The 56,319-nt window shown below is 68.5% G+C and carries 51 protein-coding genes and 1 riboswitch (2 of these 52 cut by a window edge); of the genes, 36 read left to right on the top strand and 15 right to left on the bottom strand.

Going from position 1 to position 56,319, the window contains the following annotated elements; translation table 11 throughout:
* A protein-coding gene (locus AC3RCE_RS22200; protein WP_492255423.1) for an AraC family transcriptional regulator crosses the window boundary here: on the bottom strand, positions 1-422 show its beginning. The gene continues 589 nt to the left of window position 1, outside the view; only the first 422 of its 1,011 coding nucleotides appear in the window; the start codon lies at positions 420-422; the stop codon falls past the left edge of the window.
* Positions 423-632: 210 nt separating this feature from the next.
* On the opposite strand from AC3RCE_RS22200, the gene AC3RCE_RS22195 reads away from it, so the two are divergent.
* From AC3RCE_RS22195 to AC3RCE_RS22160, 8 genes are all read left to right on the top strand, one after another.
* The gene (locus tag AC3RCE_RS22195; protein WP_492253985.1) at positions 633-2,369 is read left to right on the top strand and encodes an AMP-binding protein; all 1,737 of its coding nucleotides are present in this window, start codon (positions 633-635) and stop codon (positions 2,367-2,369) included.
* Between the two features lie 22 nt (positions 2,370-2,391).
* On the top strand, positions 2,392-3,999 hold the full coding sequence (locus tag AC3RCE_RS22190) for a carboxyl transferase domain-containing protein (RefSeq protein ID WP_492253984.1): 1,608 nt from the start codon (positions 2,392-2,394) through the stop codon (positions 3,997-3,999).
* 17 nt (positions 4,000-4,016) lie between these two features.
* A complete protein-coding gene (locus AC3RCE_RS22185) occupies positions 4,017-4,526 on the top strand; it encodes a DinB family protein (RefSeq protein WP_218339893.1) in 510 nt (169 codons plus the stop codon).
* Complete coding sequence (locus AC3RCE_RS22180) at positions 4,523-5,302, top strand: enoyl-CoA hydratase/isomerase family protein (RefSeq protein WP_492253983.1); 780 nt, start codon at positions 4,523-4,525, stop codon at positions 5,300-5,302. The genes AC3RCE_RS22185 and AC3RCE_RS22180 overlap by 4 nt, the downstream gene beginning before the upstream one ends.
* A gap of 156 nt (positions 5,303-5,458) precedes the next feature.
* Positions 5,459-6,178, top strand: a complete 720-nt coding sequence (locus AC3RCE_RS22175; RefSeq protein WP_492253982.1) for a DUF4126 domain-containing protein — start codon at positions 5,459-5,461, stop codon at positions 6,176-6,178.
* A 2-nt stretch (positions 6,179-6,180) separates the two neighbouring features.
* Entirely contained in the window at positions 6,181-8,208 is a 2,028-nt protein-coding gene (locus tag AC3RCE_RS22170; protein ID WP_369643472.1) for an acetyl/propionyl/methylcrotonyl-CoA carboxylase subunit alpha, read from the top strand.
* A gap of 63 nt (positions 8,209-8,271) precedes the next feature.
* On the top strand, positions 8,272-9,192 hold the full coding sequence (locus tag AC3RCE_RS22165) for a 2-hydroxyacid dehydrogenase (RefSeq protein WP_492253981.1): 921 nt from the start codon (positions 8,272-8,274) through the stop codon (positions 9,190-9,192).
* Positions 9,193-9,233: 41 nt separating this feature from the next.
* Positions 9,234-9,701 (top strand): DUF3592 domain-containing protein, encoded by a 468-nt coding sequence (locus AC3RCE_RS22160; RefSeq protein WP_218296271.1) that lies wholly within the window; start codon positions 9,234-9,236, stop codon positions 9,699-9,701.
* A 19-nt stretch (positions 9,702-9,720) separates the two neighbouring features.
* Here AC3RCE_RS22160 and AC3RCE_RS22155 read toward each other — a convergent pair whose 3' ends face one another.
* The 3 genes from AC3RCE_RS22155 to AC3RCE_RS22145 all read right to left on the bottom strand — a co-directional run bounded on the left by AC3RCE_RS22155 (position 9,721) and on the right by AC3RCE_RS22145 (position 12,675).
* Positions 9,721-10,773, bottom strand: a complete 1,053-nt coding sequence (locus AC3RCE_RS22155) for a Bug family tripartite tricarboxylate transporter substrate binding protein (RefSeq protein WP_492253980.1) — start codon at positions 10,771-10,773, stop codon at positions 9,721-9,723.
* Between the two features lie 88 nt (positions 10,774-10,861).
* A complete protein-coding gene (locus AC3RCE_RS22150; protein ID WP_492253979.1) occupies positions 10,862-11,698 on the bottom strand; it encodes a beta-keto acid cleavage family enzyme in 837 nt (278 codons plus the stop codon).
* Positions 11,695-12,675, bottom strand: coding sequence for a 3-hydroxyacyl-CoA dehydrogenase family protein (locus tag AC3RCE_RS22145; protein ID WP_492253978.1), 981 nt, complete (start codon positions 12,673-12,675; stop codon positions 11,695-11,697). The genes AC3RCE_RS22150 and AC3RCE_RS22145 overlap by 4 nt, the downstream gene beginning before the upstream one ends.
* Before the next feature lie 88 nt (positions 12,676-12,763).
* Here AC3RCE_RS22145 and AC3RCE_RS22140 point away from each other — a divergent pair, with 88 nt between their 5' ends.
* The 7 genes from AC3RCE_RS22140 (at position 12,764) to AC3RCE_RS22110 (ending at position 18,429) form a co-directional block, all read left to right on the top strand.
* Entirely contained in the window at positions 12,764-13,675 is a 912-nt protein-coding gene (locus AC3RCE_RS22140; RefSeq protein ID WP_218296267.1) for a LysR family transcriptional regulator, read from the top strand.
* A gap of 197 nt (positions 13,676-13,872) precedes the next feature.
* The gene (locus AC3RCE_RS22135) at positions 13,873-14,781 is read left to right on the top strand and encodes a hydroxymethylglutaryl-CoA lyase (protein ID WP_218296266.1); all 909 of its coding nucleotides are present in this window, start codon (positions 13,873-13,875) and stop codon (positions 14,779-14,781) included.
* A gap of 26 nt (positions 14,782-14,807) precedes the next feature.
* Positions 14,808-15,335: a YbaK/EbsC family protein gene (locus tag AC3RCE_RS22130; protein WP_218296265.1), complete on the top strand. Its 528-nt coding sequence runs from the start codon at positions 14,808-14,810 to the stop codon at positions 15,333-15,335.
* Entirely contained in the window at positions 15,332-15,607 is a 276-nt protein-coding gene (locus tag AC3RCE_RS22125) for a DUF1289 domain-containing protein (RefSeq protein ID WP_492253977.1), read from the top strand. The genes AC3RCE_RS22130 and AC3RCE_RS22125 overlap by 4 nt, the downstream gene beginning before the upstream one ends.
* Positions 15,604-16,257 carry a 2-hydroxychromene-2-carboxylate isomerase gene (locus AC3RCE_RS22120; protein ID WP_492253976.1) on the top strand — a complete coding sequence of 218 codons (654 nt, stop codon included), beginning with the start codon at positions 15,604-15,606 and terminating at the stop codon, positions 16,255-16,257. Before AC3RCE_RS22125 ends, AC3RCE_RS22120 begins: the two co-directional genes overlap by 4 nt.
* Positions 16,258-16,430: 173 nt before the next feature.
* Positions 16,431-18,092, top strand: coding sequence for an MFS transporter (locus AC3RCE_RS22115; RefSeq protein WP_218296262.1), 1,662 nt, complete (start codon positions 16,431-16,433; stop codon positions 18,090-18,092).
* A gap of 142 nt (positions 18,093-18,234) precedes the next feature.
* Positions 18,235-18,429, top strand: coding sequence for a hypothetical protein (locus tag AC3RCE_RS22110; protein WP_218296261.1), 195 nt, complete (start codon positions 18,235-18,237; stop codon positions 18,427-18,429).
* A gap of 117 nt (positions 18,430-18,546) precedes the next feature.
* Here the strand turns inward: AC3RCE_RS22110 and AC3RCE_RS22105 are convergent, their stop codons facing one another.
* Positions 18,547-19,671 carry an ABC transporter substrate-binding protein gene (locus AC3RCE_RS22105; protein WP_492253975.1) on the bottom strand — a complete coding sequence of 375 codons (1,125 nt, stop codon included), beginning with the start codon at positions 19,669-19,671 and terminating at the stop codon, positions 18,547-18,549.
* A 140-nt stretch (positions 19,672-19,811) separates the two neighbouring features.
* Positions 19,812-20,927 carry an ABC transporter substrate-binding protein gene (locus tag AC3RCE_RS22100; protein ID WP_218296259.1) on the bottom strand — a complete coding sequence of 372 codons (1,116 nt, stop codon included), beginning with the start codon at positions 20,925-20,927 and terminating at the stop codon, positions 19,812-19,814.
* 184 nt (positions 20,928-21,111) lie between these two features.
* Here AC3RCE_RS22100 and uvrA point away from each other — a divergent pair, with 184 nt between their 5' ends.
* From uvrA to AC3RCE_RS22085, 3 genes are all read left to right on the top strand, one after another.
* Entirely contained in the window at positions 21,112-26,979 is a 5,868-nt protein-coding gene (uvrA, locus tag AC3RCE_RS22095; RefSeq protein WP_492253974.1) for an excinuclease ABC subunit UvrA, read from the top strand.
* A 167-nt stretch (positions 26,980-27,146) separates the two neighbouring features.
* Positions 27,147-27,647: a hypothetical protein gene (locus AC3RCE_RS22090; RefSeq protein WP_218296257.1), complete on the top strand. Its 501-nt coding sequence runs from the start codon at positions 27,147-27,149 to the stop codon at positions 27,645-27,647.
* Positions 27,648-27,879: 232 nt separating this feature from the next.
* Positions 27,880-28,236: a hypothetical protein gene (locus AC3RCE_RS22085; protein ID WP_492253973.1), complete on the top strand. Its 357-nt coding sequence runs from the start codon at positions 27,880-27,882 to the stop codon at positions 28,234-28,236.
* Positions 28,237-28,270: 34 nt separating this feature from the next.
* Here AC3RCE_RS22085 and ctlX read toward each other — a convergent pair whose 3' ends face one another.
* Entirely contained in the window at positions 28,271-29,254 is a 984-nt protein-coding gene (gene ctlX / locus AC3RCE_RS22080) for a citrulline utilization hydrolase CtlX (protein ID WP_492253972.1), read from the bottom strand.
* Positions 29,255-29,375: 121 nt separating this feature from the next.
* Between ctlX and AC3RCE_RS22075 the strand changes: the two genes are divergently transcribed.
* The 3 genes from AC3RCE_RS22075 to AC3RCE_RS22065 all read left to right on the top strand — a co-directional run bounded on the left by AC3RCE_RS22075 (position 29,376) and on the right by AC3RCE_RS22065 (position 32,780).
* Positions 29,376-29,807, top strand: coding sequence for an Lrp/AsnC family transcriptional regulator (locus AC3RCE_RS22075; RefSeq protein ID WP_218296254.1), 432 nt, complete (start codon positions 29,376-29,378; stop codon positions 29,805-29,807).
* A 205-nt stretch (positions 29,808-30,012) separates the two neighbouring features.
* Entirely contained in the window at positions 30,013-30,975 is a 963-nt protein-coding gene (locus tag AC3RCE_RS22070) for a Bug family tripartite tricarboxylate transporter substrate binding protein (protein ID WP_218296253.1), read from the top strand.
* 290 nt (positions 30,976-31,265) lie between these two features.
* Entirely contained in the window at positions 31,266-32,780 is a 1,515-nt protein-coding gene (locus AC3RCE_RS22065; protein WP_492253971.1) for an NYN domain-containing protein, read from the top strand.
* Between the two features lie 219 nt (positions 32,781-32,999).
* Here AC3RCE_RS22065 and AC3RCE_RS22060 read toward each other — a convergent pair whose 3' ends face one another.
* Positions 33,000-33,857 (bottom strand): HAD family hydrolase, encoded by an 858-nt coding sequence (locus AC3RCE_RS22060; RefSeq protein WP_492253970.1) that lies wholly within the window; start codon positions 33,855-33,857, stop codon positions 33,000-33,002.
* 78 nt (positions 33,858-33,935) lie between these two features.
* Between AC3RCE_RS22060 and AC3RCE_RS22055 the strand changes: the two genes are divergently transcribed.
* Entirely contained in the window at positions 33,936-34,292 is a 357-nt protein-coding gene (locus AC3RCE_RS22055; protein WP_492253969.1) for a hypothetical protein, read from the top strand.
* A 19-nt stretch (positions 34,293-34,311) separates the two neighbouring features.
* Here the strand turns inward: AC3RCE_RS22055 and AC3RCE_RS22050 are convergent, their stop codons facing one another.
* The 3 genes from AC3RCE_RS22050 to AC3RCE_RS22040 all read right to left on the bottom strand — a co-directional run bounded on the left by AC3RCE_RS22050 (position 34,312) and on the right by AC3RCE_RS22040 (position 37,665).
* A complete protein-coding gene (locus tag AC3RCE_RS22050; RefSeq protein ID WP_218296249.1) occupies positions 34,312-35,940 on the bottom strand; it encodes a peptide chain release factor 3 in 1,629 nt (542 codons plus the stop codon).
* A gap of 148 nt (positions 35,941-36,088) precedes the next feature.
* Entirely contained in the window at positions 36,089-36,919 is an 831-nt protein-coding gene (locus AC3RCE_RS22045; RefSeq protein WP_492253968.1) for an SDR family oxidoreductase, read from the bottom strand.
* A gap of 83 nt (positions 36,920-37,002) precedes the next feature.
* Positions 37,003-37,665 (bottom strand): TetR/AcrR family transcriptional regulator, encoded by a 663-nt coding sequence (locus AC3RCE_RS22040; RefSeq protein ID WP_492253967.1) that lies wholly within the window; start codon positions 37,663-37,665, stop codon positions 37,003-37,005.
* Positions 37,666-37,743: 78 nt separating this feature from the next.
* On the opposite strand from AC3RCE_RS22040, the gene AC3RCE_RS22035 reads away from it, so the two are divergent.
* From AC3RCE_RS22035 to AC3RCE_RS22015, 5 genes are all read left to right on the top strand, one after another.
* On the top strand, positions 37,744-38,841 hold the full coding sequence (locus AC3RCE_RS22035; RefSeq protein ID WP_492253966.1) for a DUF2855 family protein: 1,098 nt from the start codon (positions 37,744-37,746) through the stop codon (positions 38,839-38,841).
* Between the two features lie 62 nt (positions 38,842-38,903).
* Positions 38,904-38,983: riboswitch (S-adenosyl-L-homocysteine riboswitch) on the top strand.
* Between the two features lie 74 nt (positions 38,984-39,057).
* The gene (gene ahcY / locus AC3RCE_RS22030; protein WP_218339859.1) at positions 39,058-40,491 is read left to right on the top strand and encodes an adenosylhomocysteinase; all 1,434 of its coding nucleotides are present in this window, start codon (positions 39,058-39,060) and stop codon (positions 40,489-40,491) included.
* A 113-nt stretch (positions 40,492-40,604) separates the two neighbouring features.
* Positions 40,605-41,603 (top strand): TlyA family RNA methyltransferase, encoded by a 999-nt coding sequence (locus tag AC3RCE_RS22025; protein WP_492253965.1) that lies wholly within the window; start codon positions 40,605-40,607, stop codon positions 41,601-41,603.
* Positions 41,600-42,451, top strand: coding sequence for a methylenetetrahydrofolate reductase [NAD(P)H] (gene metF / locus AC3RCE_RS22020; protein ID WP_218296243.1), 852 nt, complete (start codon positions 41,600-41,602; stop codon positions 42,449-42,451). Before AC3RCE_RS22025 ends, metF begins: the two co-directional genes overlap by 4 nt.
* A complete protein-coding gene (locus AC3RCE_RS22015; RefSeq protein ID WP_369643454.1) occupies positions 42,451-43,044 on the top strand; it encodes a septal ring lytic transglycosylase RlpA family protein in 594 nt (197 codons plus the stop codon). Before metF ends, AC3RCE_RS22015 begins: the two co-directional genes overlap by 1 nt.
* Positions 43,045-43,053: 9 nt before the next feature.
* Here AC3RCE_RS22015 and AC3RCE_RS22010 read toward each other — a convergent pair whose 3' ends face one another.
* The gene (locus AC3RCE_RS22010; RefSeq protein WP_218296241.1) at positions 43,054-43,941 is read right to left on the bottom strand and encodes a 23S rRNA (adenine(2030)-N(6))-methyltransferase RlmJ; all 888 of its coding nucleotides are present in this window, start codon (positions 43,939-43,941) and stop codon (positions 43,054-43,056) included.
* Positions 43,942-44,247: 306 nt separating this feature from the next.
* Here AC3RCE_RS22010 and AC3RCE_RS22005 point away from each other — a divergent pair, with 306 nt between their 5' ends.
* The 7 genes from AC3RCE_RS22005 (at position 44,248) to mdtD (ending at position 50,659) form a co-directional block, all read left to right on the top strand.
* Positions 44,248-46,206 carry a serine/threonine protein kinase gene (locus AC3RCE_RS22005; RefSeq protein WP_492253964.1) on the top strand — a complete coding sequence of 653 codons (1,959 nt, stop codon included), beginning with the start codon at positions 44,248-44,250 and terminating at the stop codon, positions 46,204-46,206.
* A 194-nt stretch (positions 46,207-46,400) separates the two neighbouring features.
* Positions 46,401-46,832, top strand: coding sequence for a 50S ribosomal protein L13 (gene rplM, locus AC3RCE_RS22000; RefSeq protein ID WP_008907237.1), 432 nt, complete (start codon positions 46,401-46,403; stop codon positions 46,830-46,832).
* Between the two features lie 11 nt (positions 46,833-46,843).
* Complete coding sequence (rpsI, locus tag AC3RCE_RS21995) at positions 46,844-47,236, top strand: 30S ribosomal protein S9 (RefSeq protein ID WP_005798582.1); 393 nt, start codon at positions 46,844-46,846, stop codon at positions 47,234-47,236.
* A gap of 165 nt (positions 47,237-47,401) precedes the next feature.
* The gene (locus AC3RCE_RS21990) at positions 47,402-48,112 is read left to right on the top strand and encodes a DUF6776 family protein (RefSeq protein WP_492253963.1); all 711 of its coding nucleotides are present in this window, start codon (positions 47,402-47,404) and stop codon (positions 48,110-48,112) included.
* Positions 48,113-48,294: 182 nt separating this feature from the next.
* Positions 48,295-48,693, top strand: coding sequence for a bactofilin family protein (locus AC3RCE_RS21985; RefSeq protein ID WP_218296238.1), 399 nt, complete (start codon positions 48,295-48,297; stop codon positions 48,691-48,693).
* 60 nt (positions 48,694-48,753) lie between these two features.
* The gene (gene erpA / locus AC3RCE_RS21980; RefSeq protein ID WP_008907234.1) at positions 48,754-49,119 is read left to right on the top strand and encodes an iron-sulfur cluster insertion protein ErpA; all 366 of its coding nucleotides are present in this window, start codon (positions 48,754-48,756) and stop codon (positions 49,117-49,119) included.
* Between the two features lie 118 nt (positions 49,120-49,237).
* A complete protein-coding gene (gene mdtD, locus AC3RCE_RS21975; RefSeq protein WP_218296237.1) occupies positions 49,238-50,659 on the top strand; it encodes a multidrug transporter subunit MdtD in 1,422 nt (473 codons plus the stop codon).
* A 39-nt stretch (positions 50,660-50,698) separates the two neighbouring features.
* On the opposite strand, the gene AC3RCE_RS21970 is transcribed toward mdtD, so the two are convergent.
* Both AC3RCE_RS21970 and AC3RCE_RS21965 read right to left on the bottom strand, forming a co-directional pair.
* Positions 50,699-51,811: an anhydro-N-acetylmuramic acid kinase gene (locus tag AC3RCE_RS21970; RefSeq protein WP_492253962.1), complete on the bottom strand. Its 1,113-nt coding sequence runs from the start codon at positions 51,809-51,811 to the stop codon at positions 50,699-50,701.
* A 36-nt stretch (positions 51,812-51,847) separates the two neighbouring features.
* Positions 51,848-53,215 (bottom strand): M23 family metallopeptidase, encoded by a 1,368-nt coding sequence (locus AC3RCE_RS21965; protein WP_218339853.1) that lies wholly within the window; start codon positions 53,213-53,215, stop codon positions 51,848-51,850.
* Positions 53,216-53,417: 202 nt separating this feature from the next.
* On the opposite strand from AC3RCE_RS21965, the gene tyrS reads away from it, so the two are divergent.
* On the top strand, positions 53,418-54,650 hold the full coding sequence (tyrS, locus tag AC3RCE_RS21960; RefSeq protein ID WP_218339852.1) for a tyrosine--tRNA ligase: 1,233 nt from the start codon (positions 53,418-53,420) through the stop codon (positions 54,648-54,650).
* 96 nt (positions 54,651-54,746) lie between these two features.
* On the opposite strand, the gene AC3RCE_RS21955 is transcribed toward tyrS, so the two are convergent.
* Positions 54,747-55,742, bottom strand: coding sequence for a LysR substrate-binding domain-containing protein (locus AC3RCE_RS21955; protein WP_218296233.1), 996 nt, complete (start codon positions 55,740-55,742; stop codon positions 54,747-54,749).
* A 132-nt stretch (positions 55,743-55,874) separates the two neighbouring features.
* Here AC3RCE_RS21955 and AC3RCE_RS21950 point away from each other — a divergent pair, with 132 nt between their 5' ends.
* Positions 55,875-56,319 carry the 5' portion of a DUF2917 domain-containing protein gene (locus tag AC3RCE_RS21950; protein WP_218339851.1) on the top strand. 95 nt of this gene lie beyond the right edge of the window, so the window shows 445 of its 540 coding nt (coding positions 1-445); it begins with the start codon at positions 55,875-55,877; the stop codon falls past the right edge of the window.

The following is a 56,319-nucleotide window of genomic DNA, read 5'->3' as shown; positions in this document are numbered from 1 at the left end:
CCGTGTGCATTGCGCAGCACCGAGACCAGGCAGAACTCGCGCAACGCGCCCAGGTCGCGTGCTTCGGCGATGCCCAGGGTGGCGGTGCCGCCCTGGACCGTGAGGTGCAGCGCGATATCGTCCGCGAGCAGCCCGTGGTGGCGGCACCAGCGTGCCAGCGCCACCTGCAGGTTGGGCGAGCTGATGGACGCGCGCGCCAGCATGCCGTAGCTGCCCCAGGGCAGGCGCCGGCTGAACCAGCCCAGGGCCTCGTCGTCCAGCTCCTGCATGGCGGCATCGGAGATCTGCTCCATCTGCCAGGCGGTGATGCGGGCATGGGGATCGTGCAGCAGCTCCGGCGCGATCTGTGCCTGCGCCAGGGCGCGTTCGGGGCCCATGCCCCGGCGTTCGTAGGCCAGCGCGATCGCCCGCACGAAGGCCATGGGCGTCACGGCGGGTGCGCTGGTGGGGGCCAGGGCCTGCCAGGCCGGCTCGGGGGTGGGGGCAACGGGTTTCACACAAGGCAGTGTGCCCGATGCGTGGCACGATTTGCAACCTTTGTGGCAACCAGGGCCGGACCAGGGCTTCTATGCTTACGGATCGCCGCCCCCGCCGCCGCACGCGGGAGGAAGAGCCATGCAAGGAGACACAACATGACGACGACCCCTGCCGCCTTTGCCGCCGCAGCCCCTCTCACCGGCAGCCACGCCCGTGGCGCCAGCGGCGTCCCGCTGATCGAGCAGACCATCGGCGATTTCTTTGCCGGCATGGTGGCCCGCCAGCCGGGGCGCGAGGCGCTGGTCAGCGTGCACCAGGGGCGCCGCTACACCTACGCCGAACTGCAGGTCCAGGCGCAGCGCCTGGCCAGCGCGCTGCTCGGCCAGGGCCTGGTGCCCGGCGACCGCGTGGGCATCTGGTCGCACAACAACGCCGAATGGGTGCTGATGCAGCTGGCCACCGCGCAGGCGGGCCTGGTGCTGGTCAACATCAACCCGGCCTACCGCACGTCGGAAGTCGAATACGCCCTGAACAAGGTGGGCTGCAAGCTGCTGGTGACCATGGCGCGCTTCAAGACCAGCGACTACCTGGGCATGCTGCGCGAGCTGGCGCCCCAGTGGCAGCACCAGCAGCCGGGCCAGCTGGGCGCGGTGAAGCTGCCCCACCTGCACACGGTGGTGTGGATCGACGAGGCGGGCCAGGGCGCCGACGAGCCCGGGCTGCTGCGCTTTTCGGACCTGATCGCGCGCGGCGATGCGGCCGACCCGCGCCTGGCCCAGGTGGCCGCCACGCTCAAGGCCACCGACCCCATCAACATCCAGTTCACCAGCGGCACCACGGGCTTCCCGAAGGGCGCCACGCTCACGCACCGCAACATCCTGAACAACGGCTTCTTCATCGGCGAATGCATGAAGCTCACGCCCGAGGACCGCCTGTGCATCCCCGTGCCGCTGTACCACTGCTTCGGCATGGTGCTGGGCAACCTGGCGTGCCTGACACACGGCGCCACCATCGTGTACCCCAACGACGGGTTCGACCCGCTCACCGTGCTGCAGACGGTGCAGGACGAGCGCTGCACCGGCCTGCACGGCGTCCCCACGATGTTCATCGCCGAGCTGGACCACCCGCGGTTCGCCGAGTTCGACCTGTCCACCCTGCGCACCGGCATCATGGCGGGCTCTCCCTGCCCCACCGAGGTGATGAAGCGCGTGGTGGAGCAGATGAACCTGCGCGAAATCACCATCGCCTACGGCATGACCGAGACCAGCCCGGTCAGCTGCCAGAGCAGCACCGACACGCCGCTCGACAAGCGCGTCTCCACCGTGGGCCAGGTGCAGCCGCACCTGGAGGTCAAGATCGTGGACCCCGACACCGGCGCCGTGGTGCCCATCGGCCAGCGCGGCGAGTTCTGCACCAAGGGCTATTCGGTGATGCACGGCTACTGGGGCGACGATGCCAAGACCCGCGAAGCCATCGACGAAGGCGGCTGGATGCACACCGGCGACCTCGCCACCATGGACGCCGAGGGCTATGTGAACATCGTCGGCCGCATCAAGGACATGGTGATCCGTGGCGGCGAGAACATCTACCCGCGCGAGATCGAAGAGTTCCTGTACCGCCACCCGCAGGTGCAGGACGTGCAGGTGGTGGGCGTGCCCGATGCCAAGTATGGCGAGGAGCTCTGCGCCTGGATCATCGCCAAGCCGGGCACGAAGCCCACCGAAGACGACATTCGTGCCTTCTGCAAAGGCCAGATCGCGCACTACAAGGTGCCGCGCTACATCCGCTTCGTCACCAGCTTCCCGATGACGGTGACGGGCAAGATCCAGAAGTTCAAGATCCGCGATGAGATGAAGGATCAGCTCGGTCTGGTCGAAGCCAAGACCGCGTGAAACACACAAGAAGCAACACAGCATGACCATTCTCGACACCCAACTCAACGCCCGCTCGGCGGACTTCCTGGCCAATGCCGCCGCCATGCGCACGCTGGTGGACGACCTGCGCGCCCAGCTCGACAAGGTCGCCCAGGGCGGCGGCGAGGCCGCCCGCGCCAAGCACACCGCGCGCGGCAAGCTGCTGCCGCGCGAGCGCGTGCAGATGCTGCTGGACCCGGGCACGCCGTTCCTGGAGTTGGCCCCGCTGGCCGCGCTCAACATGTACAACAACGATGCGCCCAGCTCGGGGCTGATTGCCGGCATCGGCCGCGTGAGCGGCGTGGACTGCATGATCGTGTGCAACGACGCCACGGTGAAGGGCGGCACCTACTACCCGCTCACCGTCAAGAAGCACCTGCGCGCGCAGGAAGTGGCGCAGCAGAACCACCTCACCTGCATCTACCTGGTGGACTCCGGCGGCGCCAACCTGCCCAACCAGGACGAGGTCTTTCCGGACCGCGACCACTTCGGCCGCATCTTCTTCAACCAGGCCAACATGAGCGCGATGGGCATCTCGCAGATCGCCGTGGTCATGGGCAGCTGCACGGCCGGGGGCGCCTACGTGCCGGCCATGAGCGACGAATCCATCATCGTCAAGAACCAGGGCACCATCTTCCTGGGCGGCCCGCCGCTGGTCAAAGCCGCCACGGGCGAGGTCGTCACCGCCGAGGACCTGGGCGGTGGCGACGTGCACACGCGCCTGTCAGGGGTGGCCGACCACCTGGCGCAAAACGACCTGCATGCGCTGCAGCTGGCGCGCAATGCGGTGCGAAATCTGAACAAAAACAAGGCTCCAGCGACCGCCGATCAAGCGCCAATAGCTCCTAAATTTGTAGCTGAAGAGCTCTACGGCGTGATCCCCGTCGACACACGCAAGCCCTTCGACGTGCGCGAGATCATTGCCCGCATCGTCGATGGCAGCGAGTTCGACGAGTTCAAGGCCCGCTACGGCACCACGCTGGTCACGGGCTTCGCGCGCATCGAGGGCATGATGGTCGGCATCATCGCCAACAACGGCATCCTGTTCAGCGAGTCGGCCCTGAAGGGCGCGCACTTCATCGAGCTGTGCTGCCAGCGCAAGATCCCGCTGGTGTTCCTGCAGAACATCACCGGCTTCATGGTCGGGCGCAAGTACGAGAACGAAGGCATAGCGCGCAACGGCGCCAAGATGGTCACGGCCGTGGCCACGGCCAGCGTGCCCAAGTTCACCATCATCATCGGCGGCAGCTTTGGCGCCGGCAACTACGGCATGTGCGGCCGCGCGTACTCGCCCCGCTTCCTGTGGATGTGGCCCAACGCGCGCATCAGCGTGATGGGCGGCGAGCAGGCGGCCGGCGTGCTCGCCACCGTCAAGCGCGATGGCATCGAGGGCAAGGGCGGCCAGTGGAGCATGGAGGAAGAAGAAGCCTTCAAGGCACCCATCCGCCGCCAGTACGAAGACCAGGGCCACCCCTACTACGCCACTGCCCGCCTGTGGGACGATGGCGTGATCGACCCGGCCGACACCCGCCGCGTGCTGGCGCTGGGCCTGGCGGCCACGCGCAATGCGGCCATCGAAGACACCAGGTTCGGCCTGTTCCGCATGTGACCGTGCCGGGAGCCGCCATGGACGCCGTCGCCCACTTCACACAGCTCGCACGCTACAACGTGTGGGCCACGGCGCGCCTGCTCGATGCCGTGCGGGCGCTGCCTGAAGAGGCCTACCGGCGCGATGTGGGCCTGTTCTTCAAGAGCATCCACGGCACGCTCAACCACCTGCTGGTGGGCGAACACCATCTGTGGTTCGTGCGGTTTGCCGAAGGCACCTCGCCCAAGATGGCGCTGGACGCCGAACTGGAAAGCGACCGCGCGCGGCTGGATGCCCGCCTGCGCGAGGGCGCGGCCCGCTGGGCACCGCTGATCGCTTCGTTCGCCCCAGGCCGCTGGGACGGTACGCTGGACTACACCACCATGCGCGGCACGGCGGCATCGCTGCCGTTCGCGGCCACGCTGGCGCATGTGTTCAACCACGGCACGCACCACCGGGGCCAGATCACCGCCGCATTGACCGCCCTGGGCCAGTCCAGCCCCGAGCTGGACCTTGTCTACTTCCTGCAAAACCCGCCCAAGCCATGAGCCAGAACCTGTCCATCACCCACACCGGCGCCGTGGCGCGCATCACGCTCACGCAGCCCGAGATCCGCAACGCCTTCAGCGACGAAGTCATCGCCGAGATCACCGCCGCCTTCATGGAGGTGGGCGGGCGTGCCGATGTGCGCGCCGTGGTGCTGGCCGCAGAAGGGCCCGCGTTCTGCGCGGGCGCCAACCTGAACTGGATGCGCCGCATGGCCGACTACACGCGCGACGAAAATATCGCCGACGCCGGCAAGCTGGCCGAGATGCTGCGCGTGATCTACGCATGCGAGAAGCCCACCATCGCCCGCGTGCAGGGCGATGTGTACGCGGGCGGCATGGGCCTGGTGGCCGCGTGCGACATGGCGGTGGCGGTGGACACGGCGGGCTTTTGCCTCAGCGAGGTGAAGCTGGGCCTCATCCCCGCCACCATCAGCCCCTATGTGATCCGTGTCATGGGGGCGCGCGCCGCGCACCGCTATTTCCTGACGGCCGAGCGCTTCGGCGCGGCCGAGGCGCTGCGCATCGGCTTCGTGCACGAGGTCGTGGCGGCCGACCAGCTCGACGCCAAGGTGGACGAACTGCTGAAAGCCCTGACCAGTGCCAGTCCCAACGCCGTGCGCGTATGCAAGAAGCTGGTGATGGATGTGGCCGAGCGGGAGATCAACGCGGGCCTGATCGCCGCCACCGTGCAGGGCATTGCCGACATCCGCGCCAGCGACGAGGGCAAGGAGGGCGTGCATTCCTTCCTGAACAAGCGCAAGCCGAACTGGCTATGAAACACCCCCTGAGTCGCTTCGCGCCTTCCCCCTCTCTCGCTTCGCGGCAGGGGGACGATGCCATCGCTGCGGGGCGGCCCTTGCTCGGCATCTCTGGCATGGCGCCGTGGCGGTCTCTGAGGCACGAGGCAGTGCAGAGCGCAGTGGAGGACTGATATGGACACCCTTTGGCTCAACATCGTGCAGTGGCTCCACACCCTGGGGCTGCATGTTGACGCCGGCACCGCGCGCGAAGTGGCCGCGGGCGCGGCGCGTGCCACGGCGCAGCTGGACATGCCCAGCCTGCTGGCGCTGGCCGCCGCGCTGGGCTGGGCCAGCGGATTCCGTCTGTACGCAGTGGTCTTCATCGTCGGCGTCATGGGTGCCATGGGCTGGATGCCCTTGCCCCCAGGTCTGCACGTGCTGCAGAACCCACTGGTGCTGCTGGTGGCGGGTGGCCTGATGCTGGTCGAGTTCTTTGCGGACAAGGTCCCGTGGATCGACAGCGCCTGGGATGCCGTGCACACCGTCATCCGCGTGCCCGGCGGCGCCCTGCTGGCCGCGGGCGTGTTCGGTGCCGACAACGCCACCATGGGCGTGGTGGCCGGTTTGCTGGGCGGGTCGCTGGCCGCCACGTCGATGGCCACCAAGATGACCACGCGCGCAGCGGCCAACACCTCGCCCGAGCCGTTTTCCAACTGGCTGCTGTCGTTTTTCGAAGACGGCCTGGTGGTGGCCGTGGTGTGGCTGGCCACGCAGCACCCGGTGGCCTTCGGCATCGCACTGGTGCTGATGGTGGCCGTGTCGGTGTTGCTCCTGGTGGTGCTGTTCAAGTTTCTGCGCGCCGTGGTGCGGCGCTTGTCTTCTTTCTTTTCTGGTTCTGCCAAGGTGGCTTAAAAATGTTCAAAAAGATTCTGATTGCCAATCGTGGTGAGATCGCTTGCCGGGTCGCCGCTACGGCCAAGCGCCTGGGCGTGAAGACCGTTGCGGTGTACTCCGATGCCGACGCCAAGGCCAAACACGTGGCCGTGTGCGACGAGGCCGTGCACATCGGCGGCAGCGCGCCCAAGGACAGCTACCTGCGCTGGGAGCGCATCATCGAGGCCGCCCAGGCCACGGGCGCACAGGCCATCCACCCGGGCTACGGCTTCCTGTCCGAGAACGAGGACTTCGCCCACGCCTGCGCGGCCGCAGGCCTGGTCTTCATCGGCCCGCCCCCCTCGGCCATCAAGGACATGGGCCTGAAGGCCGAGTCCAAGCAGCTCATGGAAAAGGCCGGCGTGCCCCTGGTGCCCGGCTACCACGGCAGTGACCAGGACCCGGCGCTGCTGCAGCGCGAGGCCGACCGCATCGGCTACCCCGTGCTCATCAAGGCCAGCGCGGGTGGCGGCGGCAAGGGCATGCGCGCGGTGGACAAGAGCGGGGACTTCGCCGCCGCGCTCGAATCGTGCAAGCGCGAGGCCATCAACAGCTTTGGCGACGATGCGGTGCTGGTAGAAAAATACGTGCAGCGCCCGCGCCACATCGAGATCCAGGTGTTTGGCGACACGCACGGCAACTGCGTCTACCTGTTCGAGCGCGACTGCTCCGTGCAGCGCCGCCACCAGAAGGTGCTGGAAGAGGCCCCCGCCCCCGGCATGACGCCGGAACTGCGCGCACAGATGGGCGAAGCCGCCGTGGCCGCCGCCAAGGCGGTGAACTACGTGGGCGCGGGCACGGTGGAGTTCATCGTGGAGCAGCCCGGTGGCTACGAGCGGCCCGACCAGATGAAGTTCTACTTCATGGAAATGAACACCCGCCTGCAGGTGGAGCACCCGGTGACCGAGGCCATCACGGGGCTCGATCTGGTGGAGTGGCAACTGCGCGTGGCGTCTGGCGAGCCGCTGCCTTTGACACAGGACGCGCTGCGCATCACCGGCCATGCGATCGAAGCGCGCATCTGCGCCGAGAACCCCGACAACAACTTCCTGCCCGCCACCGGCGCGCTCAACGTGTATGCGCTGCCCGACTGCGTGACCTTCGAGCGGGGCGCGGTGCGCGTGGACTCCGGCGTGCGCCAGGGCGATGCGATCAGCCCGTTCTACGACTCCATGGTGGCCAAGCTAATCGTGCACGGCGACACGCGCGAGCAGGCACTGGCGCGGCTGGACGAGGCCCTGGCGCAAACGCACATCGTGGGCCTGGCGACCAACGTGCAGTTCCTGCGCCGCGTGGCGCGCACCGGTGCATTTGCGAACGCGCAGCTCGACACCGCGCTGATCCCGCGCGAGCAGGCGGTGCTGTTCCACCAGGAGCCGGTGGGCCTGCCCCTGGCCGCCGCAGCCGCCGTGGCGCAGACGGTGCTGCATGAACGCGCCACCGAAGGCGTGGACCCCTTCAGCCGCCGCGACGGTTTTCATTCGCACGCGCTCACGCGCCGCCGCTTCGAGTTCGAGTTTGGCGGCGAGCACGCCAAGGCCTGGCTTACCTATGAACGTGACGGCGCGCTGCACCTGGCGGTTGGCGAGGGCGATGCGGCCGTGGCAGGGCCGCTGGAATTCGCGGAACAAGGCGGCGCCATCGAACTGCAGTTCGCAGGCCAGCGCACCCGCGCTGCGGTGTACGCCCAGGGCGAGGTGGACCATGTGTTCACCCCGCGCGGCGCGACGCAGATCACCGCCATCGACCTGCTGGCCCATGCGGGCGAGGCAGCGGCCGAAGGCGGGCGCCTCACGGCCCCCATGCCCGGCAAGGTGGTGTCTTTTGCCGTCAAGGCGGGCGATGCCGTCACCAAGGGCCAGCCGCTGGCGGTGATGGAAGCCATGAAGATGGAGCACACCATTGCCGCGCCCGCCGACGGCGTGGTGCAGGAGCTGCTGTACGCCCCGGGCGACCAGGTGACCGAAGGCGCGGAGCTGCTCAAGCTGGTGGTGGCCGAAAAGGCGTAGGCGGCCGCAGGGCACCCCGCATGCGACAGCGCGCGGGGGGCAATGCCGTTACGCTTGGGCGCCATGAAAATCACCTTCTGCTGTACCGACACCAAGGCCGACCCCTGGCTCCAGGGGCTTTCCGCCGCATTGCCCGGCGCTGATATTTCCGTGTGGCAGCCCGGCGCGCCGCAGGCCGACTACGCCGTGGTCTGGGCGCCGCCCCAGCAGTTCATGGACGAGCAGCCAGGCCTCAAGGCGCTGTTCAATATCGGGGCGGGCGTGGATGCGCTGCTCAAGCTGCGCCTGCCGCCCGGTGCGCTGGTGGTGCGGCTCGACGATGCGGGCATGGCCGTGCAGATGGCCGAGTACGTGTGCCATGCGGTCATCCGCCACTTTCGCGAGTTCGACGGCTACGAGGCCGACATGGCGGCCGGGCGCTGGGGCTACCGCAAGCCGCGCCTGCGTGGCGACTACCCCATTGGCGTGATGGGCCTGGGCGTGCTGGGCGAGCGCGTGGCCAAGGCGCTGGCGCAGTTCGAGTTCCCGGTCAACGGCTGGAGCCGCAGCCCCAAGGCCATCGAAGGGGTGCGCGCCTTCAGTGGCGCGGAGCAGTTCCACGACTTCCTGGCGGCCAGCCGCGTGCTGGTCAACCTGCTGCCGCTCACGCCCGACACGGCCAATGTCATCAACAAGGAAACGCTGGGCCGCCTGCTGCCGGGCGCCTACGTCATCAACGTGGCGCGCGGCGCGCACCTCGTGGACGAAGACCTGCTGGCGGCCATCGGCAGCGGCCACGTGGCCGGCGCCACGCTCGATGTGTTCCGCACCGAACCGCTGCCCGCGGGCCACGCGTTCTGGAACCACCCGCGCATCACCGTCACCCCCCACACCTCGGCGCGCACGCTGCGCGAGGAGAGCATTGCCCAGATCGCGCGCAAGATGGCCGCGCTGCAGCGGGGCGAGGCGGTCGCGGGCGTGGTGAACCCCGGGCGTGGGTACTGAGGCCGCTGGCCGGCGGTGTCTCCAGCGTTGAAAATGGGGGCATGAACACGTCAACCTTTCGCGGCTTGCTTGGCTTCCTGGGCTGGTTCCTGCTGGTGCCCGGTGCCCTGACCGCGCTGGGCGCGGCGTGGCTGCTGGCCTCGGGCATGAGCCTGCTGGGCGGCACGCTCACCGCCCAGGGCCGCGTGGTGGCGCATGAGGAGACCTTTGTCGGCCCCTCCCACCGCAAGGCGCTCGCCCGGAAGAGCATCGTGGAATTCGTGGCGGGCGACGGGCGAACCCTGCGTTTCACGGACTCGGTGGCGCGCCAGCTTCAGGCCGTGCACAAGGTCGGCGAGGCGGTCACGGTGCGCTATCCCGCCAAGGACCCCGCGCAGGCCGAAATCAGCAGCTCCACCACGATCAGGAGCTTCATCGGCGTCGTGATGCTGCTGTTCGGTGCCGTGGGCATGGCGGCGGGCTGGCTGTTGCTGCGCCTGCGCCCGAGGGCCGCGGCCCCACCGCCCTGAGCCCCTGGCTGGCAGCCCGTCAATCCATCGTCACGCCCGCATCGCGCACCAGCTTGCCCAGGCGCTGCGCGTCGGCCTTGATCAGCGCGCCGAAGTCTGCCGCCGTGCCCGCCACCACCGGCGTGCCGATGGCCTCCCACTTGGCGCGGAAGGCGGGTTCCTTGAAGATCGCATTCACCGTGGCGTTGAGCTTGTCCACGGTGGCCTGCGGCGTGCCCGCGCGCACGGCGATGCCGTGCCAGCCGGTGATCTGGTAGCCCGGCACGCCCGCTTCGGCCATGGTGGGAACGTTGGGCAGCACCTTGGCGCGCTCGGCCGACGTGACCGCCAGCGGGATGAGCTTGCCCGACTGGAGGTGCGGCAGCGAGCTGCCCACGATGTCGAACATCACGTTCACCTGGCCGCCCAGCAAGTCGTTGAGCGCGGGGCCCGCGCCGCGGTACGGAATGTGGCCCATCTTCACGTGGGCGGTGGTGTTGAACAGCTCACCCGCCAGGTGCTGCGGCGTGCCGTTGCCGGCCGATGCAAAGCTCAGCACCGGCTTGCCCGCCTTGGCCATGGCGATGAGTTCCGGCAAGGTCTTCACGCCCAGCGAGGGGTGCACTTCCAGCACCAGCGGAAAGGCCGACAGCTGCACCACGGGCACCAGGTCGGTCAGTGGGTTGAACGGCATGCTGGCGTACAGCGACGGGTTCACCGCCATCGGGCCGCTGGCGGCCAGCAGCAGGGTGTGGCCGTCGGCGGGCGCCTGCTTGGCCACCTCGGCGCTGCCGGAGTTGCCGCCCGCGCCGCCCTTGTTGTCCACCACCACGGTCACGCCCAGGCGGCTTTGCAGCTCGGGCTGCAGCATGCGCGCCATCAGGTCGGTGGGGCCTCCGGGCGGGTAGGGCACCACGAAGCGAATGGTCTTGGTGGGGAAGGCGGCCGGGGCCGTCTGGGCCACGGCGTGGCCTGCCATGCCCAGGGCCAGGGCCCAGGTGGCGGGCAGGGCAAGCGCCAGGCGGATGGCCGTGCGTCGCGTGGCCTGGCGGGCCTGTGGTACGGGGGCGTGGGCGGTGGGGTGTTGTTGCATGGTGTCTCCTGCGGATGGATGAAGGCCCGTCTGGCGCGGGCTGATGGGTTTGATGGCGTAATGAGAATGGGCAGAGGCGGGCCGAGGCTCAGCCCGCGCCGAACCGCTGGCGGATGTCCTGCGCCGTGGCCAGCGGCCGCCCCAGCGCAGCCGCGGCCTCGACCGCCTGGCGCACCAGCGCCGCGTTGTCGGGTGCAGTGCTGCCGTCCTTGCGCAGCAGGTTGTTCTCGAACCCCACGCGGGCATGCCCGCCGAAGACCGCGGCGGCGGTGATGCAGGTGTTCTCGGCCGCGCCGAACGCGCACACGGCCCAGGGTTCGGGCCCGTCGTGGGCGGCCAGGAAGGGCAGCAGGTCGCGCGGGCTCGAGGTCTGGCCCGCGCTGTAGCGGCCCAGCACGAACAGCAGGAACCACGGCGCATCGGGCACTACGCCGCTGGCGCGCAGCGCCTGCCAGCGGCGCAGGTCGGCCACGTCGTACAGGATGACCTGCACCATGCAGCGCCGCTCTGCCAAGCCGGTGAAGAAGCGCTGCAGGCCGGCCTCGCCGATCTCGGGCTGGTCGATCTCGCGCAGGCCGATGGACACGGCCTCGGGCTGCAGCGCCTCGACCATCGCGATCTGCGCCGGGGCACGGTACACGCCTGCGGCTTCGCTCGTGACCTGCACCACCATCGCATCGCCCACCGCGTGCTGCACCACGCGCCGGGCTTCGCGGTAGCCCTCCACGTCCAGGCTGTGGCGGCCCTGGGCGTCGCGGATGTGCATGTGGATCATGGCCGAGCCGGCTTCCAGGCAGGCCTTGGCGGTGGCGGCCAGCGTGGCCGGCGTGGTCGGCACGGCGGGGTGGTCGCTCGGCAGCTTGTACGCGCCGTTGGGCGCCACGGTGATGATCAGCGGGTCGGGCCAGTGGCCGGTGGCGTTCATGGCGTGGCTCCCGGCGTGGTGTGTGTGCTGGCGGGCTCGATGGTGGGCAGCTCGCTGGCCAGCAGGGCCAGGCCCTGGCGCAGCAGCGTGTCGTAGCGGGTGCGCTCGGCGCGTTTGCGGTCCTCGGGCCAGTCGAAGAAGCCCTTGCCGGTCTTCATGCCCAGCTCGCCGCTGGCCACGCGGTCGCGCAGCGCCTGGGCGGGCACGTCGGTGTTGGAAAGCGTGGGATACATGGTGGCCGCGGCCGCGCAGTGCACCTCGATGCCCGCGTGGTCGCGCTGCAGCACCGGCCCCGCCGCCAGGAAGCGAAAGCCAAAGCCAAAGCGCACGGCGGCGTCCACGTCTTCCGGAGACGCGATGCCTTCGTCGATGAGCGCAAACGCCTCGCGCGACAGCGCATGCTGCATGCGGTTGGCCAGAAAACCCGGCTTGTCCTTCTTCACCAGCACCGGCACGCTGCCGCAGCGGCGCATGAAGCCGTGCAGCCACTGGCCCAGCGTGGGGTCGCTGCGCTCGCCCAGCACCACCTCCACCAGCGGCACCAGGTGCGCCGGCATGAAGAAGTGCAGGCCCAGCATGCGCTGCGCGGTGGGCAGGCCCTGTGCGATGGCGCTGATCGGAAAACCCGAGCTGTTGCTGGCCAGCACCGCGCTGGCCGGGGCGATGGCTTCCAGCTCGGCAAACAGCTGCTGCTTGGCGGCCAGCTGCTCGGTGATGCATTCGACCACCAGCACCACGCCGTCCCAGGCCACGTCCTGCAGGCTGGCGCACACCTCCACCGGGCCCGCGCTCGTGGCCAGGCCGGCGGCGTCGAGTTCTGCGGCAATGTGCGGCAAGAGCAGATCGCGGCGTGCGGTGTGCGGGTCCACCACCGTGACCCGGGCGCCGCCGCGGGCCAGGACCACGGCCACGTCGGCGCCCATGGTGCCCCCGCCCACGACCACCGTGCGTGCATTGCGCGGCGAACTGATGTCCATGCTGCTGTCTCCTTGTGTTGTCTTGCGGTGCAGTCTAGGCAGGCGGCATTGCGCGGTCCAGACGTATTTTTCGATAGACTGATCGGCCATGAAGATCAATTGGTCGGCCCGCGAGGTCGATGTGTTCCTGGCGCTGGCCGACACGCTGAGCTTTCGGCGCACCGCGCTGCAGATGCACCTGTCGCAGTCGGCGGTGTCGGGCACGCTCGCGCGGCTTGAAGAGATGCTGGGCGCGCGCCTGTTCGACCGCACCACGCGCACGGTGCAGCTCACGCAGGCGGGCGAGGTGTTTGCCGAGCAGGCCCGCTTTCTGCGCCACCAGATGGATGAGACCGTGCGCCGCGTGCAGGCCGTGGCCCAGGTGCAGGTGGGGCGGCTGGCGCTGGCGGCGCTGCCGTCGCTGGCGGCGGGCGTGGTGCCCCGTGCGTTCGCGCGCTTTGCGGCGGGGCACCCGGGCGTGCACCTGGAGCTGTTCGACAGCCTGGCGGGCCCGGCGTTCGACATGGTGCGCGCAGGGCGCGTGGACTTCGCGCTCACTGCCGCCAACCCCGCGTATGCCGACCTCGACTACACCCCGCTGTCGTCCGACCGCTTCGTGCTGCTGCTGGCCCGCGCCCACCCGCTGGCGCGCGGCCGCGGAGCCCTGGGCTGGGCCGACGTGGCGGACCTGCCGCACATCTCCATGCCCGCCGGCACCAGCGTGCGCCAGTACGCCGACGAGGCGCTGCTCACGCACCGCATCCGCTTTGCGCCGCGCTACGAGGTGGAGCACCTGGCCACCATCGCGGCCATGGTGGCGGCGCAGCTGGGCGTGAGCGCGCTGCCCGAGCTGGCCGCGCAGGTCGTGCGCCGGCCCGAGGTGGTGGCCCGCCCGCTCAAGCTGCCCTCGCTGCGCCGGCCCATCGGCCTGGTCACGCTGCGCGGGCGGCGCCTGTCGCTGGCGGCGGTGCAGATGGTGGCGCTGCTGCGCCAGGAGATGGAGGAGGGGGCTGCACGCTGAGGCCCCGGACGCCGGCGCCGCAATGGCAGGAGCGGGGAAGGGTCTGGCAGGATATGGGGTGGTGCCGTCCCCGCGAAGCCCGGACAATAGAAGGCCTGTTCCCGGCCGTGGTGCCCGGGCTGCAGCGGCGCCGCCCGGGCGCTGCCGCCGCCAGGGTCCGGCCTGTTTCCCGTTTCCCTTTCTTTCAGGTAGCCGCCATGAGCATTCCTTCCCGCGTCAAACTCATCGATGTCGGTCCGCGCGACGGGCTGCAGAACGAAAAATCGCCCGTGCCCGCCGACGTCAAGATCGCCCTGGTGCACCGCCTGCAGGACGCGGGCCTCAAAGAGATCGAAGTCACGAGCTACGTGAGCCCCAAGTGGGTGCCGCAGATGGCCGACAACCACGAGGTGATGCAGGGCGTGAACCGCGTGGCCGGCGTGCGCTACTCGGTGCTCACGCCCAACCTCAAGGGCTATGAAGCCGCGGTGGCGGACCGGCCCGACGAGATCGTGGTCTTCGGCTCGGCCAGCGAGGCCTTCAGCCAGAAGAACATCAACTGCTCCATCGCCGAGAGCATCGAGCGCTTCGCGCCCGTGGTCGAGGCGGCGCTGGCGGCCGGCATCGGCGTGCGCGGCGCGATGAGCTGCACCGTGGGCTGCCCGTACGAGGGCGAGATCGCCCCCGGGCGCGTGGAGTACCTTGCCGGCCTGCTCCAGGGCATCGGCGTGCAGCGCGTGGACGTGGCCGACACCATCGGCGTGGGCACGCCGCGCAAGGTGCAGCGCGCGCTGGAAGCGACGCTGAAGCATTTCGGCATCGACGATGTGTCGGGCCACTTCCACGACACCTACGGTCAGGCGTTGTCCAACACGCTGGCCGCGCTGGAGCTGGGGGTGTGGAACTACCAGTCCTCCGTGGCGGGCCTGGGCGGCTGCCCATACGCCAAGGGCGCCACGGGCAACGTGGCGACGGAAGACGTGGTCTACATGCTGCACGGCATGGGCATCGAGACCGGCATCGATCTTGATAAGCTCATCGATGCGGGGGCCTACATCAGTGGCTTCCTGAACCGTAAACCCAATTCCCGCGCAGCGAATGCACTGCTAACCAAACGCGCGGGATAGCGCCCCCGGCGCAGGAGAAAACTACCGTGTGCGGAGCTGAACTGAAGAATTTGCCGGACGGCGTGCAGCGCGTGGCCGCGGCGCTGCAATCGCAGGGCCATCCCCACATGCCGCAGATGCTCGACGACGCCGCGCGCACCGCGCAGCAGGCGGCCGATGCGCTGGGCATCCTCGTGGGGCAGGTGGCCAAGAGCATCATCTTCCGGCGCAAGAGCGACGACGTGGCCGTGCTCGTGGTCACGTCGGGCGACCGGCGCGTGGACGAGAAAAAGGTCGAGGCCCACGTGGGCGGCAAGATCGGCCGGGCGGACGCCGAGTTCGTGAAGTCGCGCACCGGTTTTTCCATCGGCGGCGTGTCGCCCGTGGCGCATGCCACGCCGCCCGTCACGCTGATCGACCAGGACCTGCTGCGCTTTGACGTGGTGTGGGCCGCGGCCGGGCACCCGCACAGCGTGTTTGCGCTGCATCCGGGCGACCTGCAGCGCCTGACCGGGGCGCCCGTGGTCGACGTGGTGCAGGCGCCCGTGGACACCAGCGTGCAGCCCGCCGCATGAATGCTATTGATTTGCTAGCTGATCGCGCCCGCCAGTTGGGCGCTGGCGGCCATCTTGATGCCCGGAGCATGGAGCCCGTGCCCTCGCCGTGCATCTCGGTGTGCCGCATGTCGCCCGACCGCAGCCATTGCGAAGGCTGCTTTCGCACGCTCGACGAGATCCGCATCTGGTCGCGTGCCGACGCCAGTTTGCGCCGGGGCATCTGGGCGCAGCTGCTGGGCCGCGCTGGCATCCCGGCCGCCCCGCAGAAGGCACAGGAGACATCGCCGTGAAGCGCATCACCTTTTACCTGGACTTCGTGTCCCCCTACGCCTGGCTGGCGTTCGAGCGCCTGCCCGAGGCGCTGCAGGGGCTGAGCTACAGCGTGGCCTACCAGCCCGTGCTGCTGGGTGCGCTGCTGCAGCAGCATGCCAACCCCGGGCCGGCGGGCATCGCCCCCAAGCGCGACTGGACCTACCGCCATGTGACCTGGCTGGGCCACGCGCAGGGCACGCCGCTGCAGATGCCCGCGCGCCATCCGTTCAACCCGCTGCCCCTGCTGCGCACGGCGCTGGCCTGCAGCGACGACGGCCACATCAACCGCTTCGTGGCCGGCACGGTGCTGCGCCATGTGTGGCAGGGCGGGCACGATGCGCTCGACCCGGCGCGCCTGGCCGATCTGGCCACGCAACTCGCGGACCAGCTGCGTCCCGGCGAGGATGCGACCAGCGATGGCCCCAAGGCCCTGCTGCGCGCCAACACCGAAGCCGCGCAGGCGGCGGGCGTTTTTGGCGTGCCGGCGTTCGAGGTGGACGGCAAGCTGTTCTGGGGCCTCGACGGCCTGCCGATGCTGCGCGCGTACCTCGACGGCGACGCGTGGTTCGACGGTCCGGGCTGGGATGCTGTCAGCCAGCTCCCATCGGGTTTACCCGGCAAGGTGTGAGCGATTTCCGGATGCTGAAAGGGGCGCTGCGGGTTTCACCCTAAGTTGTCAGAGAGCGGTCAGTTTGGTGAAAGCTCGTGTTGGTTTCGCGTCAGAGCGTGGTCAGTGCCATCTCCAAGAATGCGTGCAGCCCGCCGCAGCGCGGTCTGAACAACCAACAGGAGACACACACCATGGCAACCGTTCATCCCGCACCGCGGCCGATGTCGCCCGAAGAGAGGAAGGTCATCTTCGCGTCGTCCCTCGGCACCGTTTTCGAGTGGTACGACTTTTATCTGTACGGCTCGCTCGCGGCCATCATCGCCAAGCAGTTCTTCAGCGGCCTGGATGCCGGCTCGGCGTTCATCTTCGCGCTGCTGGCGTTTGCCGCGGGCTTCATCGTCCGCCCCTTCGGCGCCATCTTCTTCGGCCGCCTGGGCGACATGATCGGGCGCAAGTACACGTTCCTGGTCACCATCCTGATCATGGGCCTGTCGACCTTCATCGTGGGTATCCTGCCCACGTATGCATCGATCGGCGTGGCGGCTCCCGTCATCCTGATCGCACTGCGCCTGCTGCAAGGCCTGGCGCTGGGCGGTGAGTACGGCGGCGCGGCCACCTACGTGGCCGAGCATGCCCCGCACGGCAAGCGCGGCGCCTACACGGCCTGGATCCAGACCACGGCCACGCTGGGCCTGTTCCTGTCGCTGATGGTGATCCTGGGCACCCGCACGGCCATGGGCGAGGAAGCCTTCGCCGACTGGGGCTGGCGCATCCCGTTCATCGTGTCGATCCTGCTCCTGGCCATCTCGGTCTGGATCCGCCTGTCGATGAACGAATCCCCCGCCTTCCAGAAGATGAAGGCCGAAGGCAAGACCTCCAAGGCGCCGCTGACCGAGTCTTTCGGCCAGTGGAAGAACCTGAAGATCGTGATCCTGGCGCTGGTGGGCCTGACCGCCGGCCAGGCCGTGGTGTGGTACTCGGGCCAGTTCTATGCGCTGTTCTTCCTGACGCAGGCGCTGAAGGTCGATGGCGCCACCGCCAACATCTTCGTGGCCGTGTCGCTCTTGATCGGCACGCCGTTCTTCATCGTGTTCGGCGCGCTGTCGGACAAGATCGGCCGCAAGCCCATCATCCTGGCGGGCTGCCTGCTCGCCGCGCTGACGTACTTCCCCGTGTTCGGCGCGCTGACCAAGGCGGCCAACCCCGCCCTGGCCGAAGCACAGGCCAAGAACCAGGTGATCGTGACGGCAGACCCCAAGGAATGCTCGTTCCAGTTCAACCCCACCGGCACCTCCAAGTTCACCAGCTCGTGCGACATCGCCAAGCAGGTTCTGGCTGGCGCTTCGGTGAGCTATGAGAACGCCACGTCCGCCGCCGGCACGCCCGCCTCGATCAAGATCGGCGAGACGGTCATCACCTCGTACTCCAGCAAGGGCCTGCCCGCTGACGAAGCCAAGAAGAAGGACGGCGAGTTCAAGAAGGCCGTGGCCGATGCGCTGAAGGCCGCCGGCTACCCCACCAAGGCCGATCCCGCCCGCATCGACAAGGTCATGGTCACGGTCATCCTGACCTACCTGGTGCTGCTGGTGACCATGGTGTACGGCCCCATCGCCGCCATGCTGGTGGAAATGTTCCCCACCCGCATCCGCTACACGTCCATGTCCCTGCCGTACCACATCGGCAACGGCTGGTTCGGCGGCCTGCTGCCCACCACGGCATTCGCCATCGTGGCCCAGACCGGCAACATGTACAACGGCCTGTGGTACCCCATCATCATCGCGGGCGCCACCGTGGTGATCGGCGGCCTGTTCGTCAAGGAAACCAAGGACGTTGACATCTACGCCAACGACTGACCGTTTCTGATCGGTGTGCAGGGCCCGCCCCGCAAGGGTCGGGCCCTGTGTTCCATCAAGGGGCTTGTGCTGCACCAGTACAACCTACAACGCCGCGCTCCAGGCCCCTTGATTGAACAAACCCATCCAAGGAGATATTGATATGTGGAAGATTGTTGTTGGTTTCGTCCTGTTCGCCGCGTTGTCGATGTACGTGATCATCAAGGCGGGCGACAAGGCCGACATGGGCGGCGAGAAGCACGGCGCCGATGCCGTGCATGCGCCCGAGCCTGCGGCCAGCGCGCCGGCGGCGGCTGCGCCCGCGTCGGCGCCGGCTTCGGCCGCCAGCGCGCAGTGATGCGCTGAGTCCATGGCGGCCCCGGAGCGCGGGGTGCGTGCCCCGGGGCGCCTGCGGGCCTCCATGAAAAAGCCCGAAGCCACTGGCTTCGGGCTTTTTCTTTTGCGGGGGCCTTGCTCAGCGCTTGAAGCGGCCGTCGCTTCCGATGATGGACAGGTCGGAGAAATCCAGCCCGCTGTGGTCCGTGGCGCTGTAGCTCAGTTCCAGCCCGCCCAGGTCCCATTTCCGGATGCTCTCCAGCCCGGCCTGCAGCCTGGCGCGGTCCGGCTTGGCGCCCGCGCGCTTCAGGCCTTCCACGAGCACCTTGGCGCTCACGAAGCCTTCCACCATGGCGGGGGTCAGCTCGCCCAGGTTCCTGGCGCGCACCAGGTCCATGGCCTCCTTGATCACCGCGTAGTTCAAGGACCGCTCCGACGGGAACACCTGCGTGACCACCACGCCCCGGGCCTGCTCGCCCAGCGCCTTGACGAAGCCGCCCGAGGCATTGTTGGACAGCGTCACGATCTGCCCGGTCGCGCCGGCGGCGCGCAGCGCCTTGATGCCGTCCACCACGGCCGCGCCCGTGCCGATGAAGATGATGGCCTGGGGCTCCTTCTGTGCCACGCGCGGGGCGATGGTGCTGTAGTCGGGCTTGGCGCGGTCGAACTTCTCGACGAAGAGGGCTTCCAGCTGGTTGGCCTTGAACCCGGACTGCGCGCCCGCCAGGCCGTCGGCGCCAAAGGTGTCGTCCACATGCACCACGCCGATGCGCTTGATGCCCAGGGTGTTGAGGTGGGTGATGGCCTTTTCCACTTCGCGCTGGTACGGGGCGCGCACGTTGAAGATGTACTTGTTCACCGGCTGGTGCAGCGCGATGGCGCCCGTGGAGGGCCCCACCAGCGGCACGGCATGCTGTTCCAGCAGCGGAATGATCCCCTGGGTGTGGGGCGTGCCGCGCGTCATGAACAGCCCGATCACGCTTTTCTCCTCGATGAGGGCGCGGGTGTTCTCCAGCGTCAGCTTGGGGTCGAACTTGTCGTCCATCGACACGACCTCCACCTTCTGGCCGCCCACGCCGCCCTTGCTGTTGACGTGGTCGAGGTAGAGGGCGGCACCCCGCATGGATTCGGCCACCGTGGCGGCGGCGGAGCCGGTGATGCCCACCGTCTGGCCGATGAGGATCTGCGCGTGGACCTGGGCCGCGCCGAACGCCAGGGTGAGCAGCGCGGCGGTGCATTTCGCAAGGGTGCCAGGGACTGTCATGGTGCTCCTCTCTTCATTGAGGTGCCCGAGTTTAGGGACTGGGCACCGCAGGGCATCCGTAGAAGTGCGTAGCGGCCAGGGGGTGTTTTCACTGATTTGTCAACAATTTCTTCCTGGGTTTGCGGGTATTTCGCAACACTTCAGCGGCGGAACTTGCCGTCGGTGCCGATGATGGACAAGTCCGCGAAGTCCAGGCCCGTGTGGTCGTCCGGGCCATAGGAGACCTCCAGGCCGCCCAGGTCCAGTTTCCGGATGCTCTCGAGCGCCGCATGGATCTTTTCGCGGCTGGGCTTGGGGCCGGCGCGCCTGAGCCCTTCCACCAGCACCTTGGCCGCGGCAAAACCCTCCAGCATGGCGGGCGTGATCTCGGTGAGGCCCTTGGCCCGCGCGAGTTCCTGGGCCTCCTTCACCATGGCATAGGTCACCGCACGCTCATTGGGATACACCTGCGTCACGATCACGCCGCGCGCGTTGTTCCCCAGGCTCTTGATGAAGCCGCCCGAGGCGTTGTTGGACAGCGTCACGATCTGCGCGGCCGAGCCCGCGCCGCGCAGCGCGTTGCCCGCGTCCACCACGGCAGACCCCGAGGCGATCATCAGCACGGCCTGGGTATCGGCCTTGGCCACCTTGGCCGCGATGGGCGCGAAATCGGGCTTGGCGCGGTCGAACTTTTCCAGCACCACGGGCGTGAGCTTGGCGGCCGCCAGGCCCTTCTGGGCGCCGGCCACGCCGTCGGCGCCAAAGCTGTCGTCCGCGTACACCACGGCGATGCGCGAAATGCCCATGGAGGCCAGGTGGGTCATGGCCTTTTCCGCCTCGCGCTGGTAGGTGGCGCGCACGTTGAAGATGTACTTGCGCACCGGTTGGTGCAGCACCATCGCGCCCGTGGACGGACCCACCAGCGCCACGCCATGCTTCTCCAGCAGGGGGATGATGGCTTCGGTGTGGGGCGTGCCGCGCGTGAGGAACAGCGCGGACACGTTGTTCTCCTCGATCAGCTTGCGCGCGTTCGCGGCGGCCAGCTTGGGGTCGAACTTGTCGTCCAGCGAGGTCAGCTCGATCTTCTGGCCGTGGACACCGCCCTTGGCATTGACGGCCTCGATGTGCAGCAGGGCGCCATCGGTGGTCTCCTTCACGCCCGCCGCCACCTGCCCGGAGAAGCCCGCGGTCTGGCCGATCAGGATCTGGGCATGGCCGGTGCCGCACAGCGCGGCGGCCAGGGCGGTCGCGGCTCCCCATTGTGTCCATGTGTGCATGGTCGTCTCCTTTGAATTGTCCGGCCACTCTAGACAAATGTCCTCGGTTTGCGAATCGGCATAACCCGAAGGTGTGACAGGACTTGTCAGCAGATGTGCGATCAGGGGCTATTGCGGCATGGCCGGACGGGGTCCGTGGCGGTGCCTAGAATGTCCCGCCTCACCCTCGAAAAAGACTGCCTCCATGACCCAGGGACTGATCCGTATCCGCGGCGCACGCCAGCACAACCTCAAGAACCTGGATCTGGACATCCGCACGGGGGAACTCACCGTGGTCACCGGCCCCAGCGGCTCGGGCAAGTCCAGCCTGGTGTTCGACACGCTGTACGCCGAGGGCCAGCGCCGCTACGTGGAGACCTTCAGCGCCTACGCGCGCCAGTTCCTCGACCGCATGGACAAGCCGGCGGTGGACAAGGTCGAGGGCGTGCCGCCCGCCATCGCCATCGACCAGACCAACCCCGTGCGCTCCAGCCGCTCCACCGTGGGCACGATGACGGAGCTCAACGACCACCTGAAGCTCCTGTTCGCGCGCGCCGGACAGCTGTTCGACAAGCAGACCGCCCAGCCGGTGCGCCACGACTCGCCCGAGACCATCTACGCCGAGATGCAGCGCCGCGGCGCCGAGGCCGGCGACCCCCGCATCGTGCTGACATTCCCCGTGGAGCTGCCGGGCGGCACGTCGGCCGAGCAGGTCGAGCAGTGGCTGTCCGCCAGCGGCTTCACCAAGGTGCAGGCCGAGCGCGAGGTGGCCACGCCCACGGGCCCGCGCAAGGTGCTCGATGTGGTGGCCGACCGGTTCCGCCTGGGCCATGCCGAGAAGGCGCGCGTGGTCGAGGCCATCGAGGTCGCGCTCAAGCGCGGCACGGGGCGCCTGAACGTGTACCGCCTCGTGGACGAGGGCGAGCCCGAGCTGTGGCGCTTCTCGACCGGCCTGCACTGCCCCGACAGCGACCTGCGCTACAGCGACCCCATTCCCTCGATGTTCTCGTTCAACTCCGCCGTGGGCGCCTGCGAGAGCTGCCGGGGCTTCGGCCGCGTGATCGGCGTGGACTACGGCCTCGTGATCCCCAACGACAGGCTCACGCTGCGCGCGGGGGCGATCAAGACCATCCAGACCCCCGCCTGGAAGGAAGCGCAGGACGACCTCATGCGCCATGCCGAGGCGGCCGGCATCCCGCGCGACACCCCCTGGTACAAGCTCACCGACGACCAGAAGAAATGGGTCATCGGCGGCACGCCGGGCTACAAGGACGGGCAGTGGAGCAAGCAGTGGTACGGCATCAAGCGCTTCTTCGAGTACCTGGAGAGCAAGGCCTACAAGATGCACATCCGCGTGCTGCTGTCCAAGTACCGCAGCTACACGCCGTGCCCCACCTGCGCGGGCGCGCGCCTCAAGACCGAGAGCCTGCTCTGGCGCGTGGGCAGCAAGGACGACGCGGACGCCGCGGTCGATCCTGCCCGCCGCTTCATGCCCGAGGGCGTGTTGTGGTCGCGCGAGCAGCTCGAAGCCCTGCCCGGCCTGTGCCTGCACGACCTGATGCTGCTGCCCATCGACCGGCTGCGCCGCTTCTTCGACCGCATGGAGCTGCCCGTGGGCGACGCGGCGGCCGGTGGCGATGCGCAGGCGCTGAAACTCCTGCATGAAGAAATCACCACGCGCCTGAAGTACCTGTGCGACGTGGGCATCGGCTACCTGACGCTGGACCGCCAAAGCCGCACGCTCAGCGGCGGCGAGGTGCAGCGCATCAACCTGACCACGGCGCTGGGCACCTCGCTGGTCAACACGCTGTTCGTGCTGGACGAGCCCAGCATCGGCCTGCACCCGCGCGACATGCACCGCATCACCGAGGCCATGCTGCGCCTGCGCGACGCGGGCAACACCCTGGTAGTGGTCGAGCACGACCCGGCCGTGATGCTCGCGGCCGACCGCATGATCGACATGGGCCCCGGCCCCGGCCGCCTGGGCGGGCAGATCGTGTTCGACGGCACAACGGCCGACCTGCGCCATGCCGACACGCTCACCGGCGCCTACCTGGGCGGGCGCAAGCACGTGGGCTTCGGCTTCAAGCGCATGGTGACCGAGTCCACGCCGCGCCTCATCCTCGAAGGGGCGCGCGAGCACAACCTGCAGAACGTGTCGGTCGAATTCCCGCTGCAGCGCCTGGTCACCGTCACCGGCGTGAGCGGATCGGGCAAGTCGAGCCTGATCCAGGACGTGCTGGCCCCCGCGCTGCTGCGCCACTTTGGCAAGGCCACCGACTCGCCGGGCGCGCACGACCGCATGCTGGGCGCCGACCACCTGTCGGACGTGGTGTTCGTGGACCAGTCGCCCATCGGCAAGACCGCGCGGTCCAACCCCGTGAGCTACGTGGGCGCGTGGGACAGCATCCGCGAGCTGTTCGCCGTGGCGCCGCTGTCCAGACAGCGCAGCTACACCGCCGCCAAGTTCAGCTTCAACAGCGGCGACGGGCGCTGCCCGACCTGCGGCGGATCAGGCTTCGAACATGTGGAGATGCAGTTCCTGTCGGACGTGTACCTGCGCTGCCCCGATTGCGACGGCAAGCGCTACCGGCCCGAGATCCTGGAGATCACCATCGAGCGGGGCGGCAGGGCCCTGAACGTGGCCGACGTGCTGGCCCTCACGGTGGCCGAGGCCGCCGCGCTGTTCGCCGCCGACCGCGACGTGATCCGCGCGCTGCAGCCCATCGTGGACGTGGGGCTCGAATACGTGGCGCTGGGCCAGCCCGTGCCCACGCTCAGCGGCGGCGAGGCGCAGCGCCTGAAGCTGGCGGGCTTTCTGGCGGAAGCGGCCCGCGTGCAAAGCAAGTCGCGCCAGACGATAGCGCGCAAGGGTACCTTGTTCCTGTTCGACGAGCCCACCACGGGCCTGCATTTCGACGACATCGCCAAGCTCATGCGCGCGCTGCGCAAGCTCATCGACGCGGGGCACTCGCTCATCGTCATCGAGCACAACCTGGACGTGATCCGCGCGAGCGACTGGCTCATCGACCTGGGCCCCGAGGGCGGCGACGCGGGCGGCCTCGTCGTGGCCGAGGGCACGCCCGAGGACGTGCGCCAGCACGCCACCTCGCACACGGGCCTGGCGCTGCGCGACTACGAACTCACGCTGGGCATCGGCGGCCACTCGGTGCACGAAAAAGCCGCGGCGCTACGAAAACAGGAGCGCTCTGCGCTCATGGATAAAGCGCCAGCGGCCAAAAACGCCATTGAAATCGTCAACGCCAAGGAGCACAACCTCAAGAACCTGAGCGTGAACATCCCGCGCGGCCAATTCAATGTGGTCACGGGCGTGAGCGGCTCGGGCAAGTCCACGCTCGCGTTCGACATCCTGTTCAACGAGGGGCAGCGGCGCTACCTCGAATCGCTCAACGCCTATGCGCGGTCCATCGTGCAGCCGGCCGGCCGGCCCGAGGTGGATGCGGTGTACGGCATACCGCCCACCGTGGCCATCGAGCAGCGCCTGTCGCGCGGCGGGCGCAAGTCCACCGTGGGCACCACCACCGAGGTGTGGCACTTCCTGCGCCTGCTGTACGTCAAGCTCGGCACCCAGCACTGCGTGAAGGACGGCGCGGCCGTGCAGCCGCAGACGCCCGAGAGCATCGCCGCCCAGCTGCTCACGCAGTTCCGGGGCCAGCACATCGGGCTGCTCGCGCCGCTGGTGATGAACCGCAAGGGCGTGTACACCGAACTGGCGGACTGGGCGCGGCCGCGCGGCTACACGCATTTGCGGGTGGACGGCAATTTCCTGCCCACCACCCATTTCCCGCGCATCGACCGCTTCAAGGAGCACACCATCGAACTGCCCGTGGCCAGCGTCGAGGTGTCCGCCGGGAACGAGGCGCTGCTGCGCGCCTCGCTGGCCGAGGCCCTCACGCACGGCAAGGGCGTGGTGCACGTGCTCAGCAGCATCGGCGACCTGCGCGCCGCCATGGAAAGCGGCCAGCCCACGGCGGGCATCGGCCAGCTGCAGGCCTTTTCCACCAAGCGCGCCTGCCCCGTGTGCGCCACCAGCTATGCCGAGCTGGACCCGCGCCTGTTCAGCTACAACAGCAAGCACGGCTGGTGCCCCGATTGCGTGGGCACGGGCGTCAAGCTCACCCGCGACCAGCGCAAGGTGTTCGACGACTCGGTGCAGGACGACAAGGAAAAGGGCCGCGAGCAGACCTTCGCCGAGCCCGAGGTGGAAGACCTGGCCGACACCGCCTGCCCCAGCTGCCAGGGCACGCGCCTGAACGCCACGGCGCGCGCGGTGCGGTTCGCGGGCATCGGCATCACCGACATCGCCGCGCTGTCGGTGACGGACGTGCGCCGCTGGATCGAGACCCTGCAGATCGAAGGCGGCATGAGCCGGCGCGAGGCCGACATCGCACGCGACCTCGTGCCCGAGATCCAGAGCCGGCTCGAATTCCTGGAGGAAGTGGGCCTGTCCTACCTCACGCTCGACCGGGGCGCGCCCACGCTCAGCGGTGGCGAGGCGCAGCGCATCCGCCTGGCCGCGCAGCTGGGCAGCAACCTGCAGGGCGTGTGCTACGTGCTCGACGAGCCCACCATCGGCCTGCATGCGCGCGACAACCAGATCCTGCTCAACGCCCTGCACAAGCTGGGCGACAAGGGCAACACGCTGGTGGTGGTGGAGCACGACGAGGACACCATCCGCCGCGCGGACCACATCATCGACATCGGCCCGAGCGCGGGCAAGCGCGGCGGGCGGCTGGTGGCGCAGGGCAGCGTGGACGACATCACCGGCGCGCCCGAATCCCAGACCGGCCGCTACCTGCTGCACGCCATGAAACACCCGCTGCAGCTGCGCCGCAGCATGCTGCCGAGCGAGCTGAGCGCCGAGGCCCTCGCGCTGGGCGAACCCGCCGACGCGCCCAAGGGCCGGCAGAGCGCCGCGGTCAAGAAGCGGGCCGCGGCGGCGGCGGCGCTCACGGCCGATGCGCTGGCCGATGCCAAGGCGCGCGCCGCGATCCGCTGGCTTACCGTGCACGGTGCGCACCTGCACAACCTGCAGGACGTGACGGCCACCGTGCCGCTGCACCGCCTGGTGGCCGTCACGGGCGTGAGCGGCTCGGGCAAGTCCACGCTGGCGCGCGACGTGCTGCTGGCCAACGTCCAGGCCTGGGTGCAGCAGCGCGCCACCAAGGCCGGGCGCGACGCGATGGACGCGGGCAAGGCGCCGCCGCTGGTGGGCTGCACGGGCCTGTCGGGCTTCGAGAGCATCGACCGCGTGCTCGAAGTGGACCAGACCCCCATCGGCAAGACGCCGCGCAGTTGCCCGGCCACCTACATCGGCTTCTGGGACACCATCCGCAAGCTGTTCGCCGAAACGCTGGAGGCCAAGGCGCGCGGCTACGCGGCCGGGCGCTTTTCCTTCAACACCGGCGAGGGCCGCTGCGCGAGCTGCGAGGGCGCGGGCGTGCGCACCATCGAGATGAGTTTCCTGCCCGACGTGAAGGTGCCCTGCGAGACCTGCCACGGCGCGCGCTTCAACCCCGAGACGCTGGCCGTGACCTGGCGCGGCAAGAGCATCGGCGACGTGCTGCAGATGGAGGTGGACGAGGCGGTGGAGTTCTTCGCCAGCATGCCCTCCATCGCGCACCCGCTGCAGCTCCTGAAGGACGTGGGCCTGGGCTACCTCACGCTGGGCCAGCCCTCGCCCACGCTCTCGGGCGGCGAGGCGCAGCGCATCAAGCTCGTGACCGAGCTGACCAAGGTGCGCGACGAGGTGGGCCGCCGGGGCCAGAAGGTGCCGCACACGCTCTACGTGCTGGACGAACCCACGGTGGGCCTGCACATGGCCGACGTGGACAAGCTCATCCGCGTGCTGCACCGCCTGGTCGACGGCGGCCACAGCGTGGTGGTGATCGAACACGACCTCGACGTGATCGCCGAGGCCGACTGGATCATCGACCTCGGCCCGGAAGGGGGCAGGGAGGGCGGCCGCATCGTGGCGGCCACCGTGCCGGAAGAGGTGGTGCGGCTGGGCACGCACACCGGCAAGGCGCTGGCGGCGGTGCTGGCGCGGTGACCGGAGGGCCCGGCGGTGGCGCACGCCACTGTCGGCCCATGTCCTACGCACGGCGCGGAACATGGCGCACGCGCGGCGCGGGGTGAGGTTTCTAGGATTCAGTGCAGGGGTTGGCGCCAGGCGCAGCGGCCCCGCACATCTCCACCAACTCCTACGGACCCATCACCATGAAATCACTGCTCAAGACCTGCGCTGCCCTTGCAGCCACCTCCGTTCTGCTGGTCGCCTGCGGCGGCGGCAATGACGACGATCCGACGCCCAGCAATGAGCCCGGCGTGCTCACCGTGAGCAGCGCCACCCTGGACGGCCTCAACGGCGTGTATGGCAACGGCACGCTGAACCTCACGGACGTGGACAAGGAAAACCCTGTCGGTTCCGTGCCCGAGCTGTGCGCCTTCCGCTTCGACGGTGCCAACAAGGTGGGATCGTCGGCCACGGCCTTTGGCGACATCCGCTACCGCCCCGACGCCACCGGCCTGCACCAGGTGTTCCTGACCTTCGACGGCAAGGAATACGCGAGCGGCGAGCCCACCGACACGGCCGTGGTGCGCGAGAGCAACCAGGTGCGCTTCACCGGCAAGACGCTCACCGCCACCGATGGCTCCAACGCCACGCTGCGTGTCTCGGGCATCGTCCCCATGCGCCCGAACCGCCCGCTGGGATGCTGATGCGGCCTTGCTGATTCCGGGGCAGCTCGCTCCCCCTTGCTTGTCTCCCTCTCCCGGTCCTCTCGACCGGTTCAGCCCCCGTGGCCCCGGCCGCGCGGGGCTTTTTTGCGTGCATGCCCCTGCGGCCGGCCTGCGGGCGCGCCACGCGCCCATGCGTGCATGGCGCCACAATGCAGGCCTGAGCGCTGCGGCCCGAGGCCGCTGCGCGCGGTCCATTCGATCCGCTTTCTCCATGCCCGCACAACCCCCTGGTCCGCACGCCGTGGTGTGGCTGCACACCCAGGCACCGCCCAAGCCCCCGGAAGGCGCGCCCTGCAATGGCTGCGGGCTGTGCTGCCTGGCGGAGCCCTGCCCGCTGGGCATGCTGGTGTCGCGGCGCCGCACGGGGCCGTGCACGGCCCTGCGCTGGAGCGATGCCGACCAGCGCTACTGGTGCGGCATGGTGGCCGACCCCGCCGGCGTGACCGGCCTGGACCACCCCTGGGCCGTGCGCGCGCTGTCGGCGCTGGCGCGGCGCTGGATCGCCTCGGGCGTGGGGTGCGATGCGCGGCTGCACACGCAGGCGTTGCCGCCGCCTTCCCGGGATTGAATTAGCTATTGAATGTATAGCTGTCCGCGGTTGTTCAGAAGGCGCTAGCGGCCACTTTGATATGGATTTCCGTGGATACGGGGGCATGGCGCCGCGCCAGATGGATGCCCGCCAGCATGCAGCGCACCGAGCCCCCGGCCAGTTCGATGGTGGGCACGGCCAGCGGCAGCAGGCGGGCGCTGCGCTCGATCACGGCCTTTTGCGCGGGCGCCAGGCTGGCCGCCGCGCGCGACGACAGGGCCAGCACGCGGCCCTGGGCGCCCGTGAGTTCCAGCGCGTTGCCTGCGAAGTCGGCGATCTGCGCCGCGCTCAGTTCGATCACCTCGCGCCCGGTTTCGCGCAGGCGCTCGCGCACGGCCTCGCGCCGCGCCGGGTCGGTGATCATGTGGAACCCGCCCAGCGCGAAATCGGTGCCCACGCAGAGCATCACGTTGGTGTGGTAGCAGGGCTGGCCCCGCGCGTCGGCGGTGGCGAACACCATGGGCTCGTAGTTGAAGTGGGTGCAAAAGCGCTCCAGGGCCACGGGGTCGGCGCGGTTCGACTGCGCGGTGTAGGCGACCCGGGAGATGTGGTCGAGCACCATGGCGCCCGTGCCTTCGAGGAACATGCCGTCGGCCTCGAGACCCGAGTAGTCGATCACGTCCTGCACGCGGTACTCGGCCTTGAGCAGGTCCAGCACGTCGCTGCGGCGCTCGCGCCGGCGGCTCGCGGCGTACATCGGGTACACGGCCACGTGCCCGCCCGCGTGGGTGGAGAACCAGTTGTTGGGAAACACGGCGTCCGGCGCGTGGCGCTCGCCCCGGTCCTCGAACAGGTGCACGCGCACGCCCGCGGCTTCGAGCCGCGCGGCGGCCTGCGTGACTTCGGCATGGGCTTGGAGCGCCGTCTCTGCCGCGGTGGCGTTCCACGGCCGGGTTTGGAAGGCGTTGTCGTGCGCGGTTTCCGGGTTGGGGTGAAAGTGGTGCGGGCGCACCATCACGACGGCGCGGGGGGCCTGGGCGGAAGCAGGTGTGGGCATGGCGGTGGATGGTGCAAGGAAGGGGGTGGGAGAATTTTGCTGGCAGCCCACGCCAACCAATAGCCTTAGAACTGGTCAAAATGCTGCAAAATCTGCCACTCTGATAGCAATGAGGCCCACTATGAACAGGCTGGACGACACCGACCGGGAAATCCTCAGCATCCTGCGCGCCGACGCGCGCACCCCCGTGGCCACCCTCGCGCAGAAGCTGCGCGTATCGCGCGGCACGGTGCAGAACCGGCTGCACAAGATGGAGGAGGGCGGCGTGATCGTGGGCTACACCGTGCGCCTGCGGCCGGATTCCGAACCGCAGCGCATCCGCGCGTGGATGAGCATCGCGGTGGAGGGCAACGCCGCGCCCGAGGTGATCCGCGCGCTGCGCGGCGAGCCCATGGTGGGCACGCTGCACACCACCAACGGCCGCTGGGACATCGTGGCCGAGGTGCGCGCCGAGAGCCTGGAGGCGTTCGACGCGGCGCTGGGCCGCATCCGCCTCACGCCCGGCATCGCCAACACCGAGACCAGCATCCTGCTGTCCACCTACAAGGCTTGAACCCCGGGGTTGGCGGACAGCCCCTTCCGGCCCATGCTCGCCCCACCGGCGCGGCGCGGGCGAGCGGCGGCGGTGGCACGGAGGCGCGAAACGCGGCCCAGGGGTGCCGCGTTGGCGACAGCGGCTAGGGGGTTTCCGCATGCCCTGGCCGCCGTGGCTGCAGTCCAATGAAGGGGTCTTCGTTTTGCCTTTTCAGGAGCCCTCCATGCAACGCCGCCAGATCATCCAATGGGGAGCCGCCAGCCTCGCCGCCCCCGCATTCCTGGCTCAGGCCCAGAGCTTTCCCAACAAGCCCATCAAGCTCGTGATCGCCTTCCCGGCGGGCGGCCCCACCGACATCACCATGCGCTCCCTGGCCGACAACGCCAGCAAGATCCTGGGCCAGCCCGTGATCGTGGAGAACAAGCCGGGCGCCGGCGGCACGCTGCCCGCGCAGGCGCTGCAATCGGCCGCTGCCGATGGCTACACGGTGGCGCAGATCCCGCTCGGGGTGTTCCGCCTGCCCTACACCACCAAGATCAACTGGGACCCGGTCAAGGACATCAGCTACGTGCTGAACGTCACGGGCTATGCGTTCGGCCTGGTGGTGCCCGCCGACTCGCCGCTCAAGACCTGGACGCACTTCGTCGCCTGGGCCAAGGCCAACCCCGGCAAGCTCAGCTACGGCTCCACCGGCACCATGACCAGCCCGCACCTGACCATGGAGCTCATCGCGCAGCAGCTGGGCATCGAGCTGCTGCACGTGCCCTACAAGGGCAGCGCCGACCTCATGCAGTCCATCCTGGGCGGGCAGATCATGGCGGCGGCCGACTCCACCGGTTTTGCGCCGCAGGTCGAGGCCGGCAAGCTGCGCGTGCTCAACACCTGGGGCGCCGAGCGCCTGGCCAAGTTCCCCGATGCGCCCACGCTCAAGGAGCTGGGCCTGAACCTGGTGCAGAACTCGCCCTTTGGCATCGGCGCGCCCAAGGGCACGCCCGACGCGGTGGTCAAGCGCCTGCACGACGCGTTCAAGCAGGCCATGGAGCAGGAAAGCTACCGCACGGCCCTGGCCCGCTACGACATGGTGCCCATGTACATGAGCACGGCGGCGTACAAGAAATTCGCGCAGGACACCTTCACGCGCGAGAAGGCGCTGGTCGAAAAGCTGGGCCTGGCAAAGCCGAGTTGAAGTGAGCTCCCCCTGAGCGGCTGCGCCGCTTCCCCCTCTCTCGCTGTGCTGCGCTGGCGGGAGGGGGACGCCCCCAGCGCACGGAAGTGAAGCGCCGCAAGCGGCTTGGCGGCCCTTGCGCGGGGGCACTGGCCTGGGACGCGCCAGTTACGACGTTTCGCTGGCAAACTTTTGTCACTGAAGGTCCGCGCTCAAGCTATTCATCGGTACCGCGACGTGGCCTCTGGAGGGGCGTATGACGTTCCGTGTGATGATCCGTCCCAACATTGAACGGAACACCGCGAGCATTTATGGCATCCCCCTCCGACAGCATCAGCATGGCCCTGTTTTGCGACTTTGAAAACGTCGCCCTGGGCGTGCGCGATGCGCAGTACGAAAAGTTCGACATCAAGCCCGTGCTGGAGCGCCTGCTCCTCAAGGGCTCCATCGTGGTCAAGAAGGCCTATTGCGACTGGGAGCGCTACAAGGGCTTCAAGGCGACCATGCACGAGGCGAATTTCGAGCTGATCGAGATCCCCCATGTGCGCCAGTCGGGCAAGAACTCGGCCGACATCCGCCTGGTGGTGGACGCGCTGGACCTGTGCTACACCAAGTCGCACGTCAACACCTTCGTCATCATCAGCGGCGACTCGGACTTTTCGCCGCTGGTGTCCAAGCTGCGCGAGAACAACAAGCAGGTCATCGGCGTGGGCGTGAAGCAGTCCACGTCCGACCTGCTGATCGCCAACTGCGACGAATTCATCTTCTACGACGACCTCGTGCGCGAGAAGCAGCGCGCGCTGGCCCGGCGCCAGCCCCCCGGCGCAGCACCCGCACCGCGCCGGTCCCCCGAGGAAGAGCGCCATCGCAAGGAAAGCCAGGAGGTGCGCCGCGCCCAGGGCGTCGAGCTGGCGGTGGAGACCTTCGAGGCCCTGACCTCCGAGCGTGGCGACAGCGGCAAGATCTGGGCCTCGGTGCTCAAGGAAGCCATCAAGCGCCGCAAGCCCGATTTCAGCGAGGGCTACTACGGCTTTCGCACCTTTGGCAACCTGCTTGAAGAAGCGCAGGCGCGGGGGCTGCTGGAGTTCGGGCGCGACGAGAAATCGGGCGCGTATGTGTTCCGTGGCCACGGTCCCGCGGCCACGGGGGCCGAGCCCGCGGGCCGAGCCGACGCGCCCGCCGAGCGGCAGGGCGGGGCGGGGTACTTTCGCCATGATTTCCATGCGGTCGCGTCGGTGCCGGAGACATCCGCTGGCGGCAGCGAGGGCGGTGGGCGTGGCGGTCGTTCGCGCGGGCGCCGGGGCGATGCCGCTGCGCGCGCCGGGGCGGTGCCGCCGGATGCGCGCCAGGATGTGCCAGCAGAAACCCGTGCCGAGCCGCCGGCTTCCGGCGCGCGCGACGATGCGCTGCCGGAGCGCCCGGCGGGCAGCTACTTTCGCCCGCAGCTGCCGGCGCCCGTGACGGCCCAGGCGCAATCCGGCCATGAGACGGCGCGGGGCGAGGACCTCGCGGACGAGGAACCCGTGCACGTGCCCGTGCAGGCGCCCGTGGCGGCGCCGGCGGCGGCAAGGGACCGCGAGCGATGCGCTGCCCGATGCCCCTGCGCCGGCACCCGCGCCCCGCAGCCGCCGCCCGGCATCCACCCCGCGCAAGAGCAGCGGCGGGCGCAAGGCCGGCGCGGGGGCGCCGCAGCGCAGGCCGATGCCGGGGCCCCGGCCGCGCCATCGTCCAAGGCGGCGGCCCCTGCGGCCGCGCCCGCCAAGGCAGCGGCAACCCGCGCGCGCAAACCGCGCGGGGCGGGCAAGCCGCCCCAGCCCGCCGAATAGGCCTGCGACGCTTGCCAAGCCTGCCAAAGTTGCCACGGAGCCGCCGGGCCGTGCAGCAGCGCATGCCGACGCGGCACGGCGCCCGGGCGCCTTGCGGCGCGGCCTTCGGTACATGTCCTGGCGCGCCGCCTGCCCGCGCACCCGCGTGGGGTCGGGTGGTTAATTTGCTATAAAATATATAGCTATTGGCGCTTGCCTATCAAGCGCCAGGCGGTGTTTTCATTCAAGCCCAGGGGTGGCTCGCTGGGCGCTCGGCGCCTGGCCGCGCCCGTGGCCCGACAGGATGGCCCGCGCCACCTCGGCAAACCCCGCGCCGCGTTCGCCCTTTGTCACATAGCGTGGCAGGTGCCGCAGCTGCGGCACAAAGCGCGCGATGTTGGCCACGCCCACGCTGTGGGTGAAGTGTTCGAACATCGCCTGGTCGTTGCCCGAATCGCCCACGAACACCCAGCGGTCCAGCTCCTGCGCCAGGTCCCGGCCCCACAGCGCGCGCACGATCCAGTTCGCGCCCTGCCACTTGTTGAAATCACCGAAGCATCCGTGGATGTGGATGCTGCTCACCGTGGTCTGCATGCCCACGCGCTGCAGCACGGCCAGCACCCGCTGCACGGTGTCGGGCGTATGCCGGGCGAACTCGGCGTAGTCGAACGCGATGTCCGTCTCGCGCCCCGCGCTGTCGCTGCTCAAGTCCACGCCGGGCACTTCGGCCGCCACCAGGGCCGCGATCTCGCGCATGCGCGCCTGGTTGGCTCTGCGCGTGGCGGCATCCTGCTGGTAGCGCTTGGCCAGCGGCTGCCCGGAGCCCGTGCCCCGTGCAAACGCCACGGCACCGTTCTCCGCCACCATCGCGTCCACGGGCCAGGCCGCGCCCGCGCCTGCGGTCATGAAGGGCTCGCACCAGCCGATCGGCCGGCCGGTGATGGGGATGACCACGAGACCCGCCGCCTTCAGGTCGGCCAGCGCCTGCAGCGCGTCGGGCGTGATGGCGCCCTCGGTGGTCAGGGTGTCGTCGATGTCGGTGAAAACGCCCACCAGGTCGCGGCGGGCCTCCGGGGGCCAAAGGTTCAGGGCTTGCATGCGGTATGTCGTTATGCTGCGGCTCTTGCGCAAGAGAGCGCCATTGTCCGGGAGATAGTTGTCGTGCAGCGTGGGGCCTTGATCTTCTTCTTCATGTGGGCGGGGTGTTGCGCTGCGGCCCCCGCCATGGCGCGGGCGCCCGTCGATTCAGCGGCCGTCTGCCAGCGCGCGGCCGGCAAGCTCGATGGCCTGGTCCCGGAGTGGCGCGACCTCGTTGTGGAGTTCAAGGCCGAAGCCAGGAACCCGTCCGTGCTGGCCCTGGCCGAAGAGCACCGCCAGGGCCGCCTGAAGGCCAGCTTCCTGCACCACTGCCAGCGCGAGTGGGGCGCCCACCAGGCCACCTTCGTGTGCTTCAGCGGGTCGGTCACGGCGCTGGGGCTGGCGCTGTGCTTGCAGAAGGACACCAATCCCCATGGGTGGGAGTACCGGCCCTGAGGCCGCCCCGCAAAGCCGCTCAGCCCGCCTTCTGCAGGGCCAGGCCCGCATGCTCGCGCAGCGGGTGGAAGTGGATCTTGGGAAACCGCTCCTGCGCCAGGCGCACGTCATAGGGGCTGGTGCACAGGTAGGCCAGCGTATCGGCCGCGTCGTGCGCCAGGCGCAGCGGGTAGGCGTCCGTGAAGGCGCGCAGGTCGGCCGCGTTGTCGGCCGTGATCCAGCGGGCGCCCGTGTACTGGCAGCCTTCCAGGCGCACGTCGGCGTCGTACTCGGCCTTCAGGCGGTGCTGCACCACCTCGAACTGCAGCTGGCCCACGGCGCCCAGCAGCATGTTGCCGCCGGCGTCGGGCTTGAAGACCTGGATCGCGCCTTCCTCGCCCAGCTGGGCCAGGCCCTGCTGCAGCTGCTTGGTGCGCAGGGGGTTCTTGAGCACCACGGTCATGAACATCTCGGGCGCGAAGAATGGCAGGCCGGTGAACTGCAGGTTGGCGCCGTCGGTGATGGTGTCCCCGAGCTGCACGCCGCCGTGGGTGGTGAAGCCGATGATGTCGCCCGCGTAGGCTTCTTCCACCGCCTCGCGGCGCTGGCTCATGAAGGTCACCACGCTGGTGGGGCGCAGTTCCTTGGCGGTGCGCTGCACCTTGAGCTTCATGCCCGGCATGTACTTGCCCGAGGCCACGCGCACGAAGGCGATGCGGTCGCGGTGGTTGGCGTCCATGTTGGCCTGCACCTTGAAGACCACGCCGGCGAAGCCCTCGTCCTCGGGCTGGATGGTCTTGACCACGGGCTGCTTGTTGACCTCGAGTGTGCTCACGCGCGGGCCGGGCGGCGGGGCCATGTCCACCAGGGCGTCGAGCACTTCCATCACCCCGAAGTTGTTCACCCCCGAGCCGAAGAACACGGGCGTGAGCTTGCCGGCCAGGAAGGCCTCGTGGTCCCAGGCGGGCGATGCGCCCACGGCCAGTTCCATGCTCTCCAGCGCCGCATCGAACTCGGCGCCGAAGCGCGCACGCAGCGTGGCCTCGTCGGACAGCGGGATGGCCTCGAAGTCCTGCGGGCGGCGCTCGCTGCCGGACTCGAACACCGTCATCGTCTGGGTGCGCAGGTTGATGATGCCGCCGAAGGCCTTGCCCTGGCCCACGGGCCAGGTCATGGGGCAGCAGGGCATGCCCAGTTCGCGCTCGACCTCGTCCATGATGTCCAGCGGGTCGCGCACCTCGCGGTCCATCTTGTTCACGAAGGTGATGATGGGCGTGTCGCGCTGGCGGCAAACCTCGATCAGGCGGCGTGTCTGCGCTTCCACGCCGTTGGCCGCGTCGATCACCATCAGCGCCGAGTCCACGGCCGTGAGCACGCGGTAGGTGTCTTCCGAGAAGTCCTTGTGGCCGGGCGTGTCGAGCAGGTTGATCACGTGTTCGCGGTACAGCATCTGCATCACCGACGAGGCCACCGAGATGCCGCGCTGCTTTTCGATCTCCATCCAGTCCGAGGTGGCATGGCGGCTGGCCTTGCGGCCCTTGACGGCACCGGCGATCTGGATCGCGCCCGAGAACAGCAGCAGCTTTTCCGTCAGCGTCGTCTTACCGGCGTCGGGGTGGGAAATGATGGCAAAGGTGCGGCGGCGCCGGGTTTCTGAGGCGTAGGACACAGGGGGTGGTTCCAGAAGGGGGTCAGGGCGCGCTGCGGCAGGGTTCTGCGGCAGTCGGCGCGGCAGGCGCAGCGGCGCCCGGAAGCGGCGATTTTACCGGCGCCCGCTGCGAACCCTCTTCCGGCCGTTCTTCAACGCCCGTTTCCGTTCAGCTGGCCTGTGCCTGTGCCTGTGCCTGTGCCTGTGCCTGCGCCTGCGCCTGTGCCTGCGCCTGCGCCTGGGCGTGCCGGGCATACATCTTCTGCATGCCGCCCAGCCAGCGCTCGTAGTCCTGGCCCTTGTTGCGGAAGTATTGCGCCACTTCGGGGTGGGGCAGCACCAGGAAGCGCCCGTCCTGCATGGCGGCCAGCACGTCGCCCGCCACCTGTTCGGGCGGCAGGATGCCGTCGTGCGAGGCCGAACCGCCATCGCCCGTCACCATGGCGGTCTGCACCGACTGCGGGCACAGGCAGGCCACACCCACGCCCTTGCGGCCATAGGCGATGCGCAGCCACTCGGCGAAGGCCACGGCGGCATGCTTGGTGACGGCGTAGGGGGCGGACTCGACGATGGTCAGTAGCCCCGCCGCCGAGGCCGTGACGAGGAAGAAGCCCTCGCCGCGCTCCACCATCTCGGGCACCACGGCGCGTGCGGCCCACACGTGGGCCATGCCGTGGATGTTCCACATGGCGTCCCACATTGGGTCCTCGAGTTCGATGCCGCCCGGGCGGCCCAGGATGCCGGCGTTGGAGATGTAGGCATCGACCCGGCCGTAGCGCTCGCGCGTGGTGGCCACCAGCGCCTGGATGTCGGCTTCCTTCGACACATCGCAGCGCACGGCCAGGCCACCGATCTCGTCGGCCACGGCCTGCGCGGGCGCGAGGTGCAGGTCGGCCACGACCACGGCGCGGGCGCCTTCCTGCGCAAAACGCCGCGCGATGCTGCGGCCGATGCCGCTGGCGCCGCCGGTGACGATGATGACCTTGTCCTTGGGGTCCATGCAGTGCTCCGTCTGTGTTTTTTGGTGAGGGCGCCAGTGTCGGGCGGCCCGCGGGGCAAGGCAGCCGCGCAGGTGACAGGGCTTCAGCCCGGCGCGCTGGCGGCCTGCACGATGGCGGCGCAGCACAGTTGCTCCACACCGTCGGCCCACTGCCGCATGGCGGGGGGATCGAGCTGCAGCAGCAGCGCATAGCGCCGCCCACCCCAGGCCGAGAGGTGCAGCGCCTGCAGCAGTGCTTGCCCGGGCGGGCGGGGCAAGTCGGTGCAGGCGGCAATCACCCGGCCCCAGGCGGCGGCCAGCTCTTCGTGCACGCGGCGGTGGTGCCGGGGCTCGGCCATCTGCGCCTCCAGCGCCAGCATGTCGGGGTGGAAGGGCGGCAGCCCGGGCGCATCCACGCCGCACACCAGGCGCACGAGATGGTGGATGCGCTGCGTCCATGGCAGGCCCTCGGGCTGCACGGCCTCGCGGTCGATGGCGGCGAGCAGGGCCTCGACGCAATGGCGCACATAGCCCGACAGCAGCGCTGTCTTGTTGGGGAAATAGTCGTACAGCGTGCCGACGGAAATGCCGGTTTCCAGCGCCACGTTGCGCGTGGTGAGCTTGTCCCAGCCGTCGCGTTGCCAAATCCGAACAAAGGCGTCGTAGATGGCCTGCACCGTGAAGCGCGCCCGGGCCTGGCGGGGGCGCTTGAGCGGCCTGGGGGCCGCGCTGGAGCTGGCGGCAAGGGTCTTGCGCGGCGGGTTCACCGGTTTCCGAACCCACGCGGCGGCAGGGCGCCATACAGTGCCCTGAGTGTTTTTTCACCCTTGAAACGGAGACTTTCCATGACGCTGCTCACCCGCCTGTTGACCGACAGGAATGCATTGAATCACACCCGCACCGAGGAGCTCCCCCTTGCTCCACTGCAGCCCGGCGAGGCCCTGCTGCGCGTGGACCGCGTGGCGGTGACCACGAACAACATCACCTACGCCGCCTTTGGCGACGCGATGAAGTACTGGGACTTTTTCCCCACGGGCGAAGCGGGCTGGGGCCACATGCCCGTGTGGGGTTTTGCCGACGTGGTGGCCTCCGACGTGCAGGGCGTGGCCGTGGGCGAGCGCTTCTACGGCTACTGGCCCATTGCGAGCCATGTGCGCATGGCGCCGGTGCGCGTGACGGCCCGGGGCTTCTACGACGGCGCGGAGCACCGCCAGTCGCTCACCTCGGCCTACAACCAGTACACGCGCACCAGCGCCGACCCGGCATACCGGGCGGGCGATGAAAACTACCAGATGCTGGTGCGGCCGCTGTTCATCACGTCGTTCATGCTGGCGGACTTCCTGCAGGACAACGGATTTTTCGGCGCGCGGCGGCTGCTGTTCTCCAGCGCATCGAGCAAGACGGCCTACGGCACTGCGTTCTGCCTGGAGGGGCCCGGGCAGATCGAGCGCGTGGGGCTCACCGCGCCGCGCAACAGTGCCTTCGTGCAGGGCCTGGGCTGCTACCAGCGCACGGTGGCGTATGGTGAGCTGGAGGCCCTGGATGCCGGTGTGCCCACGCTGTATGTCGATTTCTCGGGCGACGAGGATCTGCGCTCGCAGGTGCACCACCACCTGGGCGATGCCCTGGTGTACGACTGCTATGCGGGGTCGGCGCAGAACACGCACTTCCTGCGCGACACGGCCCTGCCGGGGCCCGCGCCCGTGTTCTATTTCGCGCCGGTGCAGATCAGGAAGCGCAATGCGGACTGGGGCCCCGAGGTGGTCAACCAGAAGTTCAATGCCGCCCAGCGCGCGTTCATCGACCGCGTCGGCAGCGCGCACCAGCCCTGGATGCGGGTGCGCGAACACCAGGGTTTCGCGGCGGCGCAGGCCCTGGTCGAGGACCTGCATGCGGGCCGCATCGATCCGCAGGAAGGCCACGTGGTCGTGCTGGCGCCGTAGCGCGGCCCAAGGCATCGAGGCGGGGCGCTCCCTCGCCTCCCGCACTTGCTTTTATAATCCGCCGATCCGAGGAGCGTTGCAGCGTCCCCAGCACTGGCGGGGCGTGAGGCTCGGAGTCATCTAGCAACGACGCTCATCCACTTCTCGTGTGGTGAGCCTTCCGTCTCATCCCCGCGCTGAATGTGGTCTTTCAAACATGCTTTGGAGCACACCATCATGAACGCACGCGTCAACGCCCCGGTCAACACCGACTGCATCATTGCCGACATCGGCCTGGCCGCCTGGGGCCGTAAAGAGATCCGCATCGCCGAAACGGAGATGCCCGGCCTGATGGCCATCCGCGAGGAATTCGCCGCCAAGCAGGCGCTCAAGGGCGCCCGCATCACCGGCAGCCTGCACATGACGATCCAGACCGCCGTGCTGATCGAGACGCTGCAGGCCCTGGGTGCCGAGGTGCGCTGGGCTTCGTGCAACATCTTCTCCACGCAGGACCACGCCGCCGCCGCGATTGCCGCCAGCGGCACGCCCGTGTTCGCCGTGAAGGGCGAGACCCTGGCCGAATACTGGGACTACACCCACCGCATTTTTGACTTCGGCCCCGCCGGCACCGAAGGCGAAGGCCCCAACCTGATCCTGGACGACGGCGGCGACGCCACGCTGCTGATGCACCTGGGCAAGCGCGCCGAAAAGGACGCATCGCTGATCGCCAACCCCACCAGCGAAGAAGAAACCTGCCTGTTCGCCTCCATCAAGGCCAAGCTGGCCGTGGACCCGACCTGGTACAGCCGCAAGAGCGCGCAGATCATCGGCGTGACCGAAGAGACCACGACCGGCGTGCACCGCTTGAAGGAAATGTCGGCCAAGGGCTCGCTGATGTTCCGCGCGATCAACGTGAACGACTCGGTGACCAAGAGCAAGTTCGACAACCTGTACGGCTGCCGCGAGTCGCTGGTGGACGGCATCAAGCGCGCCACCGACGTGATGATCGCGGGCAAGGTGGCCTGCGTGGCCGGCTACGGCGACGTGGGCAAGGGCTCTGCCCAGGCCCTGCGCGCCCTGAGCGCCCAGGTCTGGGTGACCGAGATCGACCCCATCAACGCCCTGCAGGCCGCGATGGAAGGCTACAAGGTCGTGACGATGGAATACGCCGCCGACAAGGCCGACATCTTCGTGACCACCACCGGCAACAAGGACGTGATCACCCACGACCACATGAAGGCCATGAAGGACCAGGCCATCGTCTGCAACATCGGCCACTTCGACAACGAGATCCAGGTCGCGACGCTCGAGCAGTACGAGTGGGAAGAGATCAAGCCCCAGGTGGACCACGTGATCTTCCCGGACGGCAAGCGCATCATCCTGCTGGCCAAGGGCCGCCTGGTGAACCTGGGCTGCGGCACGGGCCACCCGAGCTTCGTGATGTCGTCGAGCTTCGCCAACCAGACCATCGCCCAGATCGAGCTGTTCACCCACAGCGACTACTACGAGAACGGCAAGGTCTACGTGCTGCCCAAGCACCTCGACGAGAAGGTGGCGCGCCTGCACCTCAAGAAGGTGGGCGCGATGCTCACGGAACTTTCCGACGAGCAGGCCGCCTACATCGGTGTGCCCAAGCAAGGCCCGTACAAGCCCGACACGTACCGCTACTGATCGTGCGGGTGGCTGTTGCTGCTCCTTTTTTGGGAGCGGCCAGCGCTTGTGGATAAGGCGGTAGAAGCCATTTTGGCTATGAAATCCATCGTCGATTGACGAGAGAGTGACGCATGCGCGCAGATGTTTTTTTGGTGGAGTCCGGCCATGCGGCCACGCGTTCGCAGGCACAGCGGCTGATTGCTGCAGGCGTCGAGTGGCGCCTGTCGCCGCTGGCGCCCTGGCAGAAGGTGGCCAAGAACGGCGATGACATCCCGTCCGTGGCCGAGGTGAAGCTGCTGGACGATGCCGAGGCCAAGTACATCTCGCGCGGCGGGCTCAAGCTGGAAGGCGCCTTGCGGGCCACGGGCCTGCCCGTGGCCGGGCTGCGCTGCCTGGATGTGGGGCAGAGCACCGGTGGGTTCACCGATTGCCTGTTGCAGCAGGGCGCGGCGCAGGTCGTCGGCGTGGACGTGGGCCATGGCCAGCTGCACGAGCGGCTGCGCAGCGATCTGCGGGTGGTTTGCGTCGAGGGCGTGAATGCGCGCTCGCTGATCGCCGAGGCGCTGCAGCAGGCGTGCGAGGACGCGCTCTCCGAAGCCGTCGATGTGGACGAGGACAACGAGACCCAGCCCGAGGCGCCCTACAGCTGGATGCGCAACGGCGGGCTGGTGGACGACGCCTACGATGACAGCGGCGACGCCAAGGACCAGGACATCGAAGCCTTCAAGTCCGAGCGCGCCCAGCGTGCCGAGGCGCGCGCGCTGGGCACGCTGCCCGTCCAGCGCCGGCGCCGCGCCGAATGCGCGGGCGTGGACACGACCCCGTTGTTCGACGTGGTGGTGGGCGACCTGTCCTTCATTTCGCTGACCCTGGTGCTGCCTGCCATCGCCGCATTCCTGCGGCCCGACGGCCACCTGCTCATGCTGGTCAAGCCGCAGTTCGAACTGCAGCCCGGCCAGGTGGGCAAGGGCGGCATCGTGCGCGACGAGGCGCTGTACGCCGTGGTGGAAAAGCGCATCCGTGACTGCTGCGCCGAACTGGGCCTGGCGGTGCACGCCTGGCTGGACAGCCCGATCCAGGGCGGCGACGGCAACCGTGAATTTTTTGTTTATGCGAGGAGGGCCACATGATTGCTGCCAATGCCCAGGGCATCGGTTTCCCGGTGAGCTTCGAGTTTTTCCCGCCCAAGACGCCGGAGGGTGCCGACAAGCTGCGCACCGCGCGCCAGCAGCTGTATGCGCTGCACCCTGATTTCTGTTCGGTGACCTACGGCGCGGGCGGTTCCACGCAGGAGGGCACGTTTGGCACGGTGCGCGAAATCCTGGCCGAGGGGGTCGGCGCAGCCTCGCACTTCTCGTGCATTGGCGCCACGCGCCAGTCCGTGCGCGAGCAGCTCGCCATGCTCAAGGACATGGGCGTCAAGCGCCTGGTCGCGCTGCGCGGCGATCTGCCCAGCGGCTATGGCGCGGGCGGGGAGTTCCACTACGCCAGCGACCTGGTGGCCTTTATCCGTGCGGAGACCGGCCGGGACTTCCATATCGAGGTGGCGGCCTACCCCGAGGTCCACCCCCAGGCCAAGTCGCCCGAGGCGGACCTCAAGGCGTACATCGCCAAGGTGCAGGCCGGAGCGGACTCGGCGATCACCCAGTATTTCTACAACAGCGATGCGTACTTCCGCTTCGTGGAAGACACGCAGCGCCTGGGCGCCGATGTGCCCGTGGTGCCCGGCATCATGCCCATCGGAAGCTCCACCCAGTTGATGCGTTTCTCGGACGCCTGCGGCGCCGAGATTCCCCGCTGGATCCGGCTGCGCCTGCAGTCTTTCGGCGACGACACGGCGAGCATCAAGGCCTTTGGCCTGGATGTGGTGACCGACCTGTGCGACCGGTTGCGCAGTGCCGGCGTGCCGGCCCTGCACTTCTACACGATGAACCAGAGTGCCGCGACGCTGGAGATCTGTCGCCGGCTGGGGATCTGATGCGCCAGCCGCGCGGCGATGCCGCGGTGACGGGCCCGGTGGAGGGCCGCCGGGCCGCCCTGTGGTGGAAGGTGCTCGGGGTGGTCTGCTGCGGTGTTTCGGTGTGGGGCTGCTCGTCCTGGGGGCGTGCGCAAGGGCTGTCCGCCGAGGCCGACGCACTGGCCCCGCACCTGCTGAGCGTGCCGGGCGAGGCCATGCTGATCGACCCGCCGTCGCGCCCCGGTGGGCGGGAGGATGGCACCGAAAGCCCGCAGGCCCCGCAGCTGCGCCTGCCCGCCGACGAGGTGGGCCTGGCCTCCTGGTACGGCGCGAAGTTCCACAAGCGCCGCACGGCCAGCGGAGAGCCCTTCGACATGAAGGCGCTCACCGCGGCGCATCCCACCTTGCCGTTCGGCTCGCGCGTGTGCGTGCGCAGCCAGGCCACGGGCCGTTCGGTCGTGGTCCGCATCAACGACCGGGGCCCGCACACGGGCAACCGCGTGATCGACCTGAGCCGGGGGGCCGCCGAGGTGCTGGGGATGGTGGGCCTGGGGCTCAAGCCCGTGGAGCTTTTTGCGCTGGACGAGGGCGAGCGGGACTGCCCCGCTCCCTGACCGCCGCCGTCAGCCGCCGGATTCGAGCGTGTGCGTGGCGTGCTTGTCTTGCGCCAGCAATTCCACCATCTGCGGCAGCGCGGTCTTCAGCGCCGCCTTCAGGGTGAAGGGCGGGTTGATCAGGAACATGCCGCTGGCCGGCAGGCCGGGGCGCTTGACGTCGCCCGCGGCGTTTTCAGTGAGCTTGCTGTTCTTGACCGTGAGCGTGGCATGCAGCCAGCCCTTGCCGGCCTTGGTGGCCAGCGTCTTGAGGCGGCGCGGCAGGTCGTGGGCTTCCGGGCGCGGGATGATGGGGTACCAGAACGCATAGGTGCCGGTGGCAAAACGCTTGAGCGAGTCGGCGGCCATGTCGAGCACCTTGGCGTAGTCGCTCTTGATTTCATAGCTGGGGTCGCAGAGCACAAGCGCGCGGCGGGCCGGCGGGGGCAGGAATTTCTTGATCCCCTCAAACCCGTCTTCGTGCAGGACGGCCACCTGGCGGCCTGCCTCCAGCTGGGCCACGTTGCCCGCCAGCGCCCGCAGGTCCGTGGGATGCAGCTCGAAGAGCTTGAGCTTGTCGTGGCCGCGCAGCAGGCGCTGGGCGATGAACGGGGAGCCCGGGTACACGCGCAGCGCACTGCCCTGGTTGAAGGCGCGGACCATGTCCACATAGGCCTGCAGGGCGGGCGTGAGGGCGGGCGCGGTGGGTGCAAAAAGCCGGACGATGCCGTCCGCTGCCTCGCCGCTGGTGCTGGCATAGTCGCCATCGAGCCGGTACAGTCCCGCGCCCGCGTGGGTGTCCAGCACGGTCAGTGCCGCGTCTTTCTCGGTAAGGTGTTGCAAGGCGGCGATCAAGACCGTGTGCTTGAGCACATCGGCATGGTTGCCTGCGTGGAAGGCGTGGCGATAACTGAACATGGCCCTATGGTAACGAGTGCGCCCCCGGCGCAGCGCAGTCGATGGGGCCATGGCCCGGCGGCAGGCCCCGGGCGCGCGGTCATGATCCGATGCGAATTTGTCATGGGCCCGGGCGCTGCCTGTCCCCATGGCGCGGCACAATCGGCGCTTGTCTGACCAGGGTGTGTAACTTTTTTGGCAGACCGGAAGCCTTTTGTTTCTGTCATGCATGCTGGCATGCTTCATGATTGCGATGAAAACGGCCTTGGCACCCGTTCGCTCACAATCCCCCGCCGAAGCCCGCATTCACGCCCCATTCTCTTCACCATGATCGCAAGTTCCAGCCAAGCCTCTGCCAGTGGTGTCAGCCATGTGGATGCGCTGCCCCCCGGCACCCGCCTCGCGGAATTCGAGATCCTGGCGCTCCTTGGCGTGGGCGGGTTCGGCATGGTCTACAAGGCCTTCGACCATTCTCTGCACCGGGCGGTGGCGATCAAGGAGTACATGCCTTCGGCGCTGGCGGGCCGTGCGCAGGGCCAGTCGCTGTGGGTGCGGTCGTCGTCCGACCAGCAGACCTTCCATGCCGGGCTGGCGTCTTTCGTGGGAGAGGCGCGCCTGCTGGCCCAGTTCGACCATCCCTCGCTCGTGAAGGTGTTCCGCTTCTGGGAGGCCAACAACACCGCGTACATGGTCATGCCGCTGTACACCGGCATGACGTTCAAGCAGGCCCGCGCCCAGATGCGCACCCCGCCCCCCGAGATCTGGCTGCGCAAGGTGCTGTGGTCGGTGCTCGGCGCCCTGCGGGTGCTGCACGACGGGAAAACCCTGCACCGGGACATTTCGCCTGACAACATCTTCCTGCAGGACAGTGGCCCTCCGGTGCTGCTGGACCTGGGCGCCGCCCGGCATGCGATCAATGACCAGGACCGCAAGCACACGGCCGTGCTCAAGGTGAACTACGCACCCATCGAGCAGTATTCCGACGGCGACGAGGAACTGCGCCAGGGCCCCTGGAGCGACCTGTACTCCCTGGCCGCCGTGGTGCATGGCTGCCTGTGCAACGACACGCCGCTGCCCGCGACCCTGCGTTCCATCCGTGATCGCATGGTGTCGTTCTCCCGGGTGGCAAGAACCGTCAAGCGCCAGTTCGGCGTGGAATATTCCGCGCCCTTCGTGGCGGCGATCGCGCAATCCCTGGCGCTCAAGCCCGAGGACCGGCCGCAGAGCATCGATGCGTTCCTGCAGCTCATGGAGATGACGTCCGCGCCGGAAGGAAGCGAACATTTCGATTTCCGTGCCGATCTGGGCGACATCTGGGTCGAGCCCGCCGACCAGCCCGGCCCGGGCCTGCTCACGCCCACGGTGGATGTGACGTCCGCGGCCAGCAGCGTGGTGGAGATACCGCCCCAGGCGCCGCGCGCCGCGGCGCAGGCGCCCGCCCGCGATGCGCGCGAGGACGACCCCTCCGGGGAGGAGGCCGCGGCCGGCGGCGACACCGTGATGCTCGGGGGGCCGGACACGGTGGCCGCCGAGGCTGGAGACACGGTCTTCATCGACGCCGGGGATACCGTCGTGGCCGACGACTCCCGCTATGACGACCCTGCGGCCGGCCACCGGCACGGGGCCGCCGCGCGGCATGCGCACGATCACCGGCCGCGGCCGATGGAGCGTGAGGTTCCCCGTGCCGCAAGCAAGGCGGCCAGAACGGCGCGGCGCTCCCCCGTGGTGGTCTGGCTGGGCGTGGCCGTTTTTGCCGTGGTGGCCTCGGCGGCAGGACTGCGCTGGGCCCAGAGCAGCAAGGCGCCGCACGACGACATCATCACCGAGATGGCCGAGCGGCCGGCTGCCACGCCGCCCGCCCTGGTGGAGACCGCGCTGGCCGACATGGCTGCGAGCGCGCCGGCTGCGGTGGCTTCCCTTGACGGCGCGGCGGGCGCTGCGGTGGCTGCATCCCTGCCTGCGCCTGCCTTTGTTCCGGCCTCCGCGCCGCGCACGCCGCCCCGGACCGCGAAGCGCGCGGCGCCCGAGCCCGCACCCGTGCAGGCCGTGGTGCACGAGGAACCCCCGCCACCGCCGCCCCCGGTCGTGGCCGAGCCCAAGCCTCGCCCGCTGCCGCCGCGCGTGCCCAGTCCGCAGGAGGCCTGTGCCGACGCCAATTTCCTGGCGCGGCCCATGTGCATCCACCAGGAATGCCAGAAGCCATCGCAGGCGGGGCAGGCCGTGTGCGTGGAAAACCGCCGCCGCTATGAGGCCGAGGAGCAGCGCCGCCGCCAGACCCCCAACTGAGGGTGGCCGCCGGGGCCTGGAGCACTGTGCGCACGGGCGGCTTGCGCCCCTGGCACGCAAATTCGTATAATCGAGGGCTTCGCAGCGCTTTGTGGTCCCGCGGCGGAGACATTTTCGCCACCTAAGAGGCTTCCTTCAGAGAAGCACCGACCGTGGAAAAGGACCCGCCAAACCCTCTTCATAAGAGAAAACTCATGACTACTACTTTCAGCGCCAAGCCCGCTGAGGTCGTGCACGAGTGGTTTGTGATTGACGCGACCGACAAGGTCCTCGGACGAGTAGCCAGCGAAGTTGCTCTCCGTTTGCGCGGCAAACACAAGGCCATTTACACGCCTCACGTCGATACCGGTGACTTCATCGTCATCATCAACGCCGCCCAGCTCAAGGTCACCGGCACCAAGTCCCTGGACAAGGTGTACTACCGCCACTCGGGTTACCCCGGCGGCATCACGGCCACGAACTTCCGCGACATGCAAGCCAAGCACCCCGGCCGCGCGCTGGAAAAGGCCGTCAAGGGCATGCTGCCCAAGGGCCCCCTTGGCTACGCGATGATCAAGAAACTCAAGGTGTACGGTGGTGCTGAGCATCCCCACACCGCCCAGCAGCCCAAAGTGCTGGAAATCTAAGGAGCCTTGAGATGATTGGTGAATGGAACAATGGCACCGGCCGTCGCAAGTCCAGCGTCGCCCGCGTGTTTCTGAAAAAAGGCTCCGGCAAGATCACGGTGAACGGCAAGGACATCCAGTCCTACTTCGGCCGCGAAACCTCGATCATGATTGCCAAGCAACCCCTGGCGTTGACCAACCATGTCGAAACCTTCGACATCCAGATCAACGTCCACGGCGGTGGTGAATCCGGCCAGGCCGGCGCTGCCCGCCACGGCATCACCCGCGCCCTGATCGATTACGACGCATCCCTCAAGCCCGTCCTGAGCCAAGCTGGCTTCGTGACGCGCGATGCACGTGAAGTCGAACGTAAGAAGGTCGGCCTGCACTCCGCACGCCGCGCCAAGCAGTTCTCCAAGCGTTAAGCTGGCTGGGCACTGCCGGACACCCGCCCCTGGGCGGATGTCCAACCCCTGCAAAGCGCTCCGTCCTGGATTGCTTTACAGAGCAAAAACCGCCTCCGGGCGGTTTTTTCGTTTAAGGTGCGCTCTTTTCTCCCGGGCCTCCCCGATGACTCCCCTGTTTTCACCATGCGCCTTCGCCTTCTGCGCCGCCGGCTGACGATCAGCGCCCCCCGGGTGGCCATCCGCAGCGCCTTGCCCTGGCCCCTGCGCTGGCTGGCCTTGGCGGTGGTTTTCGGGTTCTGCGCGGCGGTGGCGCTGTGGGCCTTCGAGTTCGGCAAGTCGATCGCGGGCCTGGACTCCGTTTCCCGGGACGAATTGCTCCAGCTGCGCGCGGAGGTGGCCCGCCTGCGCGGCGTGGGCCAGGAGCAGCAGACGGTGGCCCATACGGCCGAGAGCCTGCTCGTGACCGAGCGGGCCGCCAAGGAAAGCCTGATGGCGCAGGTGCGACAGCTCGAGGCGGACAATCGGACGCTGCGCGAGGACCTGGGGTTTTTCGAGAAGCTGATTCCCGCGGCAAAGACCGAAGGGCTCGCGATTCGCAGCCTGCAGGCCGAAGTGCTGGGAGGGATGCAGCTGCGCTGGCAGGTCCTGGTGATCCAGGCCGCGCGCAATGCGCCCGAGTTCAATGGCCGGCTGGAACTGGTGCTGGCAGGCACCCAGGACGGCAGGCCCTGGACGCAGACCCAGCCGGCCCAGGGGCAGCCCTTGCAGGTCAAGCAGTACCGGCGCATCGAGGGGGTCCTCGATCTGCCGCCCAGCGCCGTGGTAAAAACCGTGACCGCCCGCGTGCTGGAAGGCACGACAGTGCGCGCCGTGCAGGCCATGGCCATCGACTAGTAGGAGCACCCGCAAGGCGCCCGCGATGGCCCCGGCCAGGCTGTCGTCGTCGAGAGAGGCCCCCGCCGCAAGCGCCGGGCCCGCGCAGAGGCCGCGCCGGTACGCCGTGGGCCTGGCATCCCGTTGTTTCCCATCCGCACGCTCCTTTCGGCCGGAGCGTGTCCTTTCAGGAGTTCTCACCCATGTTTTCCCGCAAAAAGCAGCCACCGATCAAAAGCCTGGTCGCCCAGGGCACCCGGATCGAGGGGGATGTGCACTTCGCAGAAGGGATGCGCATCGATGGCGAGGTGGTGGGGGACATCCGCGCGGGATCGGAGCAGTCCAGCATTCTGGTGATTTCCGAGACGGCCCGGGTGGAGGGTGCGGTGCACGCCGACCATGTGATCGTCAACGGGCAGGTGGTGGGTCCCGTGCATGCCGCGGAATTGCTGGAACTGCAGCCCAAGGCCAAGATCACAGGCAATGTGCACTACAAGGCGCTGGAGATGCACCAGGGCGCCGTGATCGCCGGGCAGATGTGCCCTGTGGCCGTGCTGGTGGAGGAAAAGCCCCCACTGAAGTTAGCGTCAAACAGCCAGTGAACTGAATTCCCGAGCGGTCTGCAGTACTATTCACCGCAAACATTGAACCCGGAGTACCCCATGAGCGCTGTTGCCGAAAACATCCAGACCGAAATGCCCGCCCCCATTCTGTTCACGGACAGCGCGGCGGCCAAGGTGGCGGACCTGATCGCCGAAGAGGGCAATCCTGACCTGAAACTGCGCGTTTTCGTGCAGGGTGGCGGTTGCTCGGGGTTCCAGTATGGCTTCACCTTCGATGAAATCACCAACGAAGACGACACCACCATGACCAAGAATGGCGTGTCGCTGCTGATCGATGCCATGAGCTACCAGTACCTGGTCGGCGCAGAGATCGACTACAAGGAAGACCTGCAGGGCGCCCAGTTCGTCATCAAGAACCCCAACGCCACCACCACCTGCGGCTGCGGCTCCAGCTTCTCCGCCTGAGGGTGTGCCTCTGCGCCGCGCCAGCGGCACGGAATGAAACGACAAGCCGCCCGGACGGGCGGCTTTTTTCATGGGGATACCCCTTTTCGTTTTCCTGGAAAAGCCATCCTGGCGTGCCATGCAGCAAGACAGATCCCTGAAAGTGCTCCTGTGGCTGGTGGCCATCGGCTTCTTCATGCAGACGCTGGACGCCACCATCGTCAACACCGCGCTGCCCGCCATGGCCCGCAGCCTTGGAGAAAGCCCGCTGCGCATGCAGTCGGTGGTGGTGGCCTATTCGCTGGCCATGGCCATGCTGATACCGGCTTCCGGGTGGCTGGCCGACCGTTTTGGTTCACGGCGCGTCTATCTGTCCGCCATCGTGCTGTTCGTGCTGGGTTCGGTGTGCTGCGCGCTCGCGCAAAGCCTGACCCAGCTGGTGGCGGCGCGCGTGGTGCAGGGGCTGGGCGGGGCGTTGCTGCTGCCGGTGGGGCGGCTGGTGGTGCTGCGCACCTTTCCGCGCGAGCAGTTCCTGCAGGCCATGAGTTTCGTTGCCATTCCGGGCCTGATCGGGCCACTGATCGGCCCCACGCTGGGCGGCTGGCTCGTGGAGGCGGCGTCGTGGCACTGGATCTTCCTCATCAATGTGCCGGTGGGGCTGGTGGGCTGCATCGCCACCCTGCGTTTCATGCCGGGCGAGCCCGTGACCTTCGTGCCCCGCTTCGACCTGGCGGGCTACCTGATGCTCGCCTTCGGCATGGTGTCGCTCTCGCTGGCGCTGGACGGCCTGGCCAGCATGGGGCTGCGCCAGGCGGGCGTGCTGGTGCTGATGGTCTTCGGGCTGGCCAGCCTGGTGGCCTACTGGCTGCACGCGGCGCGGCGGGCCGACCCGCTGTTTTCGCCGCGGCTCTTTTCCATTGACACACTGCGCATCGGTCTGCTGGGCAACCTGTTCTCGCGCCTGGGCAGCTCCTGCATGCCATTCCTGGTCCCGCTGCTGCTGCAGGTCACCATGGGCTACTCGCCCCTGCAGGCCGGCATGATGATGCTGCCCGTGGCCATCGCCGGCATGTCGATGAAGCGCTTCACCACGCCGCTGATCACCCGTTTCGGCTACCGGCAGGTGCTGGTGGGCAACACCCTGCTCGTGGGCGTCACGATGGCCAGCTTTGGCCTGGCCGCTCCCACGCAGCCCCTGTGGGTGCATGTGGCGCAGCTGGCGGTCTTTGGCGCCGTGAATTCCCTGCAGTTCACCGCCATGAACACCGTGACGCTCAAGGACCTGGAACATGCCATGGCAAGCAGCGGCAACAGCCTGTTGTCGATGGTGCAGATGGTGGCCATGGGAATGGGCGTGGCGGCCGCAGGGGCGGTGCTGGCTGCGTTCACTGATTTCTTCCCTGCCGGCGGCGCCCAGGAGACGCTGAGGGCGTTCCAGGCCACGTTCGCATGCATGGGGCTCATCACCGTGGCCTCGGCGGGCATCTTCTGGCAGCTGTCGCCCCAGGACCGCGCCGGCAGCCGGGCCGCAGCCACGGCGGACGCCACCGACCACGGCTGAAGGGGGTTTCGGGGAAGGGGCCGCCAGGCCCGGCCCGGATCAGGCGGGGTAGACCGCGCCCAGCACGCGGGCGCCCACGGCCCCGGTGACGCTGGCCAGGTTGCCGGGCTGCCCGTGCAGCGCCTGCCGCGCCAGCCAGGCAAAAGCCGCGGCCTCGACCTGCAGGGCCGGCAGGCCCAGCGCATCGGTGGCGACGACCCGCACGGCGGGGCATGCGGCCTGCAGCCGCGCCATCAGGTGGGTGTTCAGGGCGCCGCCACCGCACACCGCCAGGGTGTTGCTATTCTCTTGATAGCTATTGGCACTGATGGCGCAAGCGCGGGCGGTGTATTCCGTCAGGGTGGCCTGTACGTCCACGGGGTCCGCCGATGCCCATGGCTGCAGATGCCGCGCGAGCCAGATGGGGTTGAACAGGTCGCGCCCCGTGCTCTTGGGCGGGGGCTTGTGCAGAAAGGGTTCGTCAAGCAGCGAGGCCAGCAGCGCCGGCAGCACCTGGCCGCTCGCGGCCCATGCACCGTCCGCATCGAAAGGCTGGCCGGTATGCTGCTGGCACCAGTGGTCCATCAGCGCGTTGCCGGGGCCGCAGTCAAACCCCAGCACGCTGGCCCCCCCGGCACCCAGCACGCTGAGGTTGGAGATGCCCCCGAGGTTGAGCACCAGCACGGTCTCGTCCGCGCGGCCGAACACGCCCTGGTGGAACGCGGGCACCAGGGGCGCACCCTGGCCGCCGGCGGCCACGTCGCGGCTGCGGAAATCCGCCACCACGGTGATGCCCGTGCGTTCCGCCAGCACGGCGGGGCTGCCCAGCTGGAGGGTGTAGCCCGTTCCGTCGAATTCCTGGGGGCGGTGGCGCACCGTCTGCCCGTGGGCTCCGAGGGCGCGGATGGCGCTGGCCGGCTGTCCGCTGCGCTCCAGCAGCGCGTGCACCACCTCGGCATACGCGCGCGACAGCGCATTGCCCGCCAGCGCAGCGCGGTGCAGCTCGTTGCTGCCAGGGGTGTTCAGGGCGAGCAGTTCCGCCCGCAGCTCCGGCGCGAACGCCATGCTGGCGTGGTGCGTGACCACCATGCGGGGGCCGGAAAAATCCGCTAGCACCCCGTCGATGCCATCGAGCGAGGTGCCCGACATCAGGCCGATGTACAGATCAGACATGGCCCGGGGGATGTGCGCGCGGATGCTGCCAGCGGCTCAGTCTGCGCTGGCCTGTTCGACAAGCGCCGCAGCGGACAGCTGGATGCGCATGTTGGACGCCAGGCGCTCGAACGCGGGTCGCCCGGCCGCCGAGACGGGGGCCGCCGCTTCGCTCTGGGCGACGATGGTCTGCGGATCCTGGTGCACGCCGTTCACGCGGAATTCGAAATGCAGGTGGGGGCCGGTGGCCCAGCCGGTGGCGCCCACTGCGCCCAGCGTCTGGCCCTGTTCTACGGACTGGCCCTGGCGCACGTCGATGCGGCTCAGATGGGCGTACACGGTGACGTGCTGGTTGCGGTGCTTGACGAAGACCACGTTGCCAAAGCCGTTCTGCACGCCGGCAAACTCGACCACGCCGTCGCCCACGGTGCGCACGGAGGTGCCGGAGGGGGCCGCGAAATCGGTGCCCAGGTGAGCGCGCCAGGTCTTCAGGATGGGGTGCATGCGCATCTTGAAGCCGCTGGTCACGCGCGAGAACTCGACCGGCGAGGTCAGGTAGGCGCGGCGCATGCTCTCGCCGTCGAGCGTGTAGTAGGCGCCCTTGGCGGCGCCCGGCTCCTGGAACCACAGGGCCTGGTGGGTCTTGCCGTTGTTGACGAACTCGGCGCTCAGCACCCGGCCGCTGGACAGGGGCTCGCCGTCGGCTTCCAGGGTTTCATACACCACCGAGAAGCGGTCGCCCTTGCGCAGCGAACGGCGAAAGTCGATGTTGCCCGAGAAGAGTTCGGCCATCTGCACGGCCACGCCGTCGGGGATGTTGGAGGCATCGGTGGCGGCGAACAGCGAGCTGTGGATGATGCCGCCCGCCAGGCGGCTGCCCACCGTCATCTTGGCGGTTTCGATGCGGGAGCTGAATTTGTCGCCGTTGCGCTCGACGATGAGCCGGCGGAAGCTGCCGCTGTCGTCGGGCACCCAGCGCACGGTCAGGCGGGTCAGGCGGTGGTCGTCGGTGGTCTCGGCCGACACGGCACGGCCGGTGCGCCCGAGCACATTTTGTCGGACAGGAGTGTCACCGCGCATGAACGCGGCGGCGGCCGGGTCGGCCACGCCCAGGCGCTGCAACAGCGATTCGGGGGTGTCGCTGCTGCGCACCTGTTCGGAGCGGAACAGCGAGAAGCCCGGGGCGTCGAGCTCGCCCAGCACGAGGTTTTCGGCCAGCGATTCGACGGGGTAGCTCACCATGCGCACCGGCAGCTCGGCCGGGTCGGGCGCAAAGGACGCCACGGCGAACGCGCCGCCGCCGCCCGTCAGCAGCAGGGCTGCGACAGCGGCGGTGATGCGTTTGGGATGTTGTTGGATCGTGCGGGACAGCCGGTCAAGCAAAGCGGTGCTGGCGGTGCGGACCGTAGTGAGGCCGTGAATCAAAGGTCTATCCCCAGGGTGAGCGTGACTTCCTGAAACTCCCCCGTTGCGACGGCGGGGCGAGGCCAGGAACACAGGCTGCCAGGCATGTGGCCATGCGACAGCGTGAAAACAGGTCGAAACGGCGGGCCTACTAGAATCCGCCTCAAGCAATGTGGGCTGAAGTATAGCGGTGCATGCTGTCTAGACATCCCAAAAAACCCTTATGAATCAATCTGCTGTTACAACAACCCCGGTCTCTGATGGTGTAAGACAGGCCCTCGAAATCTCGCTGCGCGGCGTGCAGGAACTGCTGCCGCAGGACGAATGGGTCAAGAAGCTGGCGCGCTCGGAGGCCACGGGCCAGCCGCTGCGCATCAAACTGGGACTCGATCCCACGGCACCCGACATCCACATCGGCCACACGGTGGTGCTGAACAAGATGCGGCAATTGCAAGATCTGGGCCACCAGGTGATCTTCCTGATCGGGGACTTCACGAGCCTGATCGGCGACCCTTCCGGCCGCAACAGCACGCGCCCGCCGCTCACGCCCGAGCAGATCAAGGTGAACGCCGAGACCTACTACAAGCAGGCCAGCATGGTGCTGGACCCCGCGCGCACCGAGATCCGCTACAACAGCGAATGGAGCGAGCCCCTGGGCGCGAGCGGCATGATCCAGCTCGCCTCCCGGTACACCGTGGCGCGCATGATGGAGCGCGACGATTTCCACAAGCGCTTCACCACCGGCCAATCCATCGCGGTGCACGAGTTTCTGTACCCGCTGATGCAGGGCTACGACTCGGTGGCCCTGAAAAGCGACCTGGAGCTGGGCGGCACCGACCAGAAGTTCAACCTGCTCATGGGCCGCCACCTGCAGCAGGAATACGGCCAGGAGCCGCAGTGCGTGCTCACCATGCCGCTGCTGGTGGGCCTGGACGGCGTGGACAAGATGTCCAAGTCCAAGAACAACTACATCGGCATCGCCGAAGAGCCCAACACCATGTTCGCCAAGGTGCTGTCGATCAGCGACACGCTGATGTGGGACTGGTACACGCTGCTGTCGTTCAAGAGCCTGGCCGAGATCGCCGCGCTCAAGGCCGAGATCGCGGGCGGGCGCAACCCCAAGGACGCGAAGGTCATGCTGGCCAAGGAAATCACCGCGCGCTTCCACAGCGCTGCGGCGGCCGATGCGGCCGAGCAGGATTTCATCAACCGCAGCAAGGGCGGCGTGCCCGATGAGATTCCTGAAGTGTCCCTGTCGGGTGCGCCGCTGGGCATCGGTGCCTTGCTCAAGCAGGCCAACCTGGCGCCGTCCGGCAGCGAGGCCAACCGCCTGATCGATGGCGGCGGCGTGCGGGTGGATGGCAGCGTGGTCAGCGACAAGGGCCTGAAGCTGGCCGCCGGCACCTACGTGGTGCAGGTGGGCAAGCGCAAGTTTGCACGGGTGACCTTGGCCTGATTTTTAGTCAAATTGGCCACTGGCGCTTGATGGATAAGCGCTGGTAGCTATCAAAACAAAAGCGCTAGGTCCGGCCGGACCCGCGCTTTTCTGCTGTCAGTCCAGGTTGTCGTTCAGGTCCGGGTCGGGCACATCCCCGATCGCTTCGCGGGTGGCCTGGGCCTGCACCTGCAGCCAGGCGCAAAACGCCTTGATCTCCGGCCGCTGCGCGCTGCGGGGCCCCACCATCAGCCAGTAGGCCAGCGGGGAGTCGATGCGATGGCCGGGCAGCACCTCCACCAGGTCGCCTGCGGCCAGTGCATCGGCAATCAGCGGCATGCGCGCCAGCGCCAGGCCCTGGCCGGCGAGGGCGGCCTGCACGATCTGGTGGGCGTAGTTGAAATACAGCCAGCGCTCGGGCTGCAGCTTGGCCAAATCCCGCGCGTCGAACCAGCGGCGCCAGCTGAGCCATTCCAGGTGCTGGCTGCGGTGCGCGTCGCCCGCCTCGATCAGCGTGAACTGGGTGACATCGGCCGGCGTGCGCAGGGGCTTGCCGCTCTTGAGTAGCCAGGGGCTGGCCACCACGGCCAGCTGCTCGCCAAACAGGCGCTGTCCGCCCAGGGTGCCCGCGCCCGGCATGCTGTAGCGCAGGGCCAGGTCCACGTCCGAGGTTTCCAGGTCCACCGGCACGTCGCTCGCATCAATGCGGATGTCGATGCCCGGGTTGTCGCGCTGGAACTCCTCCATGCGCGGGATCAGCCACATCGATGCGAAGCTGGCCCAGGTGGTGATGGCCACGCTGCGGCGCCCGGCCGTCTGGCGCACCAGGCGCACGGCGGCGTCCATGCGCTCGAGCGCCGGGGCCACGGCGCGCTGCAGCTGCGCGCCCGCGCTGGTCAGCTCCACCGCCCGCGTGTGGCGCAGGAACAGCGCCACGCCCACTTCTTCTTCCAGTGCCTGGATCTGGCGGCTCACGGCGGACTGGGTGAGCGCCAGCTCGTCGGCGGCGGCGCGGAAGTTCAGGTGCTTGGCCACGGCGAGAAAGGCGCGCCAATGGCCGGTGGCCACGGGGCGGGTGCGAAGGACGGCAGGGGAGTATTCGGCAGAGGCCATGGCAGGTGTCCTGGATGCGATTCATGCGTTGGCGGAATGAATAGCGTACCGCGTTTTCATTGGACTGTGTGTGCCGCCGAGCGCACTATCCAGTCTCCGAAACACCTTTTCATCGAAGCCAAGGAGCCTGTCATGTCCCCCCGCAACGTTCTGGAATCGCAACAATCCGTGCACGCCAGCCTGGCTGGCCGATCTGCGGCCGGTTGCTGGAAACTGGCCACGGGCCAGGCGCTGTCGCTGCGCCCGCACACCCATGGCGTGCTGCAGATTGCCCAGGGGCAGGTCTGGCTCACCCTGAGCGGGTCTTTGGCGGACCTGCCCGGTGCCACGGCCGACCATCTGCTGCGGGCGGGCGAGCAGCTGGCTGTCGCGCCCGGCCAGCATGTGGTGATGGAGGCCTGGAACCCCGGCGGTGGCACCGAGCCCGTGGCCTTCCACTGGGATGGCGCGGCCGCCCCGGCGACGACCCTGCCCCACAGCCTGGCCGCCCGCGACTGGGAATGTGGCGTGGTGCAGCCGCTGCGCGACCTGGGGCATGCCCTGGGGCAGGGCGGACGTGCCCTGGGCGCTGCGTTGG

Source organism: Acidovorax sp. GW823-FHT05D11 (assembly GCF_058795695.1).
Note: the sequence above shows the minus strand (reverse complement) of the source record. Positions and strands in the feature narration are given on the sequence as shown.

Bases quoted from the DNA above. Each gene is read 5' to 3' on its own strand.
- AC3RCE_RS22195 (WP_492253985.1), top strand. From the start codon at position 633: ATGACGACGACCCCTGCCGCCTTTGCCGCCGCAGCCCCTCTCACCGGC.
- AC3RCE_RS22190 (WP_492253984.1), top strand. From the start codon at position 2,392: ATGACCATTCTCGACACCCAACTCAACGCCCGCTCGGCGGACTTCCTG.
- AC3RCE_RS22185 (WP_218339893.1), top strand. From the start codon at position 4,017: ATGGACGCCGTCGCCCACTTCACACAGCTCGCACGCTACAACGTGTGG.
- AC3RCE_RS22180 (WP_492253983.1), top strand. From the start codon at position 4,523: ATGAGCCAGAACCTGTCCATCACCCACACCGGCGCCGTGGCGCGCATC.
- AC3RCE_RS22175 (WP_492253982.1), top strand. From the start codon at position 5,459: ATGGACACCCTTTGGCTCAACATCGTGCAGTGGCTCCACACCCTGGGG.
- AC3RCE_RS22170 (WP_369643472.1), top strand. From the start codon at position 6,181: ATGTTCAAAAAGATTCTGATTGCCAATCGTGGTGAGATCGCTTGCCGG.
- AC3RCE_RS22165 (WP_492253981.1), top strand. From the start codon at position 8,272: ATGAAAATCACCTTCTGCTGTACCGACACCAAGGCCGACCCCTGGCTC.
- AC3RCE_RS22160 (WP_218296271.1), top strand. From the start codon at position 9,234: ATGAACACGTCAACCTTTCGCGGCTTGCTTGGCTTCCTGGGCTGGTTC.
- AC3RCE_RS22155 (WP_492253980.1), bottom strand. From the start codon at position 10,773: ATGCAACAACACCCCACCGCCCACGCCCCCGTACCACAGGCCCGCCAG.
- AC3RCE_RS22150 (WP_492253979.1), bottom strand. From the start codon at position 11,698: ATGAACGCCACCGGCCACTGGCCCGACCCGCTGATCATCACCGTGGCG.
- AC3RCE_RS22145 (WP_492253978.1), bottom strand. From the start codon at position 12,675: ATGGACATCAGTTCGCCGCGCAATGCACGCACGGTGGTCGTGGGCGGG.
- AC3RCE_RS22140 (WP_218296267.1), top strand. From the start codon at position 12,764: ATGAAGATCAATTGGTCGGCCCGCGAGGTCGATGTGTTCCTGGCGCTG.
- AC3RCE_RS22135 (WP_218296266.1), top strand. From the start codon at position 13,873: ATGAGCATTCCTTCCCGCGTCAAACTCATCGATGTCGGTCCGCGCGAC.
- AC3RCE_RS22125 (WP_492253977.1), top strand. From the start codon at position 15,332: ATGAATGCTATTGATTTGCTAGCTGATCGCGCCCGCCAGTTGGGCGCT.
- AC3RCE_RS22115 (WP_218296262.1), top strand. From the start codon at position 16,431: ATGGCAACCGTTCATCCCGCACCGCGGCCGATGTCGCCCGAAGAGAGG.
- AC3RCE_RS22110 (WP_218296261.1), top strand. From the start codon at position 18,235: ATGTGGAAGATTGTTGTTGGTTTCGTCCTGTTCGCCGCGTTGTCGATG.
- AC3RCE_RS22105 (WP_492253975.1), bottom strand. From the start codon at position 19,671: ATGACAGTCCCTGGCACCCTTGCGAAATGCACCGCCGCGCTGCTCACC.
- AC3RCE_RS22100 (WP_218296259.1), bottom strand. From the start codon at position 20,927: ATGCACACATGGACACAATGGGGAGCCGCGACCGCCCTGGCCGCCGCG.
- uvrA (WP_492253974.1), top strand. From the start codon at position 21,112: ATGACCCAGGGACTGATCCGTATCCGCGGCGCACGCCAGCACAACCTC.
- AC3RCE_RS22090 (WP_218296257.1), top strand. From the start codon at position 27,147: ATGAAATCACTGCTCAAGACCTGCGCTGCCCTTGCAGCCACCTCCGTT.
- AC3RCE_RS22085 (WP_492253973.1), top strand. From the start codon at position 27,880: ATGCCCGCACAACCCCCTGGTCCGCACGCCGTGGTGTGGCTGCACACC.
- ctlX (WP_492253972.1), bottom strand. From the start codon at position 29,254: ATGCCCACACCTGCTTCCGCCCAGGCCCCCCGCGCCGTCGTGATGGTG.
- AC3RCE_RS22075 (WP_218296254.1), top strand. From the start codon at position 29,376: ATGAACAGGCTGGACGACACCGACCGGGAAATCCTCAGCATCCTGCGC.
- AC3RCE_RS22070 (WP_218296253.1), top strand. From the start codon at position 30,013: ATGCAACGCCGCCAGATCATCCAATGGGGAGCCGCCAGCCTCGCCGCC.
- AC3RCE_RS22065 (WP_492253971.1), top strand. From the start codon at position 31,266: ATGGCATCCCCCTCCGACAGCATCAGCATGGCCCTGTTTTGCGACTTT.
- AC3RCE_RS22060 (WP_492253970.1), bottom strand. From the start codon at position 33,857: ATGCAAGCCCTGAACCTTTGGCCCCCGGAGGCCCGCCGCGACCTGGTG.
- AC3RCE_RS22045 (WP_492253968.1), bottom strand. From the start codon at position 36,919: ATGGACCCCAAGGACAAGGTCATCATCGTCACCGGCGGCGCCAGCGGC.
- AC3RCE_RS22035 (WP_492253966.1), top strand. From the start codon at position 37,744: ATGACGCTGCTCACCCGCCTGTTGACCGACAGGAATGCATTGAATCAC.
- ahcY (WP_218339859.1), top strand. From the start codon at position 39,058: ATGAACGCACGCGTCAACGCCCCGGTCAACACCGACTGCATCATTGCC.
- AC3RCE_RS22025 (WP_492253965.1), top strand. From the start codon at position 40,605: ATGCGCGCAGATGTTTTTTTGGTGGAGTCCGGCCATGCGGCCACGCGT.
- metF (WP_218296243.1), top strand. From the start codon at position 41,600: ATGATTGCTGCCAATGCCCAGGGCATCGGTTTCCCGGTGAGCTTCGAG.
- AC3RCE_RS22015 (WP_369643454.1), top strand. From the start codon at position 42,451: ATGCGCCAGCCGCGCGGCGATGCCGCGGTGACGGGCCCGGTGGAGGGC.
- AC3RCE_RS22010 (WP_218296241.1), bottom strand. From the start codon at position 43,941: ATGTTCAGTTATCGCCACGCCTTCCACGCAGGCAACCATGCCGATGTG.
- AC3RCE_RS22005 (WP_492253964.1), top strand. From the start codon at position 44,248: ATGATCGCAAGTTCCAGCCAAGCCTCTGCCAGTGGTGTCAGCCATGTG.
- rplM (WP_008907237.1), top strand. From the start codon at position 46,401: ATGACTACTACTTTCAGCGCCAAGCCCGCTGAGGTCGTGCACGAGTGG.
- rpsI (WP_005798582.1), top strand. From the start codon at position 46,844: ATGATTGGTGAATGGAACAATGGCACCGGCCGTCGCAAGTCCAGCGTC.
- AC3RCE_RS21990 (WP_492253963.1), top strand. From the start codon at position 47,402: ATGCGCCTTCGCCTTCTGCGCCGCCGGCTGACGATCAGCGCCCCCCGG.
- AC3RCE_RS21985 (WP_218296238.1), top strand. From the start codon at position 48,295: ATGTTTTCCCGCAAAAAGCAGCCACCGATCAAAAGCCTGGTCGCCCAG.
- erpA (WP_008907234.1), top strand. From the start codon at position 48,754: ATGAGCGCTGTTGCCGAAAACATCCAGACCGAAATGCCCGCCCCCATT.
- mdtD (WP_218296237.1), top strand. From the start codon at position 49,238: ATGCAGCAAGACAGATCCCTGAAAGTGCTCCTGTGGCTGGTGGCCATC.
- AC3RCE_RS21970 (WP_492253962.1), bottom strand. From the start codon at position 51,811: ATGTCTGATCTGTACATCGGCCTGATGTCGGGCACCTCGCTCGATGGC.
- tyrS (WP_218339852.1), top strand. From the start codon at position 53,418: ATGAATCAATCTGCTGTTACAACAACCCCGGTCTCTGATGGTGTAAGA.
- AC3RCE_RS21955 (WP_218296233.1), bottom strand. From the start codon at position 55,742: ATGGCCTCTGCCGAATACTCCCCTGCCGTCCTTCGCACCCGCCCCGTG.